36 protein-coding genes and 1 pseudogene (1 of these 37 running past the window's edge) are annotated in these 57,671 nt (G+C 34.8%); 17 read left to right on the forward strand and 20 right to left on the reverse strand.

Annotated elements, in window-relative coordinates; all coding sequences use genetic code 11:
* Positions 1–315 precede the first annotated feature (315 nt).
* Positions 316–1,104 carry a hypothetical protein gene (locus H0V01_06745; GenBank protein MBA2583068.1) on the reverse strand — a complete coding sequence of 263 codons (789 nt, stop codon included), beginning with the start codon at positions 1,102–1,104 and terminating at the stop codon, positions 316–318.
* 279 nt (positions 1,105–1,383) lie between these two features.
* Between H0V01_06745 and H0V01_06750 the strand changes: the two genes are divergently transcribed.
* Both H0V01_06750 and typA read left to right on the forward strand, forming a co-directional pair.
* Positions 1,384–3,099 carry an ABC transporter substrate-binding protein gene (locus H0V01_06750; GenBank protein MBA2583069.1) on the forward strand — a complete coding sequence of 572 codons (1,716 nt, stop codon included), beginning with the start codon at positions 1,384–1,386 and terminating at the stop codon, positions 3,097–3,099.
* A 177-nt stretch (positions 3,100–3,276) separates the two neighbouring features.
* Positions 3,277–5,085: a translational GTPase TypA gene (gene typA, locus H0V01_06755; GenBank protein MBA2583070.1), complete on the forward strand. Its 1,809-nt coding sequence runs from the start codon at positions 3,277–3,279 to the stop codon at positions 5,083–5,085.
* Positions 5,086–5,497: 412 nt separating this feature from the next.
* Here typA and accC read toward each other — a convergent pair whose 3' ends face one another.
* The 6 genes from accC to H0V01_06785 all read right to left on the reverse strand — a co-directional run bounded on the left by accC (position 5,498) and on the right by H0V01_06785 (position 10,088).
* Positions 5,498–6,838 (reverse strand): acetyl-CoA carboxylase biotin carboxylase subunit, encoded by a 1,341-nt coding sequence (accC, locus tag H0V01_06760; GenBank protein MBA2583071.1) that lies wholly within the window; start codon positions 6,836–6,838, stop codon positions 5,498–5,500.
* A gap of 15 nt (positions 6,839–6,853) precedes the next feature.
* Complete coding sequence (gene accB / locus H0V01_06765) at positions 6,854–7,330, reverse strand: acetyl-CoA carboxylase biotin carboxyl carrier protein (GenBank protein MBA2583072.1); 477 nt, start codon at positions 7,328–7,330, stop codon at positions 6,854–6,856.
* A 52-nt stretch (positions 7,331–7,382) separates the two neighbouring features.
* Positions 7,383–8,381, reverse strand: a complete 999-nt coding sequence (locus tag H0V01_06770; protein ID MBA2583073.1) for a ketoacyl-ACP synthase III — start codon at positions 8,379–8,381, stop codon at positions 7,383–7,385.
* Positions 8,381–9,319: a phosphate acyltransferase PlsX gene (gene plsX / locus H0V01_06775; protein ID MBA2583074.1), complete on the reverse strand. Its 939-nt coding sequence runs from the start codon at positions 9,317–9,319 to the stop codon at positions 8,381–8,383. Before plsX ends, H0V01_06770 begins: the two co-directional genes overlap by 1 nt.
* A 63-nt stretch (positions 9,320–9,382) precedes the next feature.
* Complete coding sequence (gene rpmF, locus H0V01_06780) at positions 9,383–9,571, reverse strand: 50S ribosomal protein L32 (protein ID MBA2583075.1); 189 nt, start codon at positions 9,569–9,571, stop codon at positions 9,383–9,385.
* A gap of 16 nt (positions 9,572–9,587) precedes the next feature.
* On the reverse strand, positions 9,588–10,088 hold the full coding sequence (locus H0V01_06785) for a DUF177 domain-containing protein (protein MBA2583076.1): 501 nt from the start codon (positions 10,086–10,088) through the stop codon (positions 9,588–9,590).
* 565 nt (positions 10,089–10,653) lie between these two features.
* On the opposite strand from H0V01_06785, the gene H0V01_06790 reads away from it, so the two are divergent.
* The 3 genes from H0V01_06790 to H0V01_06800 all read left to right on the forward strand — a co-directional run bounded on the left by H0V01_06790 (position 10,654) and on the right by H0V01_06800 (position 19,388).
* Positions 10,654–11,643: a hypothetical protein gene (locus tag H0V01_06790; protein ID MBA2583077.1), complete on the forward strand. Its 990-nt coding sequence runs from the start codon at positions 10,654–10,656 to the stop codon at positions 11,641–11,643.
* A gap of 207 nt (positions 11,644–11,850) precedes the next feature.
* Positions 11,851–16,926 (forward strand): translocation/assembly module TamB, encoded by a 5,076-nt coding sequence (locus tag H0V01_06795; protein MBA2583078.1) that lies wholly within the window; start codon positions 11,851–11,853, stop codon positions 16,924–16,926.
* 71 nt (positions 16,927–16,997) lie between these two features.
* Entirely contained in the window at positions 16,998–19,388 is a 2,391-nt protein-coding gene (locus H0V01_06800) for a BamA/TamA family outer membrane protein (GenBank protein ID MBA2583079.1), read from the forward strand.
* A 76-nt stretch (positions 19,389–19,464) separates the two neighbouring features.
* Here H0V01_06800 and H0V01_06805 read toward each other — a convergent pair whose 3' ends face one another.
* A complete protein-coding gene (locus H0V01_06805) occupies positions 19,465–20,595 on the reverse strand; it encodes an IscS subfamily cysteine desulfurase (GenBank protein ID MBA2583080.1) in 1,131 nt (376 codons plus the stop codon).
* Between the two features lie 99 nt (positions 20,596–20,694).
* Between H0V01_06805 and H0V01_06810 the strand changes: the two genes are divergently transcribed.
* Together H0V01_06810 and H0V01_06815 are read left to right on the forward strand one after the other, a co-directional pair.
* Positions 20,695–21,594, forward strand: coding sequence for a DMT family transporter (locus H0V01_06810; GenBank protein MBA2583081.1), 900 nt, complete (start codon positions 20,695–20,697; stop codon positions 21,592–21,594).
* 20 nt (positions 21,595–21,614) lie between these two features.
* Positions 21,615–22,184, forward strand: coding sequence for a DUF1697 domain-containing protein (locus tag H0V01_06815; GenBank protein MBA2583082.1), 570 nt, complete (start codon positions 21,615–21,617; stop codon positions 22,182–22,184).
* 42 nt (positions 22,185–22,226) lie between these two features.
* Here the strand turns inward: H0V01_06815 and H0V01_06820 are convergent, their stop codons facing one another.
* From H0V01_06820 to H0V01_06840, 5 genes are all read right to left on the reverse strand, one after another.
* Complete coding sequence (locus H0V01_06820) at positions 22,227–24,614, reverse strand: TonB-dependent receptor (protein MBA2583083.1); 2,388 nt, start codon at positions 24,612–24,614, stop codon at positions 22,227–22,229.
* Between the two features lie 156 nt (positions 24,615–24,770).
* Positions 24,771–25,691: a type IX secretion system membrane protein PorP/SprF gene (locus H0V01_06825; protein ID MBA2583084.1), complete on the reverse strand. Its 921-nt coding sequence runs from the start codon at positions 25,689–25,691 to the stop codon at positions 24,771–24,773.
* A 4-nt stretch (positions 25,692–25,695) separates the two neighbouring features.
* Positions 25,696–36,174, reverse strand: coding sequence for a gliding motility-associated C-terminal domain-containing protein (locus tag H0V01_06830; GenBank protein ID MBA2583085.1), 10,479 nt, complete (start codon positions 36,172–36,174; stop codon positions 25,696–25,698).
* A gap of 242 nt (positions 36,175–36,416) precedes the next feature.
* Positions 36,417–38,810, reverse strand: coding sequence for a TonB-dependent receptor (locus tag H0V01_06835; protein MBA2583086.1), 2,394 nt, complete (start codon positions 38,808–38,810; stop codon positions 36,417–36,419).
* Positions 38,811–38,877: 67 nt separating this feature from the next.
* Positions 38,878–39,213, reverse strand: coding sequence for a hypothetical protein (locus H0V01_06840; GenBank protein ID MBA2583087.1), 336 nt, complete (start codon positions 39,211–39,213; stop codon positions 38,878–38,880).
* Between the two features lie 109 nt (positions 39,214–39,322).
* On the opposite strand from H0V01_06840, the gene H0V01_06845 reads away from it, so the two are divergent.
* The gene (locus tag H0V01_06845; protein MBA2583088.1) at positions 39,323–39,499 is read left to right on the forward strand and encodes a hypothetical protein; all 177 of its coding nucleotides are present in this window, start codon (positions 39,323–39,325) and stop codon (positions 39,497–39,499) included.
* Here H0V01_06845 and H0V01_06850 read toward each other — a convergent pair.
* The 3 genes from H0V01_06850 to H0V01_06860 form a co-directional block, all read right to left on the reverse strand.
* Positions 39,496–40,446 carry a type IX secretion system membrane protein PorP/SprF gene (locus H0V01_06850; GenBank protein ID MBA2583089.1) on the reverse strand — a complete coding sequence of 317 codons (951 nt, stop codon included), beginning with the start codon at positions 40,444–40,446 and terminating at the stop codon, positions 39,496–39,498. The genes H0V01_06845 and H0V01_06850 overlap by 4 nt on opposite strands.
* Complete coding sequence (locus H0V01_06855; protein ID MBA2583090.1) at positions 40,446–41,672, reverse strand: gliding motility-associated C-terminal domain-containing protein; 1,227 nt, start codon at positions 41,670–41,672, stop codon at positions 40,446–40,448. The genes H0V01_06850 and H0V01_06855 overlap by 1 nt, the downstream gene beginning before the upstream one ends.
* Before the next feature lie 122 nt (positions 41,673–41,794).
* Entirely contained in the window at positions 41,795–43,120 is a 1,326-nt protein-coding gene (locus H0V01_06860; protein MBA2583091.1) for a PhoH family protein, read from the reverse strand.
* 349 nt (positions 43,121–43,469) lie between these two features.
* Between H0V01_06860 and H0V01_06865 the strand changes: the two genes are divergently transcribed.
* The 5 genes and pseudogenes from H0V01_06865 (at position 43,470) to H0V01_06885 (ending at position 48,236) form a co-directional block, all read left to right on the forward strand.
* Complete coding sequence (locus H0V01_06865) at positions 43,470–44,453, forward strand: bifunctional phosphoglucose/phosphomannose isomerase (protein MBA2583092.1); 984 nt, start codon at positions 43,470–43,472, stop codon at positions 44,451–44,453.
* 7 nt (positions 44,454–44,460) lie between these two features.
* On the forward strand, positions 44,461–45,165 hold the full coding sequence (gene lipB, locus H0V01_06870) for a lipoyl(octanoyl) transferase LipB (protein MBA2583093.1): 705 nt from the start codon (positions 44,461–44,463) through the stop codon (positions 45,163–45,165).
* A 20-nt stretch (positions 45,166–45,185) separates the two neighbouring features.
* Entirely contained in the window at positions 45,186–46,346 is a 1,161-nt protein-coding gene (locus H0V01_06875; GenBank protein ID MBA2583094.1) for a serine hydrolase, read from the forward strand.
* Between the two features lie 118 nt (positions 46,347–46,464).
* The gene (locus H0V01_06880) at positions 46,465–46,869 is read left to right on the forward strand and encodes a hypothetical protein (GenBank protein ID MBA2583095.1); all 405 of its coding nucleotides are present in this window, start codon (positions 46,465–46,467) and stop codon (positions 46,867–46,869) included.
* A 725-nt stretch (positions 46,870–47,594) separates the two neighbouring features.
* A pseudogene (locus tag H0V01_06885) lies at positions 47,595–48,236 on the forward strand (transposase).
* Positions 48,237–48,402: 166 nt separating this feature from the next.
* Here H0V01_06885 and H0V01_06890 read toward each other — a convergent pair.
* Positions 48,403–48,915 (reverse strand): carboxypeptidase regulatory-like domain-containing protein, encoded by a 513-nt coding sequence (locus H0V01_06890; protein MBA2583096.1) that lies wholly within the window; start codon positions 48,913–48,915, stop codon positions 48,403–48,405.
* A gap of 562 nt (positions 48,916–49,477) precedes the next feature.
* On the opposite strand from H0V01_06890, the gene H0V01_06895 reads away from it, so the two are divergent.
* From H0V01_06895 to H0V01_06905, 3 genes are all read left to right on the forward strand, one after another.
* The gene (locus tag H0V01_06895) at positions 49,478–50,197 is read left to right on the forward strand and encodes a 3'-5' exonuclease (GenBank protein ID MBA2583097.1); all 720 of its coding nucleotides are present in this window, start codon (positions 49,478–49,480) and stop codon (positions 50,195–50,197) included.
* A 92-nt stretch (positions 50,198–50,289) separates the two neighbouring features.
* Positions 50,290–50,811 (forward strand): hypothetical protein, encoded by a 522-nt coding sequence (locus H0V01_06900; protein MBA2583098.1) that lies wholly within the window; start codon positions 50,290–50,292, stop codon positions 50,809–50,811.
* A 134-nt stretch (positions 50,812–50,945) separates the two neighbouring features.
* Entirely contained in the window at positions 50,946–52,784 is a 1,839-nt protein-coding gene (locus tag H0V01_06905) for an ABC transporter ATP-binding protein (protein ID MBA2583099.1), read from the forward strand.
* A 224-nt stretch (positions 52,785–53,008) separates the two neighbouring features.
* Here the strand turns inward: H0V01_06905 and recJ are convergent, their stop codons facing one another.
* A complete protein-coding gene (recJ, locus tag H0V01_06910; GenBank protein ID MBA2583100.1) occupies positions 53,009–54,736 on the reverse strand; it encodes a single-stranded-DNA-specific exonuclease RecJ in 1,728 nt (575 codons plus the stop codon).
* A gap of 176 nt (positions 54,737–54,912) precedes the next feature.
* On the opposite strand from recJ, the gene H0V01_06915 reads away from it, so the two are divergent.
* Positions 54,913–55,299, forward strand: coding sequence for a VOC family protein (locus tag H0V01_06915; GenBank protein MBA2583101.1), 387 nt, complete (start codon positions 54,913–54,915; stop codon positions 55,297–55,299).
* Between the two features lie 404 nt (positions 55,300–55,703).
* On the opposite strand, the gene H0V01_06920 is transcribed toward H0V01_06915, so the two are convergent.
* A complete protein-coding gene (locus H0V01_06920; protein ID MBA2583102.1) occupies positions 55,704–56,693 on the reverse strand; it encodes a PorP/SprF family type IX secretion system membrane protein in 990 nt (329 codons plus the stop codon).
* Between the two features lie 9 nt (positions 56,694–56,702).
* Positions 56,703–57,671: part of a PKD domain-containing protein coding region (locus H0V01_06925; GenBank protein MBA2583103.1), annotated on the reverse strand (this coding region is incomplete at its 5' end). 7,256 nt of the annotated region lie beyond the right edge of the window; the window shows 969 of its 8,225 annotated nt.

The following is a 57,671-nucleotide window of genomic DNA, read 5'->3' on the forward strand; positions in this document are numbered from 1 at the left end:
CGTGCCTTTATTTCATATGTATATAATTTGTTTTTTAAAGGTCATATAGTATAGCCATGTTATATTCATTAGCGTTTGTGAACGGTTCGTGCATGGCTATTTCATATGTATATAATTTGTTTTTTAACTGTCATTTGGTATAGCCATGTTATATTCATTGCTGTTTGTGCACAGTTCGGTGCATGGCTATTTCATATGTATATAATTTGTTTTTTAAAGGCCATCCCGATTTATCGGGATAGCCATGTTATATTCATTAGTATTTGTGCACTGTTCGTGCATGGCTATTTCATATTCTTCTGAAGTATTTGAAATTTATTTTTTCATAAACTGATCCATTTTACTATCAAAATTAATATAGTAAATGCCTTTGGTTAAATTACCCACATCCACATTTAATGCAAATCCTTTCTTAACAATATTTCCATAGTTGTCATAAATTTCAAACATGGTTTCAGTAGTAAAGACTATTTCTTTAGACACTTTTAAAGGACTGAAAGACACCTCTGCTGACATTGATCTAAACTTAGTTGTAGGCGAGTATCTTGGTTTACCAGTATAATCTACTTGTTTTACTCTGAATTGGTTTTCTCCTGAATGGGGCGCAACTTTAAATGAATATTCATTTGCTCCTGGCGTTCCTTTGCCTTCAACTTCTCCAACATTTATCCACTTATTCCATCTGTATTGTTCAATAACAAAAGGCAATTTTCCGGTTTCTCCTTTGGTTGACCATTGAACAATATCTTCTTTTTCTATCTTAATATTAACTACCTCAAAAGTGCTTTTTGGTTTTAAAACCTCTGGGTTAAGTACCTTTGGTTTGCAATCGTCCTTGTGCATAATTTTGACAACTACTGCGGCCCCAAGTTCAAGTTGAAATGAAGAAAAATCAATTTCGAATGCGCTCGAATTCGTTTCATCGGCAGTTACCCTGTCATTAATTCGAACTTCAAAAACACAAAAACCCACACTTGATCCAGCAAAAGGATTTTGAATATAAAGATTCTTGCCTTGGTAATTGCCTTCTAAAACTATTACACCGGCTGCTTTTGCGGATACAATTGAAAATACAAGGACGAATATTGTGAAAATTATTCTCATAAAATTAAAAAATCTAAATCGCCCATTATTAGGACATTTTATTTTAAGTATGCAATAATAGGTTCTTCTTTTAAGAATTCAAAGCAAAATTGTAAAAAAAAATCGACATTTCCATTTTTTTTATAGAAAAAGTTTGGTTTTAGATTACAAATACAACAAATAACATGTTACAAATTAATTGAATAATTATTAATTATCCAAAACCATAAAATAAATGCATCAAAATTTGGAATTTTAACTTCCTATTATTAACCTTGCTGTTGATTTATATATGATTTCATGAAAAAGAATATACTTATACCAATTTTTCTATTGTCCCTTTTATTTTCTTGCACATCACCCTCTGTTGAAGAAAATAAACCTAGATCAGTTAAAGGAAATGTAGTGTATGGTGGTACTTTAAGAATCAACAAAAACCGACCCATGATTTCACTTTATCCACCTTATATTACGGATTTAGTGTCTTCACATGTTTCGTCACAAATTTATGAAGGTTTGGTTAAATTTGATTCTAAAGATCTTTCTATTTTACCCTCTTTAGCAACTAAATGGGAGATTGATTCGAGTGGAACAATTTATACATTTACACTTAAAAAAGGAGTTTTTTTTCATGATGATCAATGTTTTGCCCAAGGCAAAGGACGTGAATTAAAAGCTTCTGATATTAAATATACATTTGAGTTATTGTCAACTCCAAGTCCATTTAACCATTCATTTAACTTTACTTTAAAAGGAAAACTAAAAGGAGCGGATGAATTTTATGAATCTTCTGTTTTAGAATCCAAACCCGAACTTTCAGGTATTAAAGTAATTGATGATTATACATTTCAATTGTTTTTAAATAGTCCGAATTCCACTTTCCTTTACATTCTTGCGAGCCCTTCAATGGTAATACTTGCAGAGGAGGCCGTAAAACATTATGGCCATATGCTCACCATTGGAACAGGACCCTTTATGTACAGCCAAAATAATAATTCTGGAAATCTTATTCTAACAAGAAATTCAATGTATCATGGGTATGATGTTCTCGGAAATCAATTGCCTTATCTTGATTCTATAGAATTTAGCTTTATTGAATCAAAAAAAGAAGAGCTTGTTGCTTTTCAAGCAAAGAAGGTTGATTTGATAATTGGTTTACCTTCTGAATCTATAAGGGAAGTTGTTGAAAATCAGATTGGCGATTTTAAGTTGGACCCCCCGAATTACATTTTGGACAGATCACTTGAACTAGTAACACAATTTTATGAATTTAACACAACAAATTCAATTTTTAAAGATAAGCGTTTACGCCAGGCATTTTCATACGCTGTTGATAAAAATCGCATTTTTAATGATGTGATTTTAGGCGAAGCTTTTGGCCCCGGTATTCATGGAATTTCACCACCATCTTTTATTGGATATGATATAACTGCTATTAAAGGATATGACTTTGATCCTGAAAAGGCAAGAAAATTGCTTTCGGAGGCAGGATATCCAAATGGAAAAAATTTCCCTTCAATTAAATTAAGTATATCTTCTGGAGAATCAAAAAATACCGCTGTTGCCTTGGAATTTTCAAGACAAATAAAGAAAGTATTAAATGTAGATATTGAACTTGAAATTTTGCCTTATTCAACTTTGATAGAAAATTCAAAATATGCTAAAGGGGACATAACGAGATCTGCATGGATTGCTGATTATCCAAGCCCTGAGAGTTTTCTTTCCATGTTTTATGGAACAGGGGTGCCTTTGTCTAATGATCTTCCTTCTTTTCCAAATACTACCAGGTTTGTAAATACGAAATTTGATAGTTTATTTCAAGCTGGAGTTAATACTGTGAATCAAAGGGAGAGTTACAACTTTTTTTTAAGAGCGGAACAATTGATGATTGAAGAGGCTCCCGTAATGGTGCTTTGGTATGACGAAAAATACAGATTGTATCAATCAAATGTCCGTAATTTTCATCCTAATCCAATTAATTATTGGGACTTCTCCCAAGTATATAAGGATAAGTAACTCTATAAATGGAACTTATTGCTTAAAAACCTGCTTTATTTTTTATAGCAGGTTTTTTATTTAATGGTAATTCTTTTCACTATTTTGCGTTAAATAGTAAGAAAATTAAATTTTTCAACAAAATAAAAATAAAAAAAGCTACTTTTGCAGCCCAATTAAAGAAATTAATAACACAAAATGCAGAATTTAAGAAATATTGCTATTATAGCACACGTTGACCACGGCAAGACAACTCTTGTAGATAAAATACTACATCAATGCCAGCTTTTCCGTGAGAATCAACATTCCGGAGAATTAATATTAGATAATAATGACCTTGAAAGAGAAAGAGGAATTACTATCCTAGCCAAAAACGTTTCTGTTAGATATAAAGGAAATAAAATAAATATAATTGATACTCCTGGCCACGCTGACTTTGGAGGCGAGGTTGAAAGAGTATTAAACATGGCGGATGGGGTTCTTTTACTTGTTGATGCTTTTGAAGGACCAATGCCTCAAACTCGTTTTGTGTTGCAAAAGGCCATTCAAATGGGCCTTAAGCCTATTGTTGTAATTAACAAGGTGGATAAGCCGAATTGCAGACCTGACGAAGTTCAGGATGGAGTATTTGATCTTATGTTCAATCTAGGTGCCACTGAGGAACAGCTTGATTTCCCAACAATCTATGGTTCTTCTAAAGAAGGCTGGATGAGTACTGACTGGAAAAATCCAACAACGGATATCACCGCTTTGCTTGATGCTATTTTGGAATCTATTCCTGCTGCGCCTGCTTACCATGGTTCACCTCAAATGCAAATTACCTCTCTTGATTATTCATCTTTTGTAGGTCGTATTGCTATTGGAAGATTACTTCGCGGAACATTAAATGAAAATATGCCAGTATCTCTTGTTAAAAGAGATGGAAAAATTGTTAAATCAAGGATAAAAGAACTTTACTTATTTGAAGGCTTAGGAAAGCTGAAAGTAACTCAGGTAAATGCCGGAGAGATATGTGCTGTAATGGGTATTGAAGGTTTTGAAATTGGAGATACAATTGCTGATATTGAAAATCCTGAGGCATTAAAACCGATTTCCATTGACGAGCCAACTATGAATATGCTTTTTACCATAAACAATTCACCGTTTTTTGGTAAGGAAGGTAAGTTTGTTACATCACGCCATCTTAGAGAGCGTTTGAAAAAGGAAACTGAAAAAAACCTTGCTCTTCGTGTTGAAGATACTGAATCTGCTGATTCTTTTCTTGTTTTTGGAAGGGGGATTTTGCATTTATCGGTGTTAATTGAAACAATGAGAAGAGAAGGATATGAATTCCAAGTTGGACAACCTCAGGTTATCATTAAAGAAATTGATGGACAAAAATGCGAACCAATTGAAGCTTTAACCATTGATGTTCCTGAAGAATTTTCTGGTAAAGTTATTGAACAGGTAAGTATGCGTAAGGGGGAAATGAAAATCATGGAACCTAAAGGAGATTTGATTCACCTTGAATTTGAAATTCCTGCAAGAGGAATAATAGGTATGAGGAACAATATCCTTACTGCAACAACTGGCCAAGCAATTATGGCTCATCGTTTCAAAGGATATGAACCTTGGAAAGGCGTTATTCAAGGCAGAATTAATGGTTCTTTAATTTCAATGGAAAATGGAACGGCTATTCCTTATGCAATTGATAAAATGCAAGACAGGGGAAGATTTTTTGTTGATCCAACTGAAGAAATTTATACAGGACAAGTTATTGGTGAGAATTCAAGACCTGATGATCTTGTAATAAATATTACCAAAACAAAAAAATTAACTAACATGCGTGCATCAGGATCTGATGACAAAGTGAGCATAGCACCTGCTGTTAAGTTTTCTCTTGAAGAAGCACTTGAATATATTCAAAGGGACGAATATGTTGAAATTACTCCAAAGTCTATGAGACTAAGAAAAATAGTATTGGATGAAAACGAAAGAAAGCGGACACAAAAAAAAATAATGTCATAACTATTTAAGTCCTTGTTATTTTACTCTAAACTAGTAGAATGATTAAATAAGGTTGAAGGAATTGTAATAATAATTAACCGTTTCAAAAGTAAAATTTTGAGACGGTTTTTTAGTGAATTTTTAACAGCATACAGAAAAGTTAAAAGGGGTTTGAATCGCTGTTTTAATCCATTGAGCATTTTATTTCTAAATACCGATTTAAAAAAATAAGTTGTAGAAATGGTTAACTCATTTTAAAAATTCAAATTAGAAATTGCAATAAAATTAGCCTAATAGAAATGGTTGGCAAATGCTATTATTCTTAATACTGCTAATCAAATCGGTTTTAATTATTAAGGAGTGTGCTTTTTTTTGAAAGTTTTCGAAAAACATCCTTTAGAATAATTTATTTGTTATTCTAAAAGATGTTTTTTTACTTTTTAATGTCGAAATTCTCTAGGAATTTGGTAGTGTAATTTCCACTGATAAAATCCTCATTTTCCATAAGTTTAATATGAAAAGGGATAGTTGTTTTAATTCCTTCGATTACAAATTCACTCAAAGCCCTGTGCATTTTTGCTATGGCCTCTTTCCTGGTTTGAGCAACAGTTATTAACTTGGCAATCATGGAATCATAATTTGGAGGTATAGTATATCCAGCATAAATGTGGGAATCAACACGTATTCCATGTCCGCCAGGAGTATGCAATGTTGTTATTTTTCCTGGTGAAGGTCTAAAATCATTGTATGGGTCCTCAGCATTAATGCGACATTCAATTGCATGCATTTGAGGAAAATAATTTTTTCCGGAAATAGGAATACCTGCAGCCACCAGGATTTGTTCCCTTATAAGATCATAATCGATAACCTCTTCTGTTATTGGATGCTCAACCTGAATTCGGGTATTCATTTCCATGAAATAAAAGTTGCGGTGTTTATCTACAAGAAATTCAACAGTACCTACCCCTTCATAATTTACAGCCGATGCAGCTTTAATAGCAGCTTCTCCCATTGCATGACGCAATTCATCAGTCATAAAAGGTGATGGAGTTTCTTCAGCAAGCTTTTGATGCCTGCGTTGAATGGAACAATCTCTTTCAGACAAATGGCATACTTTACCGAATTGATCACCAACAATTTGAATTTCAATATGTCTTGGCTCTTCGATATATTTCTCCATGTACATTCCGTCATTTCCGAATGCTGCTGCTGCTTCCTGTCTTGCAGAATCCCATGCTGCTTCAATATCTTCCTCTTTCCAAACAATACGCATTCCCTTGCCTCCGCCTCCTGCAGTTGCTTTCAAAATAACAGGGTACTTAACTTTTTTTGCTGTTTTCTTTGTGGTTTCAATATCTGTTAGAATCCCAACAGATCCGGGAACAGTTGGAACACCAGCTTTAATCATTGTGGCTTTAGCTGATGCCTTATCTCCCATTCCGTTTATCATTTCGGGAGAAGCTCCAATAAATTTAATTCCGTGTTCCTGGCAAATTTTAGAAAATTTAGCATTTTCTGATAAAAAACCATATCCAGGATGTATTGCATCGGAGTTTGTAATTTCTGCTGCGGATATAATATTAGGAATCTTTAAATAAGAATCTTTGCTTGGTGCAGGTCCAATACAAACTGCTTCATCAGCAAATTTCACATGAAGACTTTCCTTATCAGCAGTTGAATATACAGCTACTGTATGAATACCCATTTCCTTGCAAGTGCGAATTATTCTAAGGGCTATTTCTCCCCTATTGGCGATAAGTATTTTTTTAAACATAGAAGAATCTTTTATTTATGCCGGTTCAACTAAAAACAATACCTGGTCATATTCTACAGGCTTTCCGTCATCTACAAGCACTTTAACAATTCTACCTGCAATATCGGATTCAATTTCGTTAAAAAGCTTCATCGCTTCTATAATGCAAATTACCTTTCCTGGTTGTATTTCATCTCCCACACTTATAAAAGAAGGCTTGTCTGGTCCTGAAGAACGATAGAAAGTTCCAATCATTGGGGATTTAATAGCAATATATTTACTCTCATCACTTACAGGAGTAGCCACCGCTGCAGGAGCAGCCTGTGGAGCAGGAGCCTGATGTGAAGCAAGTTGTTGAGGAGCTTGTTGCATCATCTGAACAGGCGAGGCCATCATTACTTGCTCTGGCTTTGTTTTAATTACTATCTTAAATCCTTTTGTTTCGAGTTCTACTTCAGTCACACCTGATTTGGCGACAAATTTTATCAGGGCTTGAATTTCATTTATGTCCATAATTTTCCTTTAAAAATTTCGGTAAAGATATAAAAATATGCAATGTTGAATCCTATTTTGTATCGTAAGCCCATTTAACATAAATAGCTCCCCAGGTAAAACCACCTCCAAAGGCAGCCAAAACAATGTTGTCCCCTTTTTTTAATTCCTTTTCCCAATCCCATAAGCACAGTGGAATTGTTCCAGAAGTTGTGTTACCATATTTTTCAATGTTAAGCATAACCTTTTCCATACCAATGCCCATTCTTTTTGCTGTGGCATCTATAATTCTTTTATTTGCCTGATGAGGAACAAGAAATGAAACATCATCAGCCTGAAGATTATTCTTTTCCATAATTTCTACCGAAACATCAGCCATTCCTTTAACAGCAGCCTTAAAAACCGGCTGGCCTTCCTGGAATATAAAATGTTCCTTGGCATTCACTGTCTCAATACTTGCCGGTTTTAACGAACCACCAGCTTTTTGATGTAAATAAGTTCTTCCAGATCCATCTGATTTTAGTATTGAATCTAAAATCCCAAAGCCCTCATTATTGGGTTCAAGTAAAACAGCACCGCAACCATCACCAAAAAGGACACAGGTTGTACGGTCGGTGTAATCAACAATAGAGGACATTTTATCTGCTCCAACTATTACCACTTTTTTGTGTTTCCCAGATTCAATGAATTGAGTTCCGGTTGCAAGTGCAAAAAGAAAGCCTGAACAGGCAGCAGCAAGATCATATCCCCATGCATTTTTGGCACCAACTTTATCACAAATAATATTTGCAGTAGCAGGAAAAATCATATCCGGAGTAACTGTAGCGCAGATAACCAAATCGATTTCCTCAGGAGAGATTCCTCTTTTTTCACACAGCATTCTTACTGCCTCAGCTCCCATATCAGAGGTTGCTTTTCCTAATCCCTTTAATATCCTTCTCTCTTTAATTCCGGTTCTTGAAACAATCCAATCCTCAGAAGTATCTACCATTGTTTCAAGAATTTTATTAGTCAGTACATAATCTGGCAAATAGCCTTGTACTGCTGTAATAGCAGCTCTAATCTTTGTCATTATTGAAAAGCTTCTTTAATTTTATCTGAAAGGTTTGCATCAGCTATCTCTTTGGATAAAATCAGCATATTTTTAATTGCTAATTCATTGGATATTCCGTGGCCAATTATAACATTGGCATTTATCCCTAAAATAGGGGAACCTCCGTAATTTTCATAGTTAAAACGTTCAAAAAATTCATCGGTAATTCCTCTTCGCTTTATCAGGTTATAAAATGCTTCAGCCTCTTTTAAAATAATGTTACCCGTAAACCCATCACATACCATTACATCAATATCTTCATTGAAAATATCACGGCCTTCAATGTTTCCAATAAAATTGAATTCCGTGGTTTCTTTCATCAGTTCATGGGCTGCCTGGGTTAAAAGATTTCCTTTTTTTTCTTCCTCTCCAATATTCATCAATCCCACTCGAGGATTATTTATACCAAAAATATGTTTGGCATAAAGAGAACCCAGTAAACCGAACTGATAGAGTACATCGGGTTTGCAATCTGCGTTAGCACCAACATCCAGAATAATACCCACTTTGCCATTTTCCTTGGGAAGGGCTGAGGTTATACAAGGCCTGATGACACCGGAAACAGGCTTAACAGAATAAACAGAACCAACAAGCATAGCACCCGTGTTACCAGCGCTTGCAAAGCTGTTAATTCTTTTTTCTTTCAACATGCTAAAGCCTACGGCAATGCTGGAATCTTGTTTTTTGCTAAATGATTTTGTAGGGTGTTCTCCCATTTCGATAACTTCTGTAGTATGTACAATTTCAAAGTTATCAGGAGAAACTCCCGAAGCGTTGAGGATTGGAACAAATAAATCGGCATTACCGATTAATACGATTTTAACCTCAGAAGGGAGTTGCTTAAAAGCAAGAATTGCACCTTTGGTGGTTACCTCAGGTGCAAAATCCCCGCCCATAATATCTAGACCTATTTTCATCTATTTCCCCAATAATGAATAAACGGAAATAAAAATTCCTGGTTTTTATTCAAAAAGGATTATCTATTGTTGTTGCTTTTCCATTACAACTTTGCCCTTATGGTAAAGTTTTCCTTCATGCCAGTGAGCTCTGTGATAAAGATGTGGTTCACCAGTTGTTGGGCAAAAAGCAATTGTTGGAGGTACTGCATTATCGTGAGTTCTTCTCTTGTCTCTTCTCGATTTGGAGATCCGGTGTTTAGGATGTGCCATTTTATGTTAATTTTAGTTATTTAAGTTTATTTAATATATCCCATCGGGGATCACTGTTGTTAATTTTTGGTTTAAGCTCTTCCAGTTTTTTAACAATTTCCGGATTGCATTCTCCCTCTGGATGACTATTTATCAAAGGAATTGCAAGAACAATGTATTCATAAATAAATTGTGAAACATTTAACTCCTGCTCATTATAAGATAAAACAAACACCTCATCCGTTTCCTCATGGGTTGCCTCTCCAAATGAAACAAACAACCTGCGTTTGGTTTGCACTGAAATTTCAAGTTCATCCAAACACCTGTCGCATTCTACAATAGCTTTTCCTTCAATTTCAAAATTAAGGGTAAGCATATTGCTTTGTTTCAATAAAAAAAGATCAATATTAAAAATTCCTTTTTTTATTTCTGAATATTCAAGCTCCTCAAAAAACGATTCATTAATTGCGTACTTATACTGATATTCCCCATCTTTTAATCCAACAAAGGGAATTGATAATTGATTAAGATCAAACATTTTAAAATAAAGTTGGCAAAGTTAATAAAAAAAATTTAATGCTTGTCATAAAAACATTAAATTTAATCAGATATTGCCTGTTAACCTATGAATATCTCCCTGAAAACCAGGTATGAATTTTGCTATTAATTTAAAAATATTCACCCCAGTTCATTTATGTTGGCAAAACCTTGAATTTCACAAAAAAAAGAAAAATCTTTAAAGAGTCCAAACAATTTTCGAATTCCCGTTGAAAATTGTATTTTTGCATTGTAAAAAACTATTTAAGAATATATTTTCAATAAAGTGTAATTGTTTTTGACTTTTACCGTATAAGATTGAATAATTTAGTGAACCCAATGCAACTCGATATTAATATTATTTAATCTTTTACTTATATGAAATAGCCATGCACCAAACGTTCACAAACGCTAATGAATATAACATGGCTATCCCGATAAATCGGGATGGCCTTTAAAAAACAAATTATATACATATGAAATAGCCATGCACCGAACTGTGCACAAACAGCAATGAATATAACATGGCTTTACCATATGACAGTTAAAAAACAAATTATATACATATGAAATACCTGATATTTCTTCCTTTTTTTTCAATTTTATCCTGGTTTCCCTCAAAGGACACTCCAACTGAACCAATTGCTATAGTGCCTTTGGCCGGAATTGGCTTTGATAAAATGGAAGTGAAAAATGTCAATGATTCACTGGGGAGATTTTTTATACAAATTCCTCAATTATATGTTCAAAGGTGGGATACACTTGCCCAGACTAAATTTTGGAGAACACTAATCAAACTTTCTCCAGATTCAGGAATAATCAATATTAGCAGTAGCAGGCAGATTATTGAATTGTTTTCTAATAGTGGCTGGGAAAAACAATCGCCTGAAAAAAAAGAGGCATACAGGGACAGTGTTAGAAGGGTTCATAATTTGGGTATTGAAGATAAAATTTTCTTTTCAAGAGGCAAAGGAGATTTTTATGATTTTGAGGGCGCAATTCAAACTATTGATAAAGGAATATTTATTTTTGAACAGGAAAAAACTGATCCTTTTTTCGCCCAAACCATATTGCTCATAGAGAGTCCGGGGAAATGCGCAAAATCAAATGTTGGGGCTTGCGGGTCTTTTCAACTAATGAAAAGCGTTGCCATACAAATGGGAATGAAGGTTAATAGCGTGGTGGATGAACGGACAGATTTTGACAAATCAGCAGCAGCCTCTGCAAAACTTATTCGTACAGTATGTATTCCCCAAGCAAAAGATATTTTATTAAGGCACAATATAAGTTATAATGAAACTGATTTGTGGTTCAGGTTGTTGGTTTTGCACATTTATCATGCTGGAGCAGGAAATGTAAGTGGTGCCGTTAATATTATACAACCGCTTACCGGAGATATGAACTTAATAACACAACTTTGGCAAACTAAGTACAAAGGATTTGGAAATGCTTCGCAAAATTATTCTCAAGTTGCCCTAGCATCGCTTTTGGAGCTTGATCATATTATTTACAACAAATGCGAGGATGTACTTTTTCACCCTCTTATTTATAAGTAAATAAGGGATATTTATTAAAAAAAGTATTTTTGCAGCTTGCTTTTCTAAGGTAGTTCCCCCAATGGTAGAAAATGTTTCTCAATTAGATTTTAAATGCTAATTACAGAAATTTTTTACCCCCGTAAGATGATCTGAAGACAGTTTGAGATTTGGCAATAAATTTGAATCCTTCTTTTTGATTTGCCAAAAAATTGTTATACTAACAGAATGGATACAAAAAAGGCCGGAAATTATTTTTTTATATTATTAAAGATAATCGGCTGGATAACAGGTTCACTAGTAGGACTTTTTGTGTTTTTGTTTTTAATACTTAAAATTCCCGGTGTACAAAAAAAACTAGGATCATACACCGCTGCTTATCTTACAAAAACACTTGACACAAAAGTGGAAATTGCAAAAATCACTTTGAATCTTCCCAAATCAATTCAAATAAAGAAGATATACATTGAAAGCTTACACCAAGATACATTGTGGTACAGCAATGATTTAAAAGTAAATCTTGATTTTTTCTCTCTTTTAAAAAATCGTGTTGAAATAAATTCAATTTATCTTGAACATTGTACTGCTCACATTCAAAAATCAATTGTTGATAGCTCCTATAATTTTGACTTTATCATTCAAGCTTTTGTTAATGACCAGAAAGATGAAATAAAAACTGAAGAGAAAGGAAAAGCCTGGGATTTTTCGATTCAGCAAGTAGAATTGAAAAACATATATTTTACATTGGATGATCAATTTCTACAAACCAAAATAAACACAAGCCTAGATTATTTAACTATCGATATAGATGAACTTGACCTTGAAAACCAGGCGTATTTAATCGATGCTGTTTTCTTAAAGGGTGTACATTTAGTTTATGAATCTAATAATAAAGACCCCGAAACAGTAGAACCTGATTTAGAAAGTTCACTTCCTGTGATTTTAGTAAACAACATTAACATGGAAAACATTAATATCTCTTATAAAGATATTAATGGAGATCAAAACCTGGGTTTTTATATGGCCAGGTTTGGGGCTGAGGAACTTAATCTTAACCTTTCCACTCAAATTGTAGAACTGGATAGAATATCACTTCAAAAAGCTGATGTATTCTATTCCACCTATGCCCCAAGGAATGAACATTCAACAGAAGTAACTGATAAAACTATTGAGCAGTTGCCATGGATGGCAAAATTAAATCAAATCGATCTTTCAGAAATCGCATTCAAATACCAGAATAAAGCAGAGCCAGAACTTGCAGAAGGAATTGATTTCAATAATCTTATGGTTTCAAATTTTAATTTTAATGCAACTAATATTTATTTCCACGAGGATAGCATTCATGCCAAGCTAAATCACTTAACATTAAAGGACAAAAGCGGTTTTGAAATCAGGGAATTAAAAACTCTTTTCACTTTAAATCCACAAGGAATTCAATTCAGCGATTTATATTTAGAAACCGGGGAAAGTATCCTTGGCAATCATTTGGAACTGAATTATCCTTCCATGGATGCTATTTCAGATAATCTGAGTGCATTATATATGAATGTAAAACTCGAAGATTCACATGTAGGATTTAAAGATTTGGTTTATTTTGATTCTGGACTTGCAAAAAATCAATTTTTTGTTGATAATAAGGATAAAAAAATCACCCTTAATGGCAAGATAGAGGGCCTTTTCTCAGATATACGGCTTAAAAATTTCACTCTGGGATATTCTCCCTCAACAAACATTTCTGTTAATGGCAGTATTAAAGGTTTACCAAATAACAAACAAGCCTTTTTTAATTTTGATACCATCCTATTAAATACCACCAGAGGTGATTTAACCGCTATAGTTCCTGACACATTATTACCTAAAGAAATTACTATTCCAGAAATTATTGCTTTAAATGGGAATTTCAAGGGAACTATCACTGATTTTAATAGCGCCATGAACTTAAATACTTCCCTCGGAAGTATAAATGCTGATGTGGTGTTAAAGTCAGATACACTTTTTAAAACCGGTGATTATTGGGCCCATCTTTCAGTTATAAACCTGGATGCAGGGAAATTTCTAAAACAGGAAGAATTACTTGGGAAAATTGAGTTGGTTGCATCCCTTAAAGGGTCTGGTTTAACTCTTGAAAATATGGTGGCAAATGTGGATGCCACTGTAAAAAAAGCAGTTGTAAATAATTATGAATACAACGATTTAAGAATTAACGGTCTTTTTCAGCAACAGAATTTTTCTGGTATAATCAAGCTGGAGGATGAAAACCTTGCATTTGATTTTGATGGCAATGTTGATTATAGCAAGGAATTACCAAATATTACTGCCAATATTAACCTCAAGGGAGCTGATTTAAAAGCTTTGAATTTTTCTAAGGAAGACATTCTGCTTCAAGGAGTTTTATCAGCGCATATTGAAGGAAACAATATTGATGATCTCACTGGAAATATTGGCATTCGCGATGTTTTAATCATTAAAAACAATCAACCTTATCGTATTGACTCATTACTTTTTGTTTCTGTTAAAGAAGAAAAGCAAAAAATTGTTACCTTGAATTCCGACTTTTTTGCAGCTCGATTTGCGGGAACAATCAATCCTTCGGAATTAGGGAAAGTTATTCAAAATCAAATCAACAGTTACTTCGATTTGCATTTAAGTGAAACCATTGATGAGCAAAAACTAAAGCCACAGGATTTCAAATTTGAAATTTCTGTTTCTGAAGCTTTAATCCTAAAGGATATTCTTGTACCAGGTTTACAGGAATTACAAAAAATAGAAATAAAAGGAAGTTACAATAGTCTTGCTTCCAGTATAAACCTTCAAATTAAAGCTCCCCTTGTTGTATATGAGCAAATCACTGTTGATTCACTGGTATTAAATATTAATTCCAGCGATAAGGGTCTGACTTATTCGATTTTTCTGAATGAGATTTCAAATCCTTCCTTAATACTTCAAAATCCTTCTTTAACCGGAACCATTGCAGGTGATTTAATAAGTACCCGGTTTAAAATTATTGATGAAAACAACAACGAGAAGTTTGGATTTACGGCCTTGGTAAAAAGCATTGAAAATGAGTTTACATTGCATTTACTGCCCGGCCAGGTTATTTTAAACTATGCTCCATGGAATCTTCCTTCCGATAATAATATCAAAATTACTGATCAAGGTTTTGCAATACATAACCTGGTTCTAGAAAAAGACAATCAAATGCTTTCAATAAATATAAAAGGAAGGATTCCATCAGACACATTAGAAATTGTTTTTAATAATTTTAATGTTAAAAGTTTATCTGAAATTATTGAAAAGGACAATGAACCTTTGTATAGGGGAATTATTGATGGCCAAGTTGAAATAATGGGATTTCAGCAAGAACATATCGCATTTTTATCTGATTTATCAATTGCAAATTTAAGTTATAAAACAGATACCATAGGTGATGTAAAGATTCATGCACATAACCGCAAGGAAGATTTGTATACTATTAATGCATCAATTGAAGGAAAAGGCAATGAAATTAAAATTGAAGGTACTTATGCCCAGCAAACACAAAAACTTGATTTTATTTTAGATGTAAGGAATTTGGAACTAGGAACCGTCAAACCCTTTGTTGAACAAAGCATAACTGAACTATCCGGAAGCATGAGAGGCAATCTGTTAATTACAGGAACGGTAGATGATCCGGATATTGACGGAACATTAAATTTTCAGAAAACCGGCTTTAACCTGGTGAGTTTGAATTCTTATTTTACTTTAAAGGATGAGCTTATCTTTTTTGATAAAAAAGGAATAAATTTCAGGTCAGTAACTTTAATGGATACTGCTTCAAATGCAGCTGTGATTAATGGTTACATATTAACCAAAGATTACAGGCAAATGTTTTTTGACCTAAATGTAACAACAGCTAATTTTTTGGCTCTAAACACATCGGAAACTTCAAATGAACAATACTACGGAACTATCATTGTTGAGAGTGATTTAAGGATTAGAGGTAATTTAGATCAGCCTGTAATAAATGCACGTATTAATTTAAAGGATGGCTCTGATCTTACATACATTATTCCGGCAGATGAAATTGCTGTAATAGAAAGGGAGGGAATTGTAGAATTTATTATTGTAGATAAAGATTCTATAAATTCAATTATGAACAAAACTGAACCAAAGGATACTATCCGTACCGAAATCAGAGGAATTGATTTAAGTGCCAATATAACTATTGATAAGGAAACAAAATTACGGATTGTTATAGACCCTGCCACTGGTGATTTTATTGAAGTTATAGGAGGTGGAACAATGAGTTTTAGTATGGATCCTGCAGGAGCAATGACCTTAACCGGGATTTATGAAATAAATGAGGGTAATTACAGACTTTCTTTTTATGATTTAGTAAAAAGAGATTTCGCAATTAAACCAGGAAGTACAATAACATGGACAGGGGATCCATTAAATGCAGTTGTAAATATTTCTGCCATTTACACTATAAGAACCTCTCCTTCAGCCCTTATGGAGAGTCAACTTGGAGCAACAGATGATCAGCAACAAAGATCATTAAACCAACCTTTACCCTTTGAGGTTTATTTAAACATGCGGGGAAGTATGCTTAAACCGGAGATAGATTTTAATATAGAATTGCCATATGATAGAAAAGGGGTTATGGACGGAACAGTAAACAGGCGTCTTCAAATTTTAAATGAACAGGAAAATGAGTTGAATAAACAAGTTTTCGCCCTATTGGTTCTAAACAGGTTTTTACCACCCGATCCCCTTGAAGCTGCCAATGGAGGCGGATTAACTGCCACTGCCAGATCAAGTGCTTCAAAAATTCTTACCCAACAACTTAATCAGTTTGCAAGAAAGCGAGTGGCAGGCGTTGAAATTGCATTTGATGTTGAATTGTATGAAGATGCTACTGAATTACAAGTGGATTTGGAAAGAGCATTTCTTGACGATCGTTTAAGGGTTGAAGTTGGAGGAAGGGTTGATTTAGAAGACCGAAACAGAAGCCAAAGGAGTAGTGATATTGTAGGTGATGTAGCAGTGGAATACAATCTTACTCCTGATGGCCGATACAGGTTAAGAGCATTTAGGAAAAATGAATTTCAAATGTTAATTGATGGTGATGTTGTTGAAACTGGACTGTCGTTGATTTTCACCAAGGATTTTGATAGATTTAGGGATCTATTCAGAAGGAGTAATGGGAATGGAAGCAATGGGAATGGAAGCAATGGGAATAGAAAAAATGGAAATGGCAAGAAGGGGAAAGATGAATCAAGTGAACTTATTAATTCCAATGAATTGCCTGATAAAAAGAATTGATTTCCAATATAAAAATAGTACTAAGGCATTAAATAAATAACGAAAACATGAATTCTAGGATTTTTTAAAGCATGTCAGGAATTATTACATATATACAATTAGTGATTAATAATTTATGGAAAAGTAAATCTACTTACAAAAGTGTATGTTTTATTCTTCTCGTACTAATCTTTAATTCATGCAGCAATACACGATTCTTAGCTGAAGGGGAAGAGTTATATACTGGTGCAGAAATAAAGGTGATAAGTGATGATGACATTCCCAATAAGTCCGAATTAATTAATGAAATGAAAAGTGTTGTTCGTCCAGAACCAAATACTACTCTTTTCGGGATATTAAGACCGAAATTAAGCATTTACAATTTAGTTGGGGAACCAAAAAAAGAGAAAGGTGCCCGCAGCTGGATCAGGAATAAATTTGGTGAGGCCCCAGTTCTATTCTCAGATGTACCCATTACAACAAACATCCAGATATTAATAAACAGATTAGAAAATTTCGGCCATTTTACACCACAAGTAACTTATGAGATAAAAAGGAAAAACAAAAAAGCCTCAGTTGAATACAAGGCAACAATACAAAAACCTTATACAATTAGAAGCATTTCCTATCCCACCGGCAATCAAGAGCTGGAATTGCGAATAAGGCAAGACAACGAAAACAGGCCACAACCCGGGGAGCCATATAATTTAACCAGGCTTAAAACAGAGCGAACGCGAATAGATTCTTTATTAAAAAACATGGGCTTTTTTTATTTCAATCCCGATTATATTATTTTCAGGGTTGATTCTACAGTTGGGAACCGGGAAGTAGATATTTTTGTTGAAGTAAAAAAAGATATTCCAGCAAATGCCAGAATTTCCTTTGAAATAAAAAATGTAATCATCAATACAAATTATTCATTAGATGAGGAGCAAAAAACAGCCCTAGATGTTGATACTACTCATATAAATGGCATGATAATATATGACAGGAACAATGATTTTCGTCCTGTTATTTTCGCAAGAACTGTTTTTTTAAGGCCAGGGGAAACTTATTCACGCAGAAACCACGAAGTAACTATAAGCCATTTAATGGGTCTTGGAACTTTCCAATTTGTTAATGTGCGGTTTATTGATTTAAATGCACAAGGTGACACTGGAAAGTTAAATGCTGTTATTAACCTCACCCCTATTCAAAAAAGAGCAATAAGACTTGAATTAAGTGCAATTTCAAAATCAAATAATTTTGCCGGGCCAGGAGCAAGTTTAAATTATCGAAACCGTAACCTATTAAGGGGAGCAGAACTTTTCATTGTTAATTTAAGCGGTAATTATGAAACCTTAATTTCAGGACGACAGCGAGGGTTAAACTCATATGAACTGGGGATAAATACTGAATTACAAGTTCCAAGATTCATCGCACCATTTAATTTTAATAAGGATAGGCCTATGAATTTCATTCCCCGAACCAGAATGCTACTTGGTTATCAAATGCTCAACCGTGTGCAGTTCTTTTGGCTGAACTCCTTTAATACTTCCTTTGGTTATATTTGGAATGAATCAAAAGTTAAAAGACATGAGCTGAATCCTATTTCATTAAGTTATGTAAGACTAGGCAATGAAAGTGATCAGTTTAGAGAAATACTGCAAAGAAATCCAATCTTAAGAAGAAGTTTTGAAAATCAACTTATTTTTGGAAGCACTTATTCCTTTATTTACAATGATCAAATTTTAGAGGAAAAGAAACACAATTATCATTTTAGATTAAACCTGGATATAGCAGGAAATACAATGCATTTAGGTCAACTGGTTTTTAGGGAAGAAGCTCCAACAGAAGAAAAACCTTACCTGGTATTGGGGATACCCTATTCTCAATATGCAAGAAGTGATGTGGATGTCAGATATTATTATCGAACAGCTCCAAAAAGCCGAATTGTAGTAAGGCTTGTTGCAGGTTCAGGATATGCTTATGGAAATGCCCGCACGCTGCCTTATATAAAGCAGTTTTTTATAGGAGGGGCAAACAGCATTAGAGCCTTTCTTCCCCGTTCATTAGGTCCTGGAACATACCGCACATCAGTTTCTGATACTATTCCTTTTGAAAGAGGCACCCTATTGTATTTTGACCAAACAGGAGATATAAAACTCGAAAGCAATTTGGAATTCCGTTTCCCAATAATAGGCTTTTTAAGAGGAGCTGTATTTCTTGATGCAGGAAATGTATGGACTTTTCGTGAGAATCCTAACACTCCGGGTGGTCAATTCAATTTTAATAAATTTTACAATGAAATAGCCATTGGTACAGGTTTTGGTTTTCGTGCTGATGTAGAATTCTTTGTTTTACGCCTTGATTTAGGAATACCGCTTAGAGAACCTTTTCAACCAATTGACAATCGCTGGGTTATTCACCTTATAGATTTTGGAAGTCCTCAATATAGAAGACAAAGTCTTGTTTTGAATATTGCAATAGGATACCCTTTTTAATTTGGATAATTCATGCACCTAATATAAAAAAACAGCAGATTTAGTTGAATTTCCTGCATATAAATTAATCTGATTTTTAAATTACGGCACTCATTTTTTCTATAAGCTTATTAATTTCCTGCTCTGTTGTATACTTACCTAAACTAAACCGAATGGAACTATACGCTTTTTCATTTGAAAGGCCCATTGCCTTAAGCACATGAGAAGGCTCAATTAATGCAGAAGTGCATGCAGAACCAGTTGAAACAGCAAAGTCCTTTATTTTAAGAATTAAATTTTCAGCCTTTAAACCATCAAAGGAAACATTAAGTGTATTGGGAAGTCTATATTTAATGCTGCCGTTAAATGACACCCCTTTTAAATTCAAAAGTTTTTCCTGTAACTTATCTCTTAATTGTGAAATAGATAAATTAACATCCATTTCATTTTTTGCTAATTCACATGCTTTTCCAAGTCCTAAAATCCCAGGTACATTTAAAGTGCCTGAACGCAATCCTCTTTCATGTCCTCCCCCCTCAATGAGAGGAACAAGAGTTACACGTGGATTTTTTCTTCTTATAAATAAAGCACCAGCACCTTTTGGCCCATACATTTTATGCGAAGATAAAGGCATTAAGTCAATCCCATATTCATCAACATTTACCGGTAATTTACCCAAGGCTTGAGTTGCATCACTCAAAAAAACACTCCCCTTTTTGTGAACAATCTCTGCAATGTTTTTAATGGGTTGAATTACCCCGGTTTCATTGTTTGCATACATTACACAAACGAGAATAGTTTGTGGGCTAATTGAATTTTCTAATTCTGTTAAATTAATTAACCCCTCAGAATCCACATCCAGGTAAGTAATTTTAGCTCCTCTTTTTTCTAAAGTACTGCAAACATCCAAAACCGAATTGTGTTCTGTTTTAACGGTGACTATATGATTCCCTTTGCTTTTATACGCTTCAAAAACTCCTTTTATAGCAAGGTTAATTGATTCGGTAGCGCCACTGGTAAAAACAATTTCCTGCCCAATGCATCCTATTAGTTCGGCTACTTGGTTACGAGCGATATTAACAGCTTCATCTGCTTCCCATCCAAAGGCATGGGTGCGACTTGAGGCATTTCCAAATTTTTTTGTAAAATAAGGAAGCATTAACTCAAGAACCCTTTCGTCAACAGGAGTAGTGGAATTATAATCCAGGTAAACAGGAGTTGCATTCATAAAACAAATTTAATATATCTTCTATTTATAAATCATTTACAAATGAATATTAATCTTACTAATTTAAAACTATTTTCCGCTAAATTTGCTGCTACGATTATGAAAAAATATAAAAACCTGCTGCTTTTACATCTTATTGTTTTTATTTATGGCTTTACCGCCATTCTAGGAGCCCTAATTTCAATACCCTCAGACGAACTGGTTTGGTACAGAATGCTCATTGCCTTAATTGGAATTCTTGTTTTTATTTTAATGAAAAGGGCAATACAACCTTTGAGTTTTAAGGAAATATCCATGTTTTTATTAACAGGAATTATTATAGCCCTGCATTGGATTTTCTTTTTTGAAGCCATTAAAGTTTCTACCGTTTCAGTAACACTTGTAACGCTATCTTCTGCAACGTTATTTACAGCCCTTCTGGAACCTTTGTTTTTTAAAAGAAAAGTGATTTTTTACGAAGCAATCTTTGGAATAATTATTCTTTTCGGACTTTATATGATTTTTAATTTTGAAACTCAGTATCGATTGGGAATAATGTATACATTGTTTTCTGCACTAATGGCTTCGCTTTTCACTGTTATTAATGGCAAATTTGCAACAAAATACAATCCAGGAACAGTAAGTTTTTATGAAATGGCAGGAGGCTTTTTGGGTATTTCTGTTTTTTTTCTGTTTACTTCAAACTTTAATTTAAACATGTTTTCGCTTTCGGGAAATGATTTAATTTACCTTTTGATTCTTGGACTTGTGTGCACTGCATTTGCATTTGTTGTTAGTATTTCAATTATGAAAGAGCTAACTCCATTCACAGTGACCATGACCATAAATCTTGAACCTGTTTATGGGATTATTCTGGCGTATCTTATTTTCAGAGAAAGCGAAAAAATGACTACAGAGTTTTACCTTGGAGCTTTGATTATTTTAGCAACTATTTTTACAAATGGTTGGCTAAAAAGCAAAATGAGAAAAAGAAAAGTGGGCAGTTCCATTGTTGTTTGATTTATTTAAAAACAGAAATTATGCAAGAAAATCAATATATAGCACTGCTTCGAGGAATAAATGTAGGTGGTAATAACATTATCAAAATGGTTGATTTGAAAGCCTGTTTCGAAAAATTGGGTTTTACTCAAGTCACTACCTACATTCAGAGTGGGAATGTTTTTTTTATATCGGAGGAAAAAGAGAAAAGCATATTGGCAAATAAAATAGAAACTGTTTTATCCGAAACATTTAATTATAAATCTCAATTGGTTTTAATTTCTCAAAAGCAAATTGAAGCGGTAATAAAAGAGGCTCCTAAAGGATTTGGTAGTAAATCTGATGAATTTAAATATGATGTTCTTTTTTTAAAAGACTCACTTAGCTCCTCAGAAGCCATGGAAAAAGTAAATGTAAGGGAGGGAATAGATGAGTCTTATCAGGGAACAAATGTTCTTTATTTTTCAAGAATAACAAGCAAAGCCGGACAAAGTTATTTGGATAAATTAATTTCTAATCCTGTTTATAAGAGCATGACCATACGTAACTGGAACACTACCTCAAAGTTGGATTTAATAATGAAGGAAAGAGTTGAAGGACCAAAGAAATGATCTATTGCTGTTAAAAATAAAATTTCCTGTAAAATTTATACTTTAAAAATCGATCTTGTAATAAAACAAGGGTAAAAATCCAAGCTGGTATTCCTCGCGTAAGGGATTAACTGTTGGGTTGTTTGGATTGGGTGCATAGGAAAGCGCTAAAATATTTTTGGAGTTGGAAACATTAACAAAATCTATTGCAATTTCATGCGCTATTTTTCTGCTGTTAATTTTATAATTGATCCTCAAATCGGTTCTGAAATAATCCTTAAATTGTAAGCTATTTGTTTGATCGGTTATATAAACAGCTTCATTGGCAAGAGAGGATGCATTTATATCAATTGGAGTATATCTTCTGCCTCCAGCCCATGTTATTTTTGTGCTAATTCCAAGATTGGTTTTTTTCCCGGTTTTAATTTCCCTGCCGGCTAAAATGTTCGTTGCAAATCTACCATTGTAATCAGTATTTCTTTCGATTCCATCGCTTCCTTTATATTTTGATTGGTAAAAGGAGGTGGTAATTAGAAAGAAATAAGATTTGCTAAAAAAACGTTCGAGAGTGAATTCAATTCCTTGATTTTTTCCTGTTCCTGTATTTTGTAAACTATCCGGAAAAAGCCTGGTAAAACTAGCCCCTTGGTTAAGAATAGTGTAAGCAGAAGGTTGAAATTCCACAGGTATATTATAAAGCTGCTGATAATAAATTTCAGTTTTGAATCTTAAATTTCTGGCCATATTATAATCATAGGAAAGTACATAATGGGCACTTCGCGTAAAATCAAGTCCTTTATTGTGTTGGATAACATTACCCTGCATGTCAATTGACTGAGCAAAATAAATATAGGTAGGTTGCAACTGACTATGCATTCCGGCCCCCAATCCCAAAGCATGATTTTCCTTTAGCCTCCATTTTAATCCTCCTCTGGGTTCAATAGATGAACTTCTGTTTAAAGAAAAATACTGAGCATGTATTCCGGAGATGAACTCAAGATCATCTGTAATTTTAACCTTCCATTGAATATAAGGCTGAATCAACAAGGCACTACCAGTATGATCAAGCCGGGTAACAAATTGTTGTTGGGTGTTATTAAAAATACTGTCACTCATATTAAACTGATACCTGTTGATTAAAAACCCGGGTTTAATTGTGTGCCTGCTGCTCACTTTTTTATTCAAAAAATAGGCAGCTGTAAGTTTTGTTTCTTCTGATTTATAAACTAAAATAGGATTAAGTGAAGTAACAGAATAAGAAGAATCGCGCCTTATTAAATTATGTAAAGAATGTGATTCGGCATAAGAACCCGACACGGTAAGTTTAGTGTATGCGGTAGGATTTATATAATGTGTGTATGAAGCTCCTGAAACGCCCATGGAAGTGCCAAAATATTGATCTCTGTCCTTACTTCCATACAATTCTTCTGTTGACTCAACTTGTTTGCTAAGAATAATATCAATGCTGCTTTTGCCACCAATTCCGAAAAATGAAAGATTGCCTTTTTTTGTTGGAAAATTTAATTTAAAGGCCGCATCCTGATACATAGGAACAGCCGAGGTTCCAATAGAAACATTAAGCGCTTCGAACAATTTTAAAGTAGAATATCTATAGTTGAAAAGGTAAGAGGATCTCTTTTCCTTTGAAATTGGCCCTTCGGCAGTAAGCTCAGTGCCTAAAAAACCGAACTGTCCGGTAAATTCATGTTTTTCATTGTTTCCATTTTTCATTTTAACATCAAATATACCAGCTACACTGTTTCCATATTCTGCAGGAAAAGCACTAGTCAGGAAATCTGAATTACTTAATACCTTATTATTTAAAATACTTACAGGACCACCTGATGTACCTGAAATTGCAAAATGATTAGGGTTTGGAATATCAATACCTTCTAGTCTCCATAACACACCCATTGGTGCATTTCCGCGAACTACAATATCATTACGTGCATCATTTGCACCCTGAACTCCAGCGAAATTTGAAGCCATACGGGCAGGATCACCCCTGCTTCCTGCATACCTGTCAGTTTCTTCAATGGAAAAAGTCCTTGCACTTACTACTGCCATTTCATTTATTGCCTGGTCTTTTCTTGTAGCTGATATCTCAACTGCAGCAATAGAAGTAATAGATTCTTCAAGCTCTACGGTAACAATTACTTCTTTACCTGAAGTAATTGTTATTCCATTCAAATAAAGTGGTTTATAACCAATGAACGTTATTTTCAAGTCTTGTCTTCCCAGTGGTACTTGCTCAATTCTGAAAAAACCGTTAGCATCAGTTGTTACACCTCTTAAACTTACAGTATCACTTGTAAGTATTACCGAAGCTCCTGGTAAGGGCGATTTTGATTCCTTATCAATCACACTTCCCCTGATAACCTGTTTAAAGTCTTGGGCTGAAAGTTGAATGACACAAAAAAATCCAAGGATAAATAGTACAAACTTTTGCATACTTCTTTTTTGAAAAAATGAAAAAAAACCTTGTAAAAAAACGAATAAAAAAACGATAAAATGTTACCACCAATAAGTATTAACAGTAGAAAGTTAAATTATTAAACCATGGCCACAAATAGCAATTTGAAAGCAATACCAATGTTCCGGAAATTATTATTGAATGGAAGGAGATGAAGAATTAGTGGATTCTCCAAAACGAATGCCTAACATTATTTCATGCGTTCCAGAACTATATTTCTGAAGGCCGGAAATTGTATAATCATAAGCATAACCAAATAAAAGGTTATCCTGATAAATAAATCCTATCATCGCAGAAACGGCATCCCTGGTTCTAAAGGTTGCGCCAACCCATACTTTTTCCTGGTAAATAACTCTTGCACTAATATCAAATTGAACAGGAACAGGCTCCACATATTTAACCAACAACATGGGTTGTATTTGAAAATTTTCCCCTGCATCAAATTTATATCCTGCTGTTAGAAAATAGTGGCTTTCAAGTCTAGCACGGTTTTCATTATTGGCAAAAAATTTAAGTTTGTTTTGAGTAATTTGAGGAGTAGAAATACCAACAAAATATTTATCGTGGTATAAATGAACTCCAAAACCAAAATCAGGTACCACAACAGATTGTACTCCAGATGAAAAATAGTTGTCTCCTTGATCTCTTACTGTTATTTTAGACCCATCAATTGCAAATTGGAGCACTCCTGCAGATAAACCCATTGCCAATTTAGTTTTTTCCGCAATTCGTAAATGGTATGAATATGAAAAATTTGCTCCAATTCTTCTGGTTGGTCCGGTAATATCAGTAAATACAGTGGCTCCAACACCCATGTTTTTTTCTTTAATGGGTGAATTCATGCTAAGGGTGAATGTTCTTGGTGAATCAGTAATACCAACCCATTGGCTTCTGTTGTTTAATCGGATATTAAAATGGCCATCTGTTCCTGCCACTGCCGGATTAATTGCAAAATCATTTAGGAAGTACTGACTATAATGCTGTATTTGTTGTGCTTTTAGCACAACCGAAGCAAACATTACAGGAATAAGAATAAATAATAATTTTTTCAGCATAAGTTTATCTCATTATTGTGATTGGACCTGTTAATGGTTCAAATCGGTCATCGTGAAGATTAATAACATAATAGTAAGTTCCAACAGGAACTCCTCCCCCATTGTAAGTTCCATTCCATGGATTTGTATAACCAGGATTTGAACGAAACAGCATTTCACCCCATCGATTGTAAACCTCAACTATTGATTCCGGGAAGAATTGAATGTTATCAATTATCCAGGTATCATTTAATCCATCACCATTAGGAGTAATTCCATTTGTAACAATAATTTTAGGTATTACACTTACCAAAACCGAATCATTACTGACGCAACCATTCTGATCAGTTACAGTTATATGATAAATTGCTGAATTTGCAGGAGTAACAGATGGATTTGCAATAAGAGCATTATCAAGACTTTCAGATGGACTCCATAAATAAGTGTTTCCTGGTGAAGAGGTCGGAGAGCCACCAATTGTTAAACTGGTTCCGGCAATAATCGAGGCATCTAATCCAGCATTTACCTCAGGAGATGCATTTACTGTTACAGTTACTGTATCAAAAGCAACGCACTGACCAACTTCCGCAGCAAGTAAATATTGATGAACACCAGCTGAAGGATTAACCTGGAAAATGCTATCCTTACTTACTTGGATCCTATCAGGCAAGGTATACCAGGTAAAAGTGCTTCCTCCCCTTCCTGTTAAAAATACCGGCCCCCTACCAACACAATATGTAGTATCTGATAATGCAAGGGCAGAGACTTGCAATAAAGGGTTAAGCATTATAAGTGTATCTTTTTTACAACCCATCTGATCGGTAACTGAAAGAGAATATGAACCTTCAAAAAGATCATTGATATCTTCTAATGTAGAGTTTGAACTTCCACCCCATTCAAATATATAAGGGGTAGAGCCTCCTGTAATTGTTACATTGATAGAACCATTATTCACATTACTACAAGTAGGGTCAATAATTGTGGTTAAATTAATTACAATTGGAACAGGTTCATTAATGGTTAAATTTTGTGATGCTGTGCAACCGTTAAAATCTGTAACTGTTACAGGATAAGAACCTGCACAAAGATTAGTGTTAGATCCTGACCCCCAATTGTAGCTGTATGGCAAAACCCCGCCGCTTGCAATTATTGTTGCCTGTCCATCACAGATTCCACCACAGCTTACATTTATAACATTGGGAGAACTTAAGGATAATTGATTAGGATTTGTCAATGAAGTTGACATAAATGTTATACAACCTGACACAGCATCCTGAACCTCTACAAAATAAGTTCCTGCACAAAGGTTAATCGCAGTTGAAGCATTGAAAGCTCCCGGAGTCCACAAATAATTATAGGTTCCGGAGCCTCCGCTAGCCAAAACCGTAGCAGATCCATCGCAAACACCGAAGCAATTTACAGCCGTGGAAGTTATACTTGCAGTAGGGCCATTTGTATTGGATACAGCAATATTCAAAGATTCAGAGCAACCATTAGCATCTGAAATAATTACATTATATAAACCAGCACATAGGCCTGTAAGCGAAGATGTTGTTTGTCCTCCTGATGTCCAATTATAAGTATATCCACCCGCTCCGCCAGACACAATCAGATTTATAGAGCCATTACACACAGTACAAGAACTATTGGTTATGAAACTATTTACACTAATTTGAGATGGTTGTAAAATATCAACAGAGGCAACACGCTTACATCCATTTGCATCAGTAATTTCCAGTGAATAATTTCCTGCTGATGCAGCGCTTATTGTATTTGTTGTTTGTGCACCTGGAATCCATAAATAGCTATAAGGAGAAACACCTCCCACAGGGTTTACAACCGCTGAACCATCAGATAAACCAAAACAACTTACATCAGTTACATTACTGTTTTCGCCCGTTGGTCCACCGTTATCACTGATATTTACATTTATTGATTCTGAACAACCAATGGCATCTGTTACTTGAACAGAATAAACCCCAGAACATAAGTCTATAGAAGTAATTGTTGTATTATTATTTGACCATAAATAGGTATAAGGGCCAGTTCCACCTGACACATCAATAACAGCTGATCCATCACATTCCCCGCAGTTTGCATTTGTAGTTGAAGCTGTTATAAGTATTGGGGGTTTAGTGTTTATTACTACCGTTTGTCCGGCAGTACATCCATTAGCATCAGTAACAGAAACAATATTGCTTCCTACACATAACCCTGTTGCTGTTTGTGTAATTTGCGAACCAAAATTCCAGCTGTAACTATAAGGAAGAATTCCCCCTGTAGGAAAAACTACTGCAGTTCCATCGCAACCTGATTCACAAGAAACACCGGTAGTTGAAGAAAATCCAAAAATAATTGAAGCAGGTTGTGTAATGGTAGCCGTTGCAAAACTTATACATCCCAAAACATTATCGGTTACAGTTACAATATAGTTTCCTGGACAAAGTGATGAAATACTATTTGATGCAATTCCATTACTCCAAACAATTGAATAATCACCTGAGCCATTGCTAACAGCAACAGAGGCAGAACCGTTGCAACTTCCGTTACATGTAGTATTAGAAGATGAAATAACCAATACTGGACCATTCGTATTACTAAGGGCAATTGTGTCATTTTTTGAACAACTCATCGCATCTGTAATTGTAACCGGATATAAAGCTGCTCCTAAGCCTGTAATAGTAGGAGTAGATTGGCCACCAATTGCCCAAAGATATGTATATGGTGCTGCTCCTCCTGTTGGGGTTAAGGTAATTTCTCCATTTGTATCACCACAATCAGGTTCTATAAAACTGGGATTAGCTATAATTTCAGAAGGTCCATTTATAGTAACAGTAACATTCATTATGCAACTATTTGCATCCATTACCTGAACATTATAAACACCAGCAGAAGCATTAGAAATTGTGTTTGATGTATAACCTCCCGGAGTCCATGAATAATAATAAGGTGTTGTTCCTCCAGATGGAAATATTGTGACTCCCCCATCCAATGATCCATAACAAGAAACATTAGTTGTTGTTTGAGAAGCCCCTGTTGGACCATTAGAATTAGTTACAGCAATATTTTCTGTTATAGAACATCCATTTGCATCAGTAATAAGCACTGAATATAAGCCTGCACAAAGACCTGCAATGGACGATGAAGTTTCATTGTTACTCCATATATAACTGTAAGGACCTACACCACCAATAGGGTTTACTCCTGCTGATCCATCACATACTCCACAATCAGCAGATATGGAGGAAGCATTCGCTTGAATTATTGTTGATTCTGAAATAATAACTGTATTAATTGTTATGCAACCAACAATATCTGTTACAGTTGCATAATAAGTTCCTGCACATAATCCTATTGCATTCTCTGAAGTGCTAGGGTTGGATGTCCATGAATAAGTATAGCCGGGAGTTCCACCGGAAACAGAAAGGGTAGAACTACCATCACAGTTTGTATTGCAACTGGCATTATTTGAGGTAGCAATAACAACAGGTCCATTTTCATTACTTACAGGAACCGTAAAGTTTTGCATACAACCGGAATTATCAGTTATATTAACTGTGTATAAACCAGCACATAAATTTACTGCTGTATTTCCTATATCTGAATTACTCCAGCTTATATCATAAGGAGCACCACTTCCCCCTAATGGGCTAACTGTGGCTTCTCCATTACAAATATTGCAAGGGGGGCTGGTAACGGTAAAATTATCGGTAATGGCAGCTGGTTGCGTTAAGGTAAGTGCTGTATTATAATTGCAACCATTTGCATCTGTAACAATAATTGAATAATTACCTGCACATAAACCAGATGGATTTTCAGATGTATAACCCCCAGGAGACCAAAGGTAAAAATAGGGTGCAGTGCCTCCTGTTGGGGTAATTAAACCTGTTCCATTACAAGCTCCATAACAACTAACATTTGACCCTCCGGCCGAAGCAGTAAGTATATTTGGCTGAGTAATATTAAAACTACTTACTCTTGAACAACCACTAGCATCTGTAACAGTTACATTATATAATCCAGGGCACAGATTACTTAGGGTATTTCCTGAAAATCCGGTTGACCAGTTAATTGTATAAGGCCCTGTTCCTCCTGAATTTACAATTGAAATACTACCGTTGCATGAACCATTGCAGGTAATTTGAGTTATAGTTGAATTTACAGTAATAATAGAGGGTTCTGTAATTGTATAGGAAAAGGCTCCATTACATCCGTTTGCATCAACAACTTGTGCAGAATAGGTCCCGGGAGCTAAACCAGAAACAGTAGCTATTCCCGATGTAATAACCACAGGACCAGTTGACCATGTAACAGAATAAGGGGATGTTCCTCCGGTAATATTTACTGTTGCTGTACCATTCATATACCCGTTGCAGGAAACATTTGTATTGGTTCCACTAACTTGAAGAGGGCCAGGAACCTGAATTAAAATAGATTCATTTCCTATGCAATTATTTCCATCTTCTATTTGAACAGTATAAGTCCCAATACACAAACCAGATTGAGAAGCACTATTGCTTAGGCCTCCTGACCAGGTATAATTGTAACTTCCATTTCCACCCGATGTATTAAGAAGGATTGCTCCATCACATACACCTTGACAGCTAACATTATTTATAATGGGATTACCCTGAACAGGCTCGGGTTCTCCAATAGTGATTGTCTCAAAAGTAATACATCCTAGTGTATCTGCAACTTGTACAAAATGAATTCCAGCACATAAATTTATTGCAGAAGGTGAAGTATTTGAGCCAGGAGTCCAATTATAAGAAAAAGGATTATTTGGCCCAGAAGCAGTAACAGTTGCTGTTCCGTTGCATGCTCCAAAGCAAAGTGCATCAGTAAAAACATGTGAGGTTAAAGGGCCTCCGTTATTGCTTACTGCAACAGAAAAAAGAATTGAACATAAAGAAGCATCAGTGATTGTTACATTATATAAGCCAGCACAAAGATTAGTTGCAGTAGCTGTTGTTTGTTGAGCTGGATCATCCCATAAAAATGTAAAGGGGCCACCTACACCACCCACCGGGAAAACTGTTGCGCTTCCATCGCAAATTCCACATGTGGCTATGTTAGACGTTGATGTAGCAGTAATTTCAAGAGGTTCTGTAATGTTGAAACTTTGAGTTGCAACACAGCCATTAATATCTGTTACTTGAACATTATAAGAATCGGAGCATAAACCTGCAATGGAGGAGGTTGATTGTCCATCAGGAGTCCACAAATAGGTATATGAACCAGTACCACCTATTGGACTTACGGAAGCTGTACCATCACAAATTCCAAAACATGAAGCATTAGTAGAGGATTGATTTAAAAGTATAGCAGAAGGTTGAGCTATAACCACAGAAGCATTGCTGGCACAACCATTTGCATCTGATACAGTTACAGTATAATTACCTGCGCAAATTCCACTTTGAGCAGAGCCAGATAATCCTAAGGGCAACCATGAATAATTATATGGACCTGTTCCTCCGGAAGCCACTGCATTGAGTGTACCTGAACAAACACTATTACATAACAAATCTGTACCTGTGGCATTGAGTGTTAATAAATCAGGCTCAGTAATATTTATGTTTAATGTTATACAGCAACCGGGGGAAAGCGAATCGCAAATGCTTACTGAATAATTTCCTTTACAAAGATTAGCGATAGAAGAAGTAGTTTGTCCTGTTGACAGCCAGAAATATGTATAGATACCAGAACCACCTGTTGCTGTTACTGAAGCGGTTCCATTGCAGTTTTCAAAACAATTTAAATCAGTTTTAGAAATGTTTCCAGCTAATCCAGCAGGTTCAGTGATAGTGAATATTTGATTTACATTACAACCATTTGCATCAGTAATTGTAACTTGATATGAACCAGGACACAAACCTGTATTTGAAGGACCATTAGGTCCTGTTGGAAACCAAGAAAAGGAATAAGGCGCTTGCCCTCCTGATGGATTTACATTTGCAAGTCCATTACACGAGCCATTACAATTTATGTTTGTACTTAGGGGGTTAGGATTTATCATAGTAGCCGCCCCAACATTTATTGTAAGGTTAACAGAACAACCATTAATATCTGTAATAGAAACAGGATAATTACCAGGACAAAGATTTGACCTGAAAGGATTTGTGGAACCATTGGACCATAAAAATGTATAGGGCCCGCCATTACCGCCCGAAGGACTTAAAAAAACAGATCCGTTGCAAAATCCATTACAGCTAACATTGGTTACAATTGGATTACCCACAATTTGATTGGGCTGGTTTACAGTATCAGAAACACTGGTTACACAAAGGTTTGCATCTGTAACAGTAACAAATTGAACTCCAGCACACAAATTACTCACCAGTTCAGTGGTTGGCCCTGAAAACCAGCTATAGGTATAAGGTGCTAAACCACTATTAGCAACCACAGAGGCTGTACCATCACAAACACCATTGCAACTGGCTGGCGTTGTGGAAGAGGTAATTTGTGGACCAGAAACAGAATTAACAATTATAAAGAAAGTATCAATACAAGAAACATTGTCTGTAATTTGAACCCAATAAACAGCAGCAGCAAGGTTTGTAGCAGGATTTCCTGTTTGGCCATTACTCCATAAATAGGAATAGGAAGGAGTTCCTCCAGAAGTATTTAATAAAATTTCCCCATCCGTATTTCCACATGTTGCATTGGTAATGTTTGGTGCTGGATCTATTAACATAGGGGCATCAATAAAAACACTATCAACAATCGAACAAGCATTTTGATCTGTAATTGTAACCACCTGGTAACCTGAGCATAAATTGTTAGCTGATGCTGTAGCTTGAATGGGAGTGCTATTCCATTCATAAGCTAAAGTTCCACTTCCTCCGGCTGCATTTGCAAAAGCACTACCATTACAGGTTGAGCCACAAATGGCATCTACAACATTGGAAAAATTTAATGTAAGTACTGGAGGATTAATGAAAACAGTATCAGCAGAATGTGAACATCCATTGGCATCTGTAACTGTAACTGTAACCGGTCCAGCGCAAATACCGGTAGCTGTTTGAGTTGTTTGAACAATTGGAGTATTCCAACTATAAGTATAAGGATTTAAACCCCCAAAACCAGTTGCAGTAGCCTGAGCATCACATGCACCAAAACAACTTATACCTGTACCGGTACTGTTAATGGTAATATTTACCAATGGGCTAATCTGTACCTGCAATACTATAGAACATCCTTTTGAGTCAGTAACCGTTACAGAATGAGTACCAACACACAAGAAAATGGCAGTTGGTGTAGTTTGAGGAATTGGAGTATTCCAAAGATAACTATAGGGAGCAGTTCCTCCTCCAACGCTAACAGTAGCTTGTCCGTCACAAACTGTATTACAACTTGCTGAGGCATTAGTTACACTGGCATTTAGTACCAATGGCTGGGTAATGGTAACGTTTGTTGAATCTAAACATCCATTCGCATCTGAAATAATAACAGTGTAAAGTCCCGGACAAAGATTGGATATTGATTGGGTAAATTGAGGAGGATTTGTATTCCAGGAATAAGAATATGCTCCAGAACCTCCAGTTGCATTAGCTGTAGCAGTTCCATCACATATTCCAAAACAATTTACATTGGTGAAAGTTGCTGAAGCTTGCATTATTACAGGCTCTGAAATATTTTCAGTATGCATGTAAACACATCCCAGATTATCTGTAATGGTTGCTGTGTATGAACCCATACAAAGATTAATGGCTTGGTTTCCGGATTGAACCGGATTAGTATTCCAGCTAACATTGTATGGGGGTGTAGCTCCTGAAAGTGATAATGTTATTGAGCCAGTGCAGTTTCCAAAACAATCAACCTGCACTAAGGCAGCTGTTGAATTGAATACTGGAGGTTGCGTTAAAGTTACTGTTTGTTGCTGAAAACATCCAAATACATCTGTTACAGTAACAGTATAAGCAACACCAGCACAAAGGTTTATTGCAGTTTGTCCAATCTGGTTTGGAATCATATTCCATAAAAAACTATAGGGACCAGTACCACCACTTGGATTTGCTGTAGCAGTTCCATTGCATAAACCGAAACAAGTAATGTTGTTTACAGTAACATTTGGAACAATTGTAGTTGGGTTTATTACTTCTGCCGAGGCACTAGCAGTACAACCATTGTTATCAGAAACAATAACGCTGTAAGTATTAATACATAAGCTACTGGCAGTTTGTGTTGTTTGAGAGTTACTCCAATTGTAAAAATAAGTTCCTGTCCCCCCGCTAACATTTGCTGTTAACTGACCATCGCAAACTCCTGAACAACTAACATCATCATCATTTACAAAAACTGTAAGCAAAGCTGGTTCATTTACAAAAACAGTATCAAAGACCTGACAATTGTTTTGATCGGTAACAATAACTGAAAATTGCCCTTCACATAATGCTGTTATTGGGCTGCCAGAAACAGCATTAGACCAAATTGAGGTATAGCCTGGGGTTCCACCGGAAATATTAACATTTGCTGTACCATCACATGAACCAAAACAGCTAATATCAGTAGAACTGGCATTGGCGATTAAAATACTAGGCTCAATTATGTCAATACTTCCACTAACAGTACAACCTTGAGCATCCGTAACTGAAAGAGAATATGTATCAGGACAAAGATTATTTATTGAGGAGTTCAGGCCAGTAGTATTTGAGAGAACGATATTGGAACTGTTAGTCCAAACCATGTTAAAAGGACCGGTACCACCCGTTGGCGTACCGGAAGCGGAACCATCACAATTGCCATTGCAAATCACATTGGTTCCATTAATAGACAACAATAGGGGAGCCGGCTCGGTAATAACGAAAACAACTGTATCATTACATGCATTATTATCGCTCACAATAACAGTATAAGTCCCAGGGCAAAGGCTAGTTAAAGCGGATCCTGAAAAAACACCAGGAACGGTTGCAGTCCAGGCAAAATTATAGGGGCTTGTTCCACCAATTGGACTCACCGATGCTTCTCCATCACAAGCACCACCACAAGTTACATTTGAAGATAAAGGATTTAGAACAAGAGGATCAGGCTCTGTAATTGTTATACTTTGAATTCCTACACATAATGAATCATCTGTAACAGTAACCGTATAAGAACCAGGGCAAAGATTTGAAATTCCAGGAGTAGTTTGTGAACCTCCCCATAAATAATCATAACCTCCAGGGGAAGCTGTTGCTGGTTGTCCATTAATAGTTCCGGTTCCACCTAATGGGTTTGCTAATGCCTGACCATTGCAAAACCCAAAACAAGAGATATTTGTGGGTGTAATATTTGGAGTTAAAAGTTGTGGTTGTACAAGGCTTGTAGGAAATGTTTTGGAACAACCATTGAAATCGGTAACAGTAACGGATGTAGATGGTGTTACACATAATGCGGTATCTAATTTCTGGGTTTGTCCATCTAGCCATAAGTATGTATAAGGAGCGGTTCCAGCCCCCGATAAGGGCGTTACATTAATCCAGCCATTACAATAACCAAAACAGGTAGGAACTTTTTTAGCGAAGTTAACAGCAAGAGGATTTGGAGCATTAACAGTTATAAATGCAGGAAATTGACTCATATCACATGAATCAGTAATCAAAACAAGGTAATTACCCGGCCCAATATTAGTTAATGGGTTGCCATATGCAATGCCTGCGCCTAAAGTGCCTCCAGTCCATTCAAAACCAAGATTTCCGCATGCCCCATACACATTTGTTATGTTAATTGATCCATTTGTAGCAGGACCTTCCGAAGAGTTATTACAGCTTGGAGAAATAATTGTATACTTAATGCTATCTACTTGAAGTAAAGAGTTTGCACCGTTGTTGTGGGTTTGATTTTTTTGGGTGTAAATAAAGTCTGGGGGAAACTTTACGTTAACAGATTTTGCATTAAACCCTATGGGAATTTGTTCGAGTATAATTTTTGATTTACCAAAATCAACATTTGCCTTTTTTCCCTTGATTTGTACTGTTTTAGCCTTTATAAAATTATTGTTTGAGCTAAAATAACCTGTTTCAAAGTAAATAGATTTTTGATTGAAAAAATTACCCTCAAGTTTCCATTCACCCTTTTTACCAATAAAAAAAACATTTGAATTAAGTAATATATCCTTTGTATTTATTGTATTTCCTTTGGATTCTGACTTAAAGAAAATATCCCCGGAAAATAAAAAATTAACTTCTTGATTTAATTCAAATGATCCATGAATATTTAAATTGGATTGGCCTTCAAAAAAAGGATAAGGAGTCCCTTGTTTCCAGGAAAAATTTTTACAAACAGAAGTTGCAGATACAAATACATGCTGATTAGAAACTGTAAAAGAATTTTCATCAAATATTACGTTATCATTCTCAGTAGGAATTGACATTCCCCCTTTTCCGCCTGATTTTGATGACCAATGTTGGGAATTATCCCAATTTCCAGATCCTTCTACCCAAAATCGATCTGCAGCTGTTGCATTATTTGTAAAAAGTAATACTAAATTTGATAGGATTATTAGGGCTAGTAGCTGTTTTTTCAAATTAAAAAAGAATTAAACTTTTATCAATGCGATTTTACGAAAACTTTCTTTGTTTTGTTTCCAATACACTCTGTTTTTTAATAATAGAAAGAGTCCTTTTAAAACTATTCTAGAACAAAACTGTCAACGAAGATAATAATTTGTGCGTAAAGTACTTATAGAAAAAACATTTTTTTCATTTGAAGAATGCTATTCAGTATGTTTTTTATTAAAACAAATGCAGTTATTATTAAAAAGACATGTTACTTTTTCTTGATTTTGCCTTCAAAAGGAATCACTACTGTTATCCTGAAATTTCTTCCTGGTTCAGGAATATTTAAAATTCTGTACCGGCTGAGGTGATTAAAATATTTTTTATTGGACAAGTTGTTTACCGAGAAAATGAATTGAATTTTCTGCTTCTTAAAATCAATAGATGTTCCCATTGAACCGTTTAACAAAACATATCCTGGAGTTTTCAACTCATTGCGTGCAGTTTGATTTTGTGCAGCAAAGGCTTTTGCATTTATATTAAAAAAAGTGTTTCTGAACTTGGAATTAATTGTTTCTAATTCATATTCCCCCTCTATTTCAACTGAAAATGGAGGTGTAAACGGAAGTGGAAAGTGTAATAAAATATCGTGAGCCATTACATATTCTCCTGTTAGCCCCAAATGCATTGCTTTATTTAAATGATAATCGGCTTTAAACTCTCCTCCTGTTGTAATTGCTTTTGTTTGTCTAAAAACATAAGTTTGTCCCCCTTCTGGTAAAGTTGAAAATCTACCGCTAGGTGTTAAAAAAATATAATTATCAAAATAATAGAAAAACGGAGTTAGGGCAAAAAAGAAGTCCCCTTTATGGTGGCTTAAACCTAGATCCAGTTGATATCCTCTTTCAGAACCTAAAGATGAATCTCCCATTTCATGTCTGAAAGCTCCGTGGTGGATGCCATTTGAGGCAAGTTCATTGGTAGTTGGAGATCTGAAACTACTTCCAACATTTAATTTGAAATTCCAGAATTCAGTAAGATTATAGGAAAGTCCTATTCCTCCTGAAAAATTACCGAAATTTCTGTTAATATTACTGTTTCTTCTTACATAGCTCCTAATCGATACTGAGTCTTCATAAACAGGTTCCAAATATTCATAAATTTGAAGTACTGTTTGATCATACCTTAATCCTGCATTAAAAAACAGATCTTTATTCATTCTAAATTTTTGAAATACAAAACCTGCAATGTTTTTGGAGGTGTAATCAGGAATCAAAAACTGAAAACCTCCTCTATTGTTTTGTTGGAAATTTCCTGAAAGGCCGAAAACAAAATTTGATTTTTCTGATTTTTCCACCTGGTACCTTACGTTCGCTGTATATGTTTGAAGCAATAAATCAAGTTCTACATCACCATTTGGAGTTGGTCCTTTTCCATGTGCAAAAGGAACAGATAATTCTTGCCTATGATTCTGTTGGTAACCCATATCAATAGTCAACCAATTTTTAAAAACAAGCAAATTAGAGTTGGAGATAACTTTAAAATGCTTTGTCTTCTGGGCAGGAAGTTCAATATTCCTATAGTCTCCATCGTGTGCAAGTTTGAATGCTCTTGGTGTTCCATGAGCTCCGGGAAATAATCCTGCATGTTGGTCAAACGCTGAAAAAGTAACGGTTGAATGACCCCAGTTGCGCTGAAGACCAATTGTGGATGAAAAATTATTTTCCACTCCAGCTGTATTTTTTAAACGTTTGCCCTCTATAGGCAATAAAAAATTGTTATAAACAAAAGAATCAGCAGGTATTTTGTAATCAGCATAGTTTTGATGAGTCAACCTAAATCTGAAAATATTGCCTTTTCTATTGCCTTCAACCATTGCAGAAGTTCCAATTAAATCATTATTCGAAGCCCCTTTTAAAAGTAGGGATGAAGTAAAAGTGTTTTCATGAGGCACAATAGCAGGCCTGATGTTTATTACTCCACCCATTGCATCTGAACCATAAATGAGAGATGCTGGTCCTTTTAAAATCTCAACCCTATCAATGTTATGCTGGTCTATTTCAAGTCCATGATCTGCACCCCATTGCTGGCCTTCCTGTTTTATTCCATTTTCAGCAACAGCTACCCTGTTAAAAGCCATACCCCTTATAACAGGCTTGGATATTCCTGTTCCAAGGTTTATGGAATTAATTCCCGGTATTTTTTCAAGCGTTTGGGCAAAACTTGTACCTGCATTTTTTTGAATAAATTCCCTGTTAATTACCTCAACAGACATCGAGCGTTCCTGGTCATCTATGTTTAATGTACTTTCTTCAATTACAAATGCTTTTAGTTCAAGGGATGTGGATTTTAAAATTATATCGATATTTTCATTACCAGAAATTTTAAAGGTCCAAACTGCAGTTTCATATCCAGTATAATATACATGCATATGATAGGAGCCCGGTTTTATTTTTAAAAATTGGTAATTTCCACTAATGTCCGTAGTGGTACCAATATTTAATTCATGGATAAATACAGTAGCTCCGGGCAACAAAACATTTTCAGTATTTCTTATTGTCCCCTTTAAGGAATAAAAAGCCTGGGCTGAAAGTGCAAAAGGGGCCACATAAAAAAACGACAACAAAATTAACCTGTATATTGAGCAGGAAAGGTCTTTTTTCAAAACTTCAAGTAAATGGAATTAAAAATACCATTGCCCTTTTTTTAAATGGGCAACAAAAACAAGAGGATTACAAAAAAGAGTATGCAGGGGGAGCTCTTTCGGAAACAATACCGCAAAAGAAATTAAAAAAAATTGAAGTTGCTATTTGATTCTCTAAATGGAAAAAGGATGAATAAAAAGTAATAGGGAAAGATAAAAGGCCAAGTTCTTTAACAAAGTAGCTATCGCAAAAAAAGCAAAAATCTTCTTCAATTTCATGCAAATGATAGGTTCCGCTTGATTTTTTATGCTCTCCTGATTCACACACTGCTTGGTGATGATGCAATAAGTTTAAAGGTAAGTGAAGAAAAATCCACATACCTAATAAAAATAAAAATGTTGTTTTTACCGCTATTGCCTTCATTGTTATTTTACAAAGGTAGCTTTTTCTAAATTAATACTAAATCAAAAATTATTTAGAAAATTCTAACCTTTTATTTTGCATTTCGTACTAAGCAGTAATTAAAATAATTATGAATAAAATAATCATCTGGTTGAAAATCGGGAAAGTATTTATTGACCAGGAATCTATAAGAGGTTTGAAACGCAAAGGCCCACAGACTCAAATCAGTTTATTTAGCAACCAGGTTTTAGTTGTTAATGCCTCCTATGACAAAATAATTGAAATGCTTCCTTCTGGCAGGTTTTAATGATAAGCAGGACAAAGGGTTCCATTTTGTTTTCCTTTCCTTCCGCATAAATACACTCCTATCATAATTTCATGGGTATTAGAACTTGCAGTTCTGATTTTTGAAGTTGTATAATCGAATGAATATCCCATATCAAGGAATGGAAGTAATTTCAGCCTTATTAATGCTGCTAAGGCATCCCTGTTTCGCAAGGAAAATCCTAATGAAAACACATTCTTGTAATCCCAAATTAAATTCAAATCAATTGCTGGAGGGGCCATAGGAATGAATTTTACCATGGTTGACGGAATCAGGGAATATTCCCGATTAATGATCAATTTGTGACCTGCAGAAAAAACATAATGTCTGGCAATCTTACTGTCATTCCCTATTTGGCCACCAGGGCCTTTTATCCTTTTATTGTATATTTGGCCTGCTGCCAATCCTGCATATGTATTTTTGCTATATAGCCATAAACCTGCAGTAAAATCAGGCAGGACTAAAATACTTTGAGACCCAGCAACTGCATTATCTACAGGGTTAAATAATGTTACATTATTGTCAAAAACAAATTGTTGTAATCCTGCAAAGGCCCCGGCAGAAAGAGTATAGTAATTATTTAAGGGGATATGATAGGCGTATGCCGGATAAATATATGTTTTAGTAAATGGGCCTATTTGATCTTTTTCAAGATAAAAACCAACACCATGGTAGGGTTGAGAAGGCATTTTTTTCTTATTCTTTATCCTGGTTTGAAAACTAAAGTAACCTATTTTAGGAGCTCCCTCAAATCCAAGCCATTGTAACCTATACCCTGTTCTAATATCAATACACTCCTTGCTTCCTGCTACTGCTGGGTTATGGCCAAATTGATTGAACATATATTGTGTGTATTGTCTTGTTTGCTGGGCATGTAAAAATTCTAAACCAAAAATAATTATAAAAATAAAAAATACAGTCTGTCTCATTATTTGATAATTGTTATTGATCCCCGGAATATTTCCGCTGATTTGTCATCTGTTTTTGCGTTTAAATCTATAGTATAAAAATATGTGGAAGCAGGAAGTTCCACTCCCAAACTTGATCCATCCCATTCCTCATTTTGTTCATACCCCTTTGATCTAAAAACCTTTTGCCCCCATCGGTTGTATATATCAATAACACAATCAGGGTAGTAATTTATAAAATGTATCTGCCAAACATCATTTACACCATCTCCATTAGGAGTAAAAGCATTTGGAATTACAATGCGCGGCAAAACAAAAACAGTAACCTTATCCTGTGCATTACAAAGTTCATCACTGTAAGTATATGTAGTGTATGTAGTTGTTCCACCAGGAGAGGCAATGGGAGATTGAGTTTCAAAACTATTTAATCCTGATGGAGGATTCCACAAATAAAAGATCCCATTTCCATCTGCAAACAGTTGAACACTTCCTCCTTGAATTATTGTTTTGTCTTCTCCTGCATTAACAAAAAGTGTATTATTAAGTTCCTGAACATAAAATTCTTCTTTTTGTTTGCATCCAAAAGCATCTGTAACAGAAACAGTATGATTTCCAACATTAAGCTCAGAAAAACTATTGCTGTTTTGTGGTGTACCCTCCAACATGGAATAGGTATAAGGGCCAGGCCCCATATTAATGCTATCAATTTTTACAGCACCTTTCTTTTGAAAACAAGTGGCATCCTCAATATCAGCTTCTGCTGAATATGTTACAGCATCTCCAGAAATACTAATTTCAATAGTGCAGGCAGAAGGCAATCCAGCATTTTCACTATTAATTATCAAATAATAAGTGGTATGTGGATTCAGAGAAGTTCCACTTAATGAAAATGTTCCCTGTGATCCACTATTGCAATCAAGTTCTGTATAATTTGAAGGATTGCAACCTGAAGCTGAAGAAATAAGTGTTCCGCTTACCTGGGTCCCTGCATCGCAAACCGAATTAACTTTTACAGAAGCATTACCACCCTTTTGATTGGTAGTAAATTTATACCATGTTGTATTGTTGGTGCTATGGCAGGCAGAGGTCCAGGAATCAGCACCTGCATTAGAATTACTGGCACTGTGGCTTTCTCCGAAACATACTTGCTGGGCTCCCGAACATTCATTGTTGGCAGGTTGAGCTGCTAGAACCAGACTAAACAAAGAAAACACAAAAAACAAAAGTAATGGCAAAGGTCTTTTCATTCAAATAAAATATGGGTGAAAATACAAAAATATTTTGCAAAAGACATTTTCAAAATAATTAGGAAAAAATTATGAAATCACGGGTTTAATTCTTATTTCAATTTTCTACTAATCAGTATTAATTATAAAAATTCATTTGCCAGGTTTGCTAGTTCAGATCTTTCGCCTTTTTCGAGTGTAATATGAGCATAAAGAGCTTGATTCCTGATTCTATCTATTAAATATGAAAGCCCGTTACTTTGAGTGTCAAGATAAGGTGTATCTATTTGAAAAACATCACCCGTGAATATTATTTTTGTGTTTTCTCCTGCCCTGGAAATAATGGTTTTAATTTCATGAGGAGTAAGATTTTGGGCCTCATCCACAATGAAAAAAATATTGGAAAAGCTTCTACCCCTGATATAAGCTAATGGAGTAATTACGATTTTTTCATTTTCAATCATTTCATTTATATTCTTCTGCTCTTTATCTTTTTCGCCAAACTGGTTCTTTATAAATTTCAGATTGTCCCACAAGGGTTCCATATATGGGTTTAATTTTGATTTAATATCTCCCGGTAAATATCCTATGTCCTTATTACTTAAAGGCACAATTGGTCTTGCCAAATGAATTTGCAGGTAGTTCCTTCGCTGTTCAAGGGCACCTGCCAGGGAAAGCAGCGTTTTCCCTGTTCCTGCAACACCTTGTATTGTCACCAACTTTACATTTGGGTTTAAAATAGCATGCATTGCAAATGCTTGCTCCGCATTTCGTGGGGTAATACCAAAAGCAGAACTCTTAGTTACCCTTTCAAGATTGCCACTTAAACTATTAAAATAAGCCAGAACAGATTTTTGGTCACTCTTTAAAATGTAATAATGATTAGCTGAAACAGCACCCTTAATGATTTTATTTGAATCACAGAAACCCTTTTCATACACCTCATCAATTATGCTTTCAGGCGTTTTTTCAATAATTGTTTTACCTGAATAAAGATCTTCTGGAGCCTTTATTTTTCCTGTTTCATAATCTTCGGCAGTTAAATTAAGCGATTTGGCCTTTATTCTTAAATTTATATCCTTGGTTACCATTATCACTTTTTTTTCTGGAAATTGTTCAGAAAGATAAAGTGCGGCATTCAAAATCCTGTGGTCGGCCTTATTTTCTCCGAAAACTTTTTGAGCATCAATGGAAGCATTCTCATTCATTACTATTTTGAGCCTTCCTAATCCTTTTTCCTTAAAATTTATCCAGTCCTGAAGTGTGCCTTGGCCTGAAATCTTATCAATAAAACGAATAAATTCACGGGCCTCAAAGTTTTTTGTATCATTCCCTTTTTTGAAATTATCAAGCTCTTCAAGTACTGTTATGGGTATTGCTACATCATGTTCTTTAAAACTTTTAATAGAATTATGATCGTATAGAATTACAGAAGTATCCAAAACAAAAATTTTACTGATCTTTTTCATGGCTTTATTCTATATGGGATTAAAAATAACTATATTTTCACATAACTGTTAGGTGATTTAAAATAAATAGAATTTTGTTTTTTGAGTTTAAAAAATTCAAACCTTATGTTGGGCTATCTATGAACCAAAGTTAAAGGAAATAAAAGGAACAATAAAAACATTGGACTAAACTAATTTTTCAATTTTCACTGTGCTGTAAATAGTATCTATAAACAAATATAGTGAAATCAGGAATTTCTGAAAAGCCACAGATTTTCATTTGCCAATCAAATTAGCAATGAAAATAAAGATTTTAGCCTATTTCCTTTTATTTTTTTATTTTTACTGCCTTTAATAAAAAACATTGCTGATGTTCGAACTAATAACAAATTTTCCACAACAACTCCGGGAAGCAATAAAGATAGGAGAAAGTGCAAGTTTAACAAAGGCCAAAGTACCCATATCCAATATAGTGATATCAGGACTTGGGGGGTCAGGGATTGGAGGAAGCATTGCATCACAATTGTTTGAAAAGGAAAGTCCTGTTCCAATTACTGTAAACAATAAATATTTTCTACCAGCCTTCGTTAATAGTAATACTCTGGTTATTATTTCTTCCTATTCCGGAAATACTGAAGAAACTATCTCTTGTATGAAGGAGGCAATGAAGAAAAGTGCAAAAATTGTTTGCATTACTTCAGGAGGAGCAATTGCAGAAATGGCAATTAACAACAAACTTGATTTTATTAAAATTCCAGGTGGAAATCCTCCACGCACATGTCTTGGTTATTCATTAACCCAGTTAATGTATATTCTTTCTTTCTATGGAATCATAAGTCCATCCTTTAAAGAAAAATTAAATGCAGCCATTGAATTAATCATTGATCAAAAACCTCAAATTATTGTAGAATCCAAGGCAGTTGCTGCAAAACTTTTACATAAATTACCTGTTATATATTCTGTTTCATCCGGAGAAGCCATTTCAATTCGATTTAGGCAACAACTCAATGAAAATGCGAAGGTACTTTGCTGGCACCATGTTTTTCCAGAACTCAACCACAATGAACTTGTTGGCTGGACAGAAAAAAACGAGAACATGGCTGTTGTAATTTTCAGAAACAACACCGACTTTATAAGGAACCAAAACAGAATTGAAATATCAAAACAAATAATTGCACGTTATACTTCTACAATAATTGAAATATTTTCAAAGGGCGAATCCAATATAGAGCATGCCATTTACCTGATTCATTTGGGAGATTGGATATCCTATTTCCTTGCAGATTTAAAAGGCATTGATGCAGTAGAGGTTAAAGTTATCGACCTATTGAAATCAGAGTTATTAAAAAGTTGAGGTGTAAATGCAGCGAGTAGAATTCAGGGATCTTGGATTAATTGATTATAAGCAAGCCTGGGACCTGCAGGAGAAAATTTTTCAACAAATAATTTCAGAAAAAGTAAAAAACAGGGAACTCCTTCCAGAACAACAAAAAAAAACGCCCGGCTACTTACTATTTTGTGAACATCCCCATGTTTTCACCCTTGGAAAAAGTGGCTCAGTAGACAATCTGCTTATTGATGAAAAGGGATTGGCAGAAAAAAATGCAACTTATTATAAAATCAACAGAGGGGGCGATATTACTTATCATGGTCCAGGTCAACTTGTGGGTTACCCCATTCTTGATTTAGATAATTTTTTTACAGATATTCACAAGTACTTGCGTTATCTTGAAGAAGCAATTATTCTAACACTTGCTGAATATGGAATAGAGGCTGGCCGTTTTCCTGGCTATACAGGCGTTTGGCTTGAGCCAGAAAATCCTGAAAAAGCGAGGAAGATTTGTGCCATGGGAGTAAGATGTAGCAGGTGGGTAACCATGCATGGTTTTGCCTTTAATGTAAACACCAGCCTTGATTATTTCAACCTGATTGTTCCTTGTGGTATAAAGGATAAGGATGTAACCTCAATGAAAAAAGAACTTAATGGAGATGTTGATATCATTGAGGTTAAAAATAAATTAAAATCACATTTGGAAACACTTTTCCATATGGCCCTTTTTGATTAAATTGTATTTAGAAGAAATTAATGAAAGCACTGAAAAAAATATTGGCGGTAGTATTCCTTGTAATTGCTCTTGCAAATGTTCTGGTTTTTGTTTCGGGTAATACACATTTGTATAAAGCCATTGCCAACACTTATTTTAAAGGCCGCTCGGGACCTAGTATTACAGAATATGGAATTTTTTCGAGCCGGGAAATAAAAAATGGAACACCCCAGCCGTGGAATTTAAGTACAAAGTACAACACTGGCAAAATAGATGAAAGCCTAAAGGAGCAAATGGAAGCTTTGGAAACTGTATCTCTTCTAGTGATCCGGGATGATTCAATAAATTTCGAACAATACTATGATGGATTTGATAAGGACATGAAATCAAATTCTTTTTCAATGGCAAAAACTATTGTTGGAATATTAACAGGAGTGGCTTTAAAAGAAGGTCAAATCAAAAGCCTTGACCAACCAGTGGGAGATTTTTTGCCGGAATTTAAGGAGGGGAAAAAATCCAAAATAAAAATCCGTCATTTATTAACAATGAGTGCAGGAATGGATTTTGATGAAGATTACAAAAGTCCATTTGCTTATCCTGCCCTGGCTTATTATGGTACAGATTTACGATCCCTTACTTTAAAATACAATGCATTGGAAGAGCCTGGGACCATATTCAGGTATTTGAGCGGAGATACCCAGCTTCTGGCTTTTGTGCTAGCTGAGGCCACAGGTAAAACAATAAGCGATTACGCTTCAGAAAAATTATGGAAACCCATGGGTGCCGAACATCCTGCTTTTTGGAATCTTGATTCTGAAAATGGCGTTGAAAAAGCATACTGTTGCTTTATTTCAAACGCACGTGATTTTGCAAGACTCGGGAAATTGTATTTAAACTGGGGCAATTGGCATGGAAAACAAATTGTTGACTCTACTTTTGTAGCTGAATCTATAATACCTGCAAAATTGGTTGATAAACAAGGAAACAGCAACAAAAATTATGGTTTAAAATGGTGGTTGGTAAAATATAAGGAAATGCCAATATTTTATGCTCGTGGAATTCTTGGCCAGTATATTATTTGTATTCCTCAAATGAACATGATTATTGTGAGGCTAGGACATAAAAGAGAAGTAACTTTACCGGGAAACCACCCCTCAGATTTATTTGTATATATTGATGCGGCTTTACAGGCCCAAAATTAAAATTTTCTATACATTACCAAAGAAATTCTTCTTTCAATAAAAGTAGAATTAGTAAGTTATTTAATAGATTACATTGTATATTTTAAATTAACGAATGTAATTTTATCGCATTTATAAAATGAAAAAAGATATTCCTGTATTAGAAGTTAAAGATATTGCAATTGCTATTGTTAAAGAGGAAAACGAACTTGCTCAAACCATTTGGAATGTTTACATGCTCAATTTAAAAAACATGGAAATAGAAGGAGTGCTTGTAACTTCTAAGGGTTATGGAATTGTAAATGAAAAAAAACTAACTACCTCCACATTAAGACATTTCTTAGATAAAATGGCACCCATGTCATACATGAAAATTGAACCTATAATGGAAGATGTTTTCAAACTGAACAATGAGTACTGGATAAGTTTTTATCAAAACAAAACATTGTTTGATAAAAAATATATATTTTTAGCTGAAAGCGTAACCCAGGAAAACCTTATTACCATTCCCTTAATAAACAAACCTGGAGTAATGATAAAATGAAATGCTGCAATTAATTTTGCAGATTTCTTCAATATAATTTCCTCCTTCAACAGAATCCTTTCTGCTCTTTTCCCAATTTTTCCAGTATAACCCATTTGATCAAAGGTCTCTAATCTGAAAACTTCCTGATTTCCATTCTTGAATCTCCGTTAATTTTCCTGGATTGTTTTTTCTGTGATTTTCCTTCCTAATATGATTGGTGTAAATACAGTAGCGGATTACAGCACCAAACCAATAACCGTGGAAAAATAGGAGGTAAAAATTTATACACTTTGGGAGAGGGAGAAGAGCTGTTAAATAATTTTTCTTAGCTCTATTTCAAAGGCTTTGAAGATAAAAAGGGGAGTTATTCCACGAAATGGCACAGAATTTTCACATTCCCTTTCCTTAAAAACTTAATAGAATTCATCTGCCATTTACCGGCTCACCACTACTTTTTTTATCAATCTTTCCTTGTCCGTTTGCAGCTCCACAAAATAAACTCCCAGTGCACTCCTACCCCCGTACGCTAAGCTGTGGGGCCAGCCTGTGGGAAGGGCTTAGTGTGGAGCCTATCCTGTAACTTTTAGTTACGCTTGCAGCATGCCAAACCCCCGTAGGCTAAGCTGTGGGGCCAGCCTGTGGGAAGGGCTTCGTGTGGAACCTATCCTGTAACTTTTAGTTACGCTTGCAGCATGCCAAACTTCTTTTGCCGTATTAAATCCCATTTTAAAATAGTTATATGTATGTCAGAGAAGTATAAAACAGATAGCGAAGGCTTATACTTTGTCAGTTTTAGTGTTGTTGGTTGGTTGGATATTTTTGTAAGAAGAAAGTACCAGGATATTTTAACAGATAGTATAGCATATTGCCAGAAAAATAAGAACCTGAAAATTTATTGCTATTGCATTATGCCCAGCCATGTTCATTTTATAAGTTATTCCCAGAACAAAGAATTATCAAATATTTTGAGGGATTTAAAAGCATTTACCGCTAAACAACTAATAAATGAAATAGCCATGCACCGAACAGTGCACAAACGCTAATGAATATAACATGGCTATACCATATGACCTTTAAAAAACAAATTATCTACATATGAAATTATGGAAAATCCACAGGAAAGCCGAAAAGAATATCTTTTGAATCAGTTCAGACATTATGGAAAAATAAGTCCGCAGAAACAAATTATGCAGTTTTGGAAACACGATAATCATCCATTTTATTTATATAGCAATAAAATGATCCAGCAGAAAATAGATTATATTCATGATAATCCGGTTGAAGCAGGTTTTGTAAACTATCCTTATGAATGGAGATTAAGCAGTGCAAATGAACAAAGCCCTATAAAATTAAATGACAGGATTTTTGGTTGGCTGCAAGTGTAACTATAAGTTACAGGATAGGTTCCACACTAAGCCCTTCCCACAGGCTGTCCCGACAGCTTAGCGCGTACGGAGTGGGTGAATTAATAGGTTAATTCATAATAAGTTGTGTCAAAAGCAGGGTAAAATATTTCAAAATGATAAGTAGTTGAAAATTCACTGTTTTTATTTATATAATACTATCTATAGATACTCCGATCAAACGTTCGATACTATTTCCATATAAATCTGTATAAAATCCTAATAAAAAGCTATCACTCTCATCAAAAGGTTGTGTGTTTTTAATATGAAGCTTCAAGTAAGCCTCCGGATTAATATAAAGCAGTGTTTTTTTCCTTTTGTCTGGCGAACATTCATCTCTTGCCCCTCCTTCCACAGAATCATAATATTTTTCTTTAATTGCCTTCATAGTATAGTAGTAATCGGAGGAACCTTCAAACTCCATTAAGAAATGACCATTCTTATCGGTTTTTATTGTTTTGGTAACAAATCCTCCAGAACAGCTAAAACATCCACTTTTATTTGCAATTAATATAACTGTGGCATCCGCTATGGGCTTGTTCGTAGTTTCGTCATAAACAGAACCTTTCTCTAATACCTTGTTGCAGTCTTTCTTTTTGCAGGAGAGCAGGAATTGGAAGACAATCAGAGCAAAAAAGATATATTGTTGATTTTTTAGCATAAAATACAATATTTAAAAGACGAAGATAGAACTGTTTTTTGGAATCCTAAAAAATTAAGTTTTTTAATTCTTTTATTATAATCTATATGATGAACTGCCAATTTCGCTCAATAGTCTAAACATTTTTCATATCTAAGCATTGCAGGCACTAGCGCTGGATGAAAACAGCTCTTTGACTTTTGCCAAAGAGTGTTGGGTCTGTGTGGTTGAGGCAAAAGGCAATGTGTTGTTTTGTGTATTGTTGGATTTCGATTTTTTTGGTGCCTGAGGAAAAATTAAATTACGAAGCGTAGGGCTGCTACGGTATTTGAAAATTGCAGAAAAATTGCTGAATGAATAAGGCAAGAAAGGCCACCAATCCATTCTGTGAAGCGAATAAAAAGACTGTCGCAGAACTATTTATTATCTGTAAACCATTGCAATTTTCATTCATACAAAAATTATACAGAAAAAGGCTTTTTAATAAATTGTAAATTCAAAAAAAATCTAAACAGAAAAAAAAATTAATGTAAAAAGAAAACCATAACTTTAAGTAACATCATTAATTAAAAAAATCAATAAAATGCTAGAGCAATTGAATTTGGAAAATATTCTTTTTCTTGATATTGAAACAGTTCCTGAATACGAAACCTACCAAATACTTCCAGAGGAATTAAAACTTTTATGGGGACAAAAGGCTTCCTTTCTTTCAAAAGACGGATCAACACCTGAAGATATTTATGACAGAGCTGGCATTTATGCTGAGTTTGGAAAAATTGTATGCATTTCAACAGGAATTTTAACCAGGGAAAACAACTGGCGTTTTAGGATGAAATCTTTTTCCGGAGAGGATGAAAAGCAGTTGTTAAGCGATTTTATCGAATTGTTAAACAGCCATTACAACAAACCAAAACATCTTTTATGTGCACACAGTGGTAAAGAATTTGATTTTCCTTTTATAGCTAGAAGGATCTTAATAAATGGACTTAAATTACCAGCCGCTTTAGCTATCGCAGGGAAAAAACCTTGGGAAATCCCTCATCTTGACACCCTGGAACTGTGGAAATTTGGAGATTACAAACACTATAGTTCATTAAACCTTCTTGCAGCAATCTTTGGAATTCCTACTCCCAAGGACGATATTAATGGCAAGGATGTTTGTAAAGTTTTCTATGAGCAGAAAAATCTGGAAAGAATTGTTGCCTATTGCCAAAAAGATGTATTAACAGTAGCGCAATTGATTTTAAAATATAGGGGCGAAAATATTATTGATGGCCAGAACGTTACAATAGTTAAGGGCTAACTATTGCAAGCATTTTGAATTCCAAAGAAAAAATATGTTTTTTGATTCAATATTTTCACTTTATATTCGCCAATTAATTAATTCTATTAAGCATGTATAAAAAGATAATAATCCGGCTATTTTCAGTAATACTATTTGCTGGGATTTCTTCATGTAATCAAACATCTGATTTATCAGAATATGGTGAAACATTTGAAAAAATCATTTTAAGTAAAGATGGGTCATTCAGAAGCATTAATATTGGAGAAAGCATTGAAGCAGTAAAAGCTAAGGAAACAGGAAATCTTGTTGAGGAAGATACGGATTACCTGCATTATGATGTTGAACTCAACAAAACTGATTATTACAATATTACATATTATTTTGATGGCAGCGGATTGTATGAAACCATGTTTGATGCAACTTTTGATAAAAAATCCAGCGCAGAAGAATTATTCAAAAATTTCAGCGCTTTTTATTCCAACCAATACGGGGAGCCGAAAAATGAAGAAGGTTTTCATATCTGGGAGACGAGTTCAGCTGCATCAAAAAAAATAGAAATAGCCTTGTCTAACAATAGCGGGGGTACAGAAAACGGATATATTTCATTGATTATTTCCAATTACGACTATTGATTGTTTCGCTAAGAGCGACATTAATCATTTGAATAACTGCATTGGTCGTAAAACACATAAAAACAGCAATAATTTATTGATTGTAATGTTCCTATAAGCTACATTTACAATCCTTTAAAAAATTTAACGCATTAATGGAAAAGCAGCCACTTCTAGAAGTAAGAAACTTAGTTACTGAGTTTAGAACAGAAGACGAGACAGTTAAGGCTGTTAATGATATATGTTTTACATTACACAAAGGTGAAACAATAGGCATTGTAGGAGAATCTGGTTCAGGAAAATCTGTAACTTCACTTTCGGCAATGCGGCTTATTCCCAATCCTCCGGGAACCATTACAGGTGGTGAAATGATTTTTTATTCTAAAACTCGTGGCCCTGTTGATCTTGTAAAGCTTTCTGAGAAAGAAATGAGAACTTTCAGGGGGAATGAACTAGCCATGATTTTCCAGGAACCAATGACCTCTTTGAACCCTGTTTATACCTGTGGAGATCAGGTTATGGAAGCCATAATGCTACATCAGCATATTGGTAAACAGCAGGCAAAAGAAATGACAATTTCTCTTTTCAAGGAAGTTCAACTTCCTCGTCCTGAAATAATTTTCGATACCTTTCCACATCAAATTTCCGGTGGGCAGAAACAAAGGGTGATGATTGCAATGGCAATGTCATGTAAACCTTCAATTTTAATTGCAGATGAACCAACTACCGCTTTAGATGTAACTGTACAAAAGACAATTCTTGAACTTATGAGCAAATTACAGCAGGAACATGGTATGGGCCTGCTATTCATTACTCATGATCTTGGTGTAATTGCTGAACTTGCTGACAGAGTATTGGTGATGTACAAAGGTAAAATTGTAGAGCAAGGTTCTGTCCTGGACATTTTTGCAAACCCCCAACATCCATATACAAAAGGCCTTTTGGCTTGTCGGCCTCCATTAAATAAACGCTTGAAATGGCTTCCTACAGTTTCCGATTTCATGAAAGTGGATGAAGTAGGAAACATGTCTGAAAGTGCACAAACTATTGATGAAGTTATAACTAAGCTTGTTATTACTGACCAGCAGCGTGAGGATAAACACAAGGAACTATATGCTCAAAAGCCCATCCTTCAAATAAAAAACCTGAAAACTTATTTTCCAATAAGCCAGGGATTATTTGGAAAGGCTAAAGATTTTGTAAAAGCTGTTGATGATGTTTCTTTTGATGTTTATCCAGGGGAAACGCTTGGCCTTGTGGGTGAATCAGGATGTGGAAAAACAACATTGGGAAGAACAATTTTAAGATTAGTTGAACCTACAGAGGGTGAAATTATTTTCAACGGACGTAACATTGTTGATTTGAATACCAAAGAACTTCGTGAGATTAGAAAAGACATACAAATAATTTTCCAGGATCCTTATTCTTCATTAAATCCAAGAATTACCATTGGGGAGGCAATTATGGAACCAATGCAAGTGCATGGTATATTACCAAATGATAAAGCAAGGAAAGAAAAAGTAGTAGAATTATTAGAACGGGTAAACATGAATCCAAATCATTTTTACCGATATCCACATGAATTTTCAGGTGGACAACGTCAACGTATTTGTATTGCCAGGGCTTTGGCCCTTAATCCTAAATTTATCATCTGTGATGAATCCGTTTCGGCACTTGATGTTTCTGTTCAGGCACAGGTTCTGAACCTGCTTAATGAGCTACGAAATGAGTTTAATTTTACCTATATTTTTATTTCCCACGATTTATCTGTTGTAAAATACATGTCTGATCGTATGGTTGTGATGAATCAGGGGAAAATTGAGGAAATGGGTGATGCTGATCAGATTTATTCAAATCCACAAACTTTATATACTCAAAAACTTATTGGAGCAATTCCAAAAGGAGAAATTGATGATATTAAAGCTTCAATGGAAAGAAAAAACAAATTGAGATTTATCATTCCTCAAAGTAAGCCAACTTCTCTTCAGGAGTAATTTTACAAGATTCTTTTTTAAAGAGTTCATCTCTTTAAATTAACCATTTTCACTATTTTCTTATTATCCATTTAATTACAAAAATGGTACAAATTGCCGCCAGGGAAGCAGAGAGCGCATATAAAAAATAACGCAGATTCCCCGTTCCAAGGGAAACAACAAGAAATAGCAAGGGGAATAAAATTAGGATTACTTTTCCAAAATTTTTAATGAATCCGGTCATATTAATAGCGTAGATCTTTTAGATGAAGCTGTAGTGTTACTTCTCCCATAAAATGATTTTCTTCAATAGAGTAGCAAATATCAAAAGGCTCACCGCTTCTCATTTTATTTTCATGTTCAGCCATATTAAAGCCAATTGCAGCGAAACTTACAGAAGGATTATTTGGTTGAAAAACATTTATTTTCAAATGAAGATCTTTTAAAATTCTGGTTGTGTTTTCTTTGCAAACCACGCCTTGTGAAACAAACACAGGACTCATATTTTCCGGACCGAAAGGGGCTAACTGTTTTAGAATTCTCATGAACTTTACAGAAATTTCTGATAATTCAAGCTTTGCATCAATTTCTATTCTTGGAATCAGCAGTTCTTCATCAATTAATTCATCCACTATCTTTTCAAATTTTTCACTAAAAGCCTTTATGTTTTCCAGCTTTATGGTAAGCCCTGCTGCATATTTATGCCCTCCAAATTGTTCCAGGAGTTCACTGCACTTGTCTATGGCATTATGAACATCAAAGTCTTTTACAGAACGTGCAGAACCTGTGGCAAATCCATTTGACTGAGCCAATAGAATAGTAGGCCGGTAATAGGTTTCTGTAAGCCTGGAAGCAACTATTCCAATTACACCTTTATGCCAATCCTGATGGTATAAAACAGTGGTTTTCCTGTTTATCAAATCTTCATCAGTTGAAATCATTTCTAATGCCTGTTGAGTAATGCTTTTATCCAGTTCCTTTCTTTTAATATTGTTTGCATCAATGATTAAACCTGTAGACTCAGCAAGTTCCTTTTCCTTGGATATTAACATTTCCACCGCTTTTTTTCCACTGGAAATTCTCCCTGCCGCATTTATTCTGGGCCCTATAATAAAAACCACATCTGTAATTGTAAGTGTTCTATTAATGTTGTTTTTTAAAAGAAGTGCTAAAATACCTGGTCGCGGATTTTTATTTAATTGCTCCAAGCCAAAATGTGCCAGAACCCTGTTCTCTCCTACAATAGGTACAATATCCGAAGCTATGCTTATAGCCGTCAAATCCAGGTATTGAATTAGATTGCTAAAAGCAATATGCTTTTTTTCACAATATGCCTGCACTAATTTAAAACCTATTCCACATCCTGATAACTCTTTAAAAGGATAATTGCAATCTAATCTTTTGGGATCCAAAACAGCTGATGCATCAGGGAGTATTTCACCGGGAAGATGATGATCACATATAATAAAATCAACGCCCTTTGTATTTGCATATTCAACTTTATCATTTGATTTAATTCCGCAATCAAGGGCAATGATCAATGAAAAATTATTTTCAAAGGCATAATCAATTCCTTGAAATGAAATGCCGTAACCTTCGGAATAGCGATCGGGTATATAATAATCTACGGCAGGATAAAAGGATGAAATGAATGAATACACCAATGCAACTGAGGTTGTTCCATCAACGTCATAATCCCCATAAACCAATATTTTTTCTCCACTCTTTAATGCTAGCATCAATCTATTTACAGCCTTATCCATATCCTTCATTAAAAAGGGGTCGTGTAAATGATCAAGGGAGGGACGAAAAAAGGATTTTGCTTGTTCAAAATCAGTGATTTTTCTTTGAACAAGCAAATTTGCTAATATTGGATCTATATTTAATTCACTCGAAATTCTTTCAATAGACAATTGACTTCCAGGCTCTTTTACAAGCCATCTTTTTTGTCTAATTTTATTAAGTAACTGCATTTTTCAAAATTAATAAAACCGGATTGGCATATGCCTAAAATTAAACAATAAATATTAACAATTGAATCAAATCAATAAGGCACAAAAACACAGGTAGTTATTAAAAATAATATAGCTACAGATGTTAAATTAGAAACCAGGGTAGAGAAGAATTAATAAACGAATAAATTCCATACATGAAAATCAACCGTATAAAAGAAACCTGTCTTTACGTGAAAAATCTGGAAAGCACTGAAAAATTTTACACTCAAATTATAGGCCTTGTTACATACAGCAAGGTAGTGGGAAAACATATTTTTTTTAAAGCAGGAGACTCAATGTTGCTTTGTTTTTTAAAAGGAGTTACCAAGGAACAAAGCAATCTTCCATCACATTATGCAGAGGGGAAAATACATTATGCTTTTGAAGTAGATGTAGATGAATATGAAAATTGCAGGAATAAAATAAAATTATCCCATATAAAAATCGAACATGAACAAAGTTGGAAAAACAATTTAAAGTCCTTTTATTTCAGGGATCCTGATTTACATTTGGTAGAAATTTTACAGGCAGGGATTTGGTAGGCAAAGAGCAATAAGAGGTTATTTAGAGAAGTAAAAATTACTTCCTAAAATACCCTGTTTAAGGTATTCCGGATGAAACAAATACAACATATCTTTGTTTTCCTTAGATATACAATGGATACAATCGATACATATTCCGCTTTACAAGCTCCTCAGGAATTAACCTGTGCCTGTTTTTCATTCGCTTTTGAATGTAAAAAGAAAAAAAATTGTTGTAAAAAACACAAAACAGCTAAAAGATGTAAAAGCTGTCCGGATAGGTAATCCCTTTAAATTTTTAATTACCTATTATTTAAGCATTCCTAACCTAATTAGTTTAAGTTAGCAGAAAAAACGCTTTGGAATTCAATCAAACCCTAAACTTCTATTTAATAAAAATACTCCAGGGCTTATTTCGAGTATAATTAAATACTGGTTTTTGCAATTCTGCTTATTACTCCGGAATAAATAGCTGAAATTTCGAATGCACCCCTTCTTCCTGTGTAGGCTCCCAGGTAGGAAGAATTAATATCATAACTGATCCTATACACATTTGCTCCCTGCTTTACTCCTGCATGAATTATTATTGCATCCTTATTCCTGTATCCAAGGCCAAAAATAATATCATATTCGGTATCTTTTAACTTATAATATGCAAGTGCACCGATATTCAATTCAGTTGCTTTTGCCTGCATCATAAATAAAACAAGAGGGCTTACTGAAATTTCATTATTAATTGTGATATCAGAACCTGCCGAGAAAACAAAGCGCATTGGCATGCGGCTCTTCTGGGCAGTAAAGGATTCATTAGGCATAGTAAAGTGATAAATTGAGAATCCACCAAATGGCTTAACTTTCTTTTCTTCGTCACGGTATTTATAGTAGATCCCCAAATTTCCATCAAGTTTAAGAAGACTGGTTCTGTCAAAATACTCTCCACTGGATAATCCTGGATCAAATCCTCCATCAGCAGTTGAAGAATATTGATTATCAAACAACATACTCTGAGGATTAAAACTCTTTTGAAAAACACCTAATTGCAATCCTGCAGAAAGAAAATGCTTTTCAGTTGGATCATCCATTATTTGATATGCGCCAGAGAGCATGAAATTTAAATTATTGAAACTAGAATTACCTGCCCGGTTATTAATTATGTAACCACCGATTCCGTATCGTTTATGCACCCTGTCATAAGCCAAATAACCTGTATTAAATGGCTTACCCAGTGATCGCCATTGTTGACGAAAATCGCCATAAATACGGTAATCTGTTTTTTTATCCCCTAAATACATTCCTGTTAATGCAGGATTGGAATATAAGGTAGCGGCATCATACTGGGAAAGGTGAAAATCCTGTGATTTTGCTGCTTGACAAAGCAATAAAAAAGCTGCTGTAAAAAATATATTTATCTTCATAATATTAAATTATCTTAATAATGTTACATCTCCAGACATTTTCACATCCTGGTTATCAGAAGTTTTTCCTACAATGATATAAATATATACCCCTGCTGGTTGCTTGACTCCATTTATTGTTCCATCCCAACCTGTACTTTGGGTGTTAGTCATGAAAATCATATTTCCCCATTCATTAAACACCCTAAAATCAAGTTGAACAAATGGTCCTCCACGTACATAGAGTACATCGTTTCTTCCATCACCATTTGGAGTAAAAGCATTGGGAATTGCCACAGGACCATCAGTGGTAACTGGCTTTTCAATTAGGGTTAATATAGTTTCTGTGGAATCAGTACATCCTTGAGCATTTAAAACTGTAAGAAGTACTGAATATGTTCCGGGTAAAGCATATTGATAAGTGGAATTCTCAGTAATTGAACTATTGTTATTATCATCATAATCCCAAATCCATCCAGTTGCACCCGTAGAAGTACTTGTAAATGCTATTTGTTCTCCTACATAATGAGGGGCAGCAGATACATCAAATCCTGCCAAAGGAGAGCCGGAAACTGTTACATTATTGGAAACGGTATCAATACACCCATTTGCAGTTGTAATGATAAGAGAAACAGTATAAGTAGCTGCATTTGCATAAGTATGTGATGGATTTTGCAAAATACTTGTATTCCCATCACCAAAACTCCATGCCCAATTTGCACTATCATTTTCCGCAACCAGGGTAATATCAGAAAAATCAGCTTTAAGACCAGAACATCCGGCAACAAAAGTAAAGCCTGAATTAAGCGGTTCCTGAACTGCCACTGAATCGTTTACTGTTGCAACACAGCCAGAATCAGATGTAATAGCAAGGGTGACATTATAAGTCCCATAAGTAGCATAAGAATGGCTTGGGTTTTGAATTACTGCGTTCCCATTATCACCAAAACTCCAATTCCATGAAGTAATGTTGCCGGAATTGATGGAGGAAATATCATT

The organism is Bacteroidota bacterium (assembly GCA_013696965.1).
Taxonomy (GTDB): Bacteria; Bacteroidota; Bacteroidia; order JACCXN01; family JACCXN01; genus JACCXN01.

Bases quoted from the DNA above. Each gene is read 5' to 3' on its own strand.
- H0V01_06805 (MBA2583080.1), bottom strand. From the start codon at position 20,595: ATGAATGCAACTCCTGTTTACCTGGATTATAATTCCACTACTCCTGTT.
- accB (MBA2583072.1), bottom strand. From the start codon at position 7,330: ATGGACATAAATGAAATTCAAGCCCTGATAAAATTTGTCGCCAAATCA.
- H0V01_06770 (MBA2583073.1), bottom strand. From the start codon at position 8,381: ATGACAAAGATTAGAGCTGCTATTACAGCAGTACAAGGCTATTTGCCA.
- H0V01_06825 (MBA2583084.1), bottom strand. From the start codon at position 25,691: ATGCTGAAAAAATTATTATTTATTCTTATTCCTGTAATGTTTGCTTCG.
- H0V01_06875 (MBA2583094.1), top strand. From the start codon at position 45,186: ATGAAAGCACTGAAAAAAATATTGGCGGTAGTATTCCTTGTAATTGCT.
- H0V01_06820 (MBA2583083.1), bottom strand. From the start codon at position 24,614: ATGCAAAAGTTTGTACTATTTATCCTTGGATTTTTTTGTGTCATTCAA.
- H0V01_06840 (MBA2583087.1), bottom strand. From the start codon at position 39,213: ATGAAGGCAATAGCGGTAAAAACAACATTTTTATTTTTATTAGGTATG.
- plsX (MBA2583074.1), bottom strand. From the start codon at position 9,319: ATGAAAATAGGTCTAGATATTATGGGCGGGGATTTTGCACCTGAGGTA.
- H0V01_06750 (MBA2583069.1), top strand. From the start codon at position 1,384: ATGAAAAAGAATATACTTATACCAATTTTTCTATTGTCCCTTTTATTT.
- accC (MBA2583071.1), bottom strand. From the start codon at position 6,838: ATGTTTAAAAAAATACTTATCGCCAATAGGGGAGAAATAGCCCTTAGA.
- H0V01_06920 (MBA2583102.1), bottom strand. From the start codon at position 56,693: ATGAAGATAAATATATTTTTTACAGCAGCTTTTTTATTGCTTTGTCAA.
- H0V01_06845 (MBA2583088.1), top strand. From the start codon at position 39,323: ATGAATAAAATAATCATCTGGTTGAAAATCGGGAAAGTATTTATTGAC.
- H0V01_06795 (MBA2583078.1), top strand. From the start codon at position 11,851: ATGGATACAAAAAAGGCCGGAAATTATTTTTTTATATTATTAAAGATA.
- recJ (MBA2583100.1), bottom strand. From the start codon at position 54,736: ATGCAGTTACTTAATAAAATTAGACAAAAAAGATGGCTTGTAAAAGAG.
- H0V01_06860 (MBA2583091.1), bottom strand. From the start codon at position 43,120: ATGAAAAAGATCAGTAAAATTTTTGTTTTGGATACTTCTGTAATTCTA.
- H0V01_06915 (MBA2583101.1), top strand. From the start codon at position 54,913: ATGAAAATCAACCGTATAAAAGAAACCTGTCTTTACGTGAAAAATCTG.
- H0V01_06865 (MBA2583092.1), top strand. From the start codon at position 43,470: ATGTTCGAACTAATAACAAATTTTCCACAACAACTCCGGGAAGCAATA.
- H0V01_06900 (MBA2583098.1), top strand. From the start codon at position 50,290: ATGTATAAAAAGATAATAATCCGGCTATTTTCAGTAATACTATTTGCT.
- H0V01_06850 (MBA2583089.1), bottom strand. From the start codon at position 40,446: ATGAGACAGACTGTATTTTTTATTTTTATAATTATTTTTGGTTTAGAA.
- typA (MBA2583070.1), top strand. From the start codon at position 3,277: ATGCAGAATTTAAGAAATATTGCTATTATAGCACACGTTGACCACGGC.
- H0V01_06895 (MBA2583097.1), top strand. From the start codon at position 49,478: ATGCTAGAGCAATTGAATTTGGAAAATATTCTTTTTCTTGATATTGAA.
- H0V01_06790 (MBA2583077.1), top strand. From the start codon at position 10,654: ATGAAATACCTGATATTTCTTCCTTTTTTTTCAATTTTATCCTGGTTT.
- H0V01_06815 (MBA2583082.1), top strand. From the start codon at position 21,615: ATGCAAGAAAATCAATATATAGCACTGCTTCGAGGAATAAATGTAGGT.
- H0V01_06810 (MBA2583081.1), top strand. From the start codon at position 20,695: ATGAAAAAATATAAAAACCTGCTGCTTTTACATCTTATTGTTTTTATT.
- H0V01_06745 (MBA2583068.1), bottom strand. From the start codon at position 1,104: ATGAGAATAATTTTCACAATATTCGTCCTTGTATTTTCAATTGTATCC.
- H0V01_06880 (MBA2583095.1), top strand. From the start codon at position 46,465: ATGAAAAAAGATATTCCTGTATTAGAAGTTAAAGATATTGCAATTGCT.
- H0V01_06800 (MBA2583079.1), top strand. From the start codon at position 16,998: ATGTCAGGAATTATTACATATATACAATTAGTGATTAATAATTTATGG.
- H0V01_06905 (MBA2583099.1), top strand. From the start codon at position 50,946: ATGGAAAAGCAGCCACTTCTAGAAGTAAGAAACTTAGTTACTGAGTTT.
- H0V01_06785 (MBA2583076.1), bottom strand. From the start codon at position 10,088: ATGTTTGATCTTAATCAATTATCAATTCCCTTTGTTGGATTAAAAGAT.
- rpmF (MBA2583075.1), bottom strand. From the start codon at position 9,571: ATGGCACATCCTAAACACCGGATCTCCAAATCGAGAAGAGACAAGAGA.
- H0V01_06855 (MBA2583090.1), bottom strand. From the start codon at position 41,672: ATGAAAAGACCTTTGCCATTACTTTTGTTTTTTGTGTTTTCTTTGTTT.
- lipB (MBA2583093.1), top strand. From the start codon at position 44,461: ATGCAGCGAGTAGAATTCAGGGATCTTGGATTAATTGATTATAAGCAA.
- H0V01_06890 (MBA2583096.1), bottom strand. From the start codon at position 48,915: ATGCTAAAAAATCAACAATATATCTTTTTTGCTCTGATTGTCTTCCAA.